This is a genomic window from Corynebacterium sp. NML140438, assembly GCF_001875725.1.
Taxonomy (GTDB): domain Bacteria; phylum Actinomycetota; class Actinomycetes; order Mycobacteriales; family Mycobacteriaceae; genus Corynebacterium.
On record NZ_MLCQ01000017.1, the window covers coordinates 1 to 57341 of the forward strand.

Consider the following 57341-nt stretch of genomic DNA (forward strand, 5'->3'; position numbering starts at 1 on the left):
TAGCTAAGCCCGCCCGCGCTGATGGTACTGCACCTGGGAGGGTGTGGGAGAGTAGGTTACCGCCGGCCTATAATTTCATGGTGGTGGATGTGGTACCCGGTGTGGGTATCACATCCACCACCTTTTTCGTGTTTGCGTGTGCGCGTTGCAGTGGCCGTGGGGGTGTGCGGGGGATGTACCTTGTTGTGGGGTGTGGGGTGTGTGCTGGGGATGTATCTTGTTGTGGTGTGTGCGGCACCGGATTGTGGTGTGTGGGGTCCCGGGGGTGGTGACAAACCACGCTTAACTGTCCGGGGATGTGGGTATTACCTGTGGTCGTGGATAGTGGGGTGCATGCTTTGTCACTCGAACCAACGGGGGTGCACCAGCGTCCCGGATCTGTCCTTGGACCGGTAAGGGGTGGTGCCTGGTCACAGAGACAACGCCCAGGAATGTGGCGTGCAACTTAAACAAATGCGGTCCGGGAATGAGCTCTATGCCTGGGGTAGGTTCGATGATTGTGATTAGGGGATGGGCTAAAGTTCTTCTTTTCAGTGGGTACTGTTTATAATGACTTGTTCCAGTAGAAAGGTGTTTCATGTCCGAGCGCTCTAACGAGAGACCCCGTCGTAACCACGGATTTTCTTCCTCAAACGGTCGTAACGGTCGGCCAGGAGGCGGCGACCGAAGGGGTCGTCGAGAAGAAGACCGAGGTCACCGTAAGGGGCGTACTCGCGATGATCGAGGCAGGAACCGGAAGGATCGCCGTGGTGGAGAGGATGAGCGAAAGTTCACCAACCGTCACAACAGGTCGCAGCCTCGGCGGCAGGGATATCGGGAAGATCGGATGGCGCAAAAGCTTTCAGAGCCTGATCTGCCTGCAGATCTTGACATTAGCGTCTTGGACCCATCTGTGTTGCAGGATTTGAAGGTGCTTTCGCATGACAATGCGACTCGGGTGGCTAAGCATATGATTATGGCCGCGGACCTCCTGGATGATGATCCCGCTTTGGCGCTGCGTCATGCTCGGGCAGCGAAAAACCGCGCCGGACGTGTTGGAGTAGTCCGGGAAACCAATGGTGTTATCGCTTACCACGCAGGTGAGTGGAAAGAAGCACTGTCTGAGCTACGTGCGGCTCGCCGCATGAGCGGTGGTCCTGGACTCTTAGCTGTTATGGCTGATGCGGAGCGTGGTTTGGGCAGACCTGAGAAGGCATTGGAGCTTGGGCGGAGTCCTGAGGCTCGTGAGTTGGACCGCGAGGGACGTATTGAGCTGGCTATTGTGCTTTCGGGTGCTCGTCGTGATTTGGGGCAGGTAGATTCTGCTATTGCAACACTGGAGCGAGCCCGCCCGAATAAGGACGAGCGCGATGTTTCCGCGATGCGGTTGTCCTACGCTTATGCCGATGCGTTGCTCGCTGCTGGGAGGAAACAGGAAGCAGCTGAGTGGTTCAAGCACGTCATCGAGCTAGATCCGGAGATGTTTACTGATGCAAAACAGCGACTGGAAGAGACGGAGTAATTAATGCCTTCCCTTGCAGAGCATTATGATGTTTTACTTTTTGACCTTGATGGCACGGTGTGGGAGGGCGGCCGCGCATTGGAGCATGCAGTTCCGAGCATCGTTGAAGCCGGCGTAAAGCCTTTCTATATTACGAACAATGCGTCCAGGCCTTCTTCGCTTGTTGCGGAGATGCTTGCAAAGATTGGATTGGATAGCTCGAGTGATGAGATCATTACTTCGGCCGAAGCAGCGCTGGAGCTAGCGCGCCCGTTCTTGAGCGAAGGTGATGCGGTCCTCGTGCTGGGAGCACCATCGTTTAAGGAATTGGTGACGGGCGCTGGGTACCGTGTTGTTTCGAGTGCGGATGATGCCCCAGTCGTGGTGCTTCAAGGGCATAATCCGGATACGGGGTGGCGGGAGCTGTCGGAAGCCGCTTTAGCGATTCGCAACGGTGCTGTCTATCTAGCATCGAACCTGGATACGTCGCTGCCGATGGAACGCGGTTTGATGGTCGGCAACGGTTCGATGGTAGCAGCAGTAACCTCGGCTACTGGTGTTGTGCCCGAAGCGGCTGGTAAGCCTGAACCTGCAATGTTCCACCAGGCTGTTTCCCTATCAGGGGCGCGGAAAGCGTTGGCTGTCGGTGACCGGTTGGATACCGATATTGCTGGAGGTAACCGGGCAGGTCTGGACACGCTTCAAGTCCTCACAGGTGTTTCAGGTCCGTACGCGCTGCTGAAGGCGAAGCCCGAGGAACGCCCAACTTTTATCGCTGACGACTTGCGTGGTTTGTTGATGGACATGGGCGAACTCAAACCTGGTCCACAAGGTGAATTTGAGGCGTGGTTGCAAGGGGATACGCTCCTTCTCAGTGGAGGTACTGAGTCTTCGACGAGCACCCAGGCACTTCGAACAACGCTGGGAGTTGCGTGGGGAGCGAATGCTGAAGTGCACACGGTTGAGCCTATGTCGCAGTGGGCGCAGAATGCGGTGGAGGCATGGTGGTAGGGCAAGCCCCGAAACCCCACGACCCAAGGCGTGCACGTACCACGCCTGAGGAATTGCGTTCCCAAGTCGACAGCCTGTTATCTCGGGTTCCGTTGACGATGAGGGAAGAACTTGAACAGTTGGCTGAGGCTCATGAAGTGCTAGCGGAAGCACTCAAGGATTGAGTTTTGCCATAGGAGAGGAGAACGGGTGGCACCTGGACGGCGACGCCTTGACGCAGAACTAGTTCGACGAAAGATTGCCCGTTCTAGGGAACAAGCTCGCACGTGGATCCTTGAGGGGCGTGTTGAGGTCGGTGGGTTTCCAGCGAGGAAGCCAGCTACGGTAGTTGAACCCGACGTGTCGATCAAGGTCAATGTTGACGAGATCGATGACTGGGCGTCTCGTGGGGCCCATAAACTACTGGGTGCTCTCGAGCACTTCGAAAAGCTTGGTTTCTCGGTCAAAGGCAAGACAGTGATAGACGCGGGAGCGTCGACGGGTGGCTTCACCGATGTGCTGCTTCGCCGGGGCGTTCGTAAGGTGTTTGCGGTGGACGTCGGCTACGGTCAATTGCTGTGGCGTTTGCAAAATGATCCGCGGGTGACGGTGATGGACCGAGTCAACATTAGGACGTTGACACCCGATATGTTGAGTGAGCCAGCCAACTGCATGGTGGGCGATCTATCCTTTATCTCCCTGAAACTTGTGCTGCCTGCACTGGTTGCTGCGCTTGAGGAAGACGCCGATCTTTTGCCTATGGTGAAGCCTCAGTTTGAGGTCGGGAAGGACCGCGTTGGTCATGGCGGTGTGGTTCGTTCGGCGGAGCTGCGTCGAGAAGCGGTGGTAGATGTGGCGTTGTTTGCGCAGTCACTGGGACTTGAAGTCAAAGCGATGGTTGCATCGCCATTGCCAGGCCCGAGCGGTAACGTAGAATACTTCCTGTGGCTTCGTAAGACATCGAATGCACAGGAACAAACTGTCGAGGCCATTGTTGAGATGGCGTCACAGGCGGTGGAGGAAGGGCCTGCATAGAATGTCTGTGGATGAGCGACGACGCATTTTGTTGGTGCCTCACTTTTACAGGTCGGACAATATTGAGGCTGCCTCGAAGTCGGCTAGAATGCTGCAGCGAGCAGGCATAGAGGTTCAGCTACTTTCTGCGGGGGAGTCGAGTCCAGCGGAAGACGACCCTGTGCTCCAGAAGCTGGAGCATGTGAGCCCCGGCGATGAGGCTGGACGTGGGTGTGAACTTGTGTTTGTCCTTGGGGGTGACGGGACATTTTTGCGGGCTGCAAACTTTGCACACTTGCAGGATATTCCTGTGCTTGGGGTCAATCTTGGGCACGTGGGGTTCCTGGCAGAATCCGAGGCGGAAAGCCTTGAAGAGGTGTTGCACTCGGTGATTCATCGCTCGTATCGGGTCGAAGACCGCATGACGCTTGACGTGCGGGTTATGGATGCTTCGGGTAGAGTACTCGGCGAGAGTTGGGCGCTCAATGAGTGCAGCATTGAGAACTCGGATCGTACGAGGGTGCTTGATGCGTTTCTCGAGATTGATTACAGGCCAGTTTCGTCGTTTGGTTGCGATGGGGTGCTGGTATCTACGCCTACGGGATCAACCGCGTATGCGTTTTCTGCTGGTGGCCCCGTGATGTGGCCTGAGCTCGATGCGATCTTGGTGGTTCCGAATAATGCTCATGCGCTGTTCGCGAAGCCGATGGTTGTTTCGCCTTCTTCGACGGTGGCAGTTGAATCCTTTTCGACGACCAGCTCCGCCGCTGTCGTGATGGATGGGGTCCGAAGGATTACTATGCCGCCGGGGTCGCGCGTGGAAGTCAAGCGTGGTCAGCGTCCCGTGCGCTGGGTTCGGCTTGATGAGCGCCCGTTCACGGACCGTCTGGTGGAGAAGTTTCAGCTTCCAGTTTCTGGGTGGCGTGGCCCGGATAAGAAGAGGTAGAGCGACGTGCTGTCGGAAATTGCTATCAATAACTTGGGTGTGATCCCTCACGCTAGTGCGGAGCTCTCGGAAGGACTGACGGTCCTTACTGGTGAAACTGGTGCTGGTAAGACGATGGTGGTGACCGGGCTTCGCTTGCTGACGGGCGGCCGTGCGGATGCGTCCCGCGTTCGGACAGGGGCCACGGAAGCAGTTGTGGAGGGCGCGTTCGCGGTCGATGGGATCCACGCGGATAGCCGAGAAGCTCTCGAGAAAATCGCAGAAAACGCCGGTGCAGTGCTCGACGAGAATGGAGAGTATGTCGTTGTCCGGTCGGTGAAAGCAACGGGGCGTTCGAAGGCCCACTTTGGGGGTCGCGCGGTGCCGGCAGCGACGCTGAGCGACGTCGCTTCACATTTGCTGACGATCCATGGGCAGAACGACCAGTTGCGCCTGATGTCTCCTGAGCAGCAGCTGCATGCGCTGGATCGGTTCGATCCGGGGGCTGCGAAAGTCCTCGGTGTGTATCGGGAAGCATGGAAGCGGTGGCGTGCTGCGAAGAAGGATCTGGAGGAACGGACGAAGCGGCGTCGAGAATTAGCTATGGAGCAAGACCGGCTGCTGTTCGCCGTCAACGAGATCGACGAGGTCGCGCCGGAGCCCGGCGAAGATGTCGAGCTGGTTGGAAGCATCCAACGGCTGCAAGATGTCGATGGGCTGCGCTCGGCAGTACAGGAGGCGATGGTCGCGATTGACGGTGCTGAGGCTGTTGGGGAATATGATGATGCGCCTTCTGCATCAGACCTGGTAGGCCAGGCGTCGAGTGCGCTCAGCGCTGCGACAGATCCACAGCTGCAAGAGCTTGGGCACCGACTGGAGGAAGCCGCCTCGGTGCTTTCGGATGTGTCGTCGGAGCTCGGAACGTACTTGTTCTCGTTGGATGCGGACCCGCATGCGCTGGAGAGCATGTTGCAGCGTCAGCAATCGTTGAAGGTGTTGACTCGCAAGTATGCGTCCGATATCGATGGCGTGCTTCGCTGGAGGGACGAGGCGCAGCAGAGGTTGGCGTCGATTGATACATCTGATGAGGCGCTTGCGGAACTCCAACAGGAAGTAGATGAGGCTGCTGTTGAGATGCGACAGCTTGGTGCGCAGTTGACGTCGATACGTCGGGATGCAGCGGAGCGGTTCTCAGCGGCGGTGACGAAGGAACTGCACGGGTTGGCGATGCCGAAGGCCGTACTCAGCGTCAATATCGAAGAGGCTGAGTACAGCCGTGATGGTGCAGACACTGTTGAGATTCGCCTTTCCCCGAACGCAGCAGCAGAACCTAAGCCGCTGGCGACGAGCGCGTCGGGTGGCGAGCTCTCGCGAGTGATGCTCGCTATAGAGGTAATTTTGGCGGGGTCAACGCACGGCGCGACGTTAGTCTTCGACGAGGTCGACGCTGGAGTTGGTGGACAGGCTGCGGTGGAGATTGGGCGGCGCCTTGCGCGGCTTGCTGTGAACAATCAGGTGATCGTGGTGACGCACTTGCCGCAGGTTGCGGCGTATGCGGACAGGCACTTGCATGTTGCGAAGGACGTCAGCGATGAAGCTGTAACATCTGGTGTGCTTGAGCTCGATGAGGCCGCGCGCGTAGAGGAACTTGCTCGCATGATGGCGGGCATGGCGAACTCGGAAACCGGGAAAGCGCACGCGGCGGAGCTTTTGGAGCAGGCGCAGCGAGAGACAAAAGAGTTTCGTCTCTAGCCCGCGCGCCTTGCAGCACTTAGGGTGTGCGGCAGGCACAATTCAACGTATGACTGATTCTTCTGCAACTTCTGATTCGACGCGCGCGCCGTTGCAGGGGCCGCTTCGCGATTGCACGCCGCAAGGCAAGGGGCGCGGTCGCCTCCGCGCTGGTGATATTGCTTTCGTAGACGCCCCGGATATCAGCCGTCGCGAGGCCGAAATGTTGATTAATGGGTCGCCTGCGGCGGTGGTCAACATTGCGCGCTTCAGCACCGGGTCTGTGCCAAACTACGGTCCGCACTTGCTGCTCGATGCCGGCATTCCATTGTTTGAGTCTGCCGGTGCTGAGATGAGGGCGTCGATTCGTGACGGGAAGAAGACGACCGTGAGTGCCTCGGGCGATATCAAGGTCGGACGCAAAGCCGTCGGATCAGCGTCGCCGGTAGTGCGCGCTGATGTTGACGCGACGTTCATTGAGGCACAGCGCCACCTCGTTGACCATATGGAGGCGTACTTCGGAAATACGATTGAGTTCATTCACTCCGAATCCCCATTGCTTATTGACGGAGTGGGCGCTCCTGAACTGGGCGACGTGATTGCGGACCGAAAGGTCATTATTGCGAGCCCGTGCCCTGATTTGAGGGAGCGGATTGAATCGTTGCGCAATTTCATCCGGGAGTTTACTCCGGTAGTGATTGGCGTTGGCAAGGCCACGAATACGTTGGCAGAGATGGGGTACGCGCCCGACTTTATTGTGGGAGACCCTAGCGACGTGGCCGAGGAAAATTTACGGAGTGACGCGCGGGTAATTTTGCCAGCGGACCCCGATGGGTACGCACCAGGCCTGGAGCGCATCCAGGATCTCGGTGTTGGTGCGATGACGTTTCCCGCCGCGACTGATTCTGCCACTGACTTGGCGGTATTGCTGAGCGTTTTCCACGATGCGGAAATGATCGTGATGGTTGAGCAGCCAGTGAATCTCGACCGAATCTTTACCGATGCTGAGGAAAGCTCGCCGGCGGCGCTGTTGACTCGCCTCAAAGCTGGGCAAAAACTGGTGGATTCCACTGTGATTGCGGACTTGTACCATCTGACCACGGGGAGAGGGGTCGCGTGGGCATGGGCAATTCTGGGTTTGCTTGTCGCCGCAGCCACGATCGTGTTGATCGTCGGACTTGGCGGGAGCGGAACGTTTAGTGCGAACTTAACCGATACGTGGAACACGATTGTTACGCAGTTGCAGAGTCTGTGGAACTAGAAGGAAGTAGGAGGTTTCGATGTCTTCAGGAAGTAGTTCGGCAGGCTATGTCGCTGCAGGTCTCGGGTGGGGGATCGCAGTTGGAGTTGCAGCTGGGATGCTCGTGATCGCGCCAGCAATGGGCACGCTGGACTTCTCGACGTCACCCCAATCCGAGGAGGCGCAACCAGAAGCGGGTGCCTCGCAGGAGGCTCGCTTTGCGCTCTCCGACGATGTGATTGCCCAGCACTCGACGGAGCTTGTCGCGAACGCGTTGGGCGGTAAGTCCGTCCTGGTGCTTCGTACACACGACGCGTCGACCGAAGATGTAGGCGCTGTGGCGTGGCTGCTTCGGACTGCAGGGGCATCAGAGGCAGGCCAAGTTACGTTGGGTGAGAAGTTTACGGAACAGGAGTCTGCTGACGCCTTGAGCACGATCATTGCGAATACGCTGCCAGCTGGTGCGCAGCTCTCAGTCGATCGTCGTGCCCCGGGCACCCATGCCGGGCAATCACTGGGAAGTGTTTTGCTCAAAGATCCAGCGACAGGTGAACCGGTAGCGCCGGAGTCGGACCGAAACTTCGTTATCGAAGCGCTCCGTGGTGGTGGTTTTATCGAGGAAGCTGAGATATCGGGCCCAGCTGATGCGATTGTCGTCATCAGTGCTGGTGACGGCGGGGCAGAACGTTCTTTTGGCACCCAGTTGCTGACGGATATGACGGACGAGCTAGGCGCCCTGGGTGCGGCAGCGTACGCTGCCCCGGATGAGAACGGTGGATTCGTCGATACGGAGGCAGGAAAAGTATCAACGGTGCTGAAACTTGCGGAACAGTTGGCGGCAAAGTAATGCATGAATTCGAAGTTGAGCAATCTGAAGTAGTGCTCGATGCGCCGATCATCGCGGTACGCAGAGACGTCGTTTCTATGCCGGGTGGCGTAAGTGCTGCGCGCGAGATCATTGAGCACTTCGGTGCGGTTGCGGTGGTCGCTGTCGATTCGCAGCGGAGGATCGCTATGGTGCGACAGTACCGCCACAGCGTCCGCCGTCGCTTGTGGGAATTGCCCGCGGGACTTCTCGATGTCTATGCAGAGGACGCACTGGTGTGCGCGCAGCGTGAACTGGCAGAAGAAGCGGGCTTGGCCGCGGGGCAGTGGTCATTGCTGCTGGATTTGGTAACATCTCCTGGCTTTGCGGAAGAGGCAGTGCGTGTGTTTTTTGCCTCAGATTTGTGTGAAGTGCCGCGCGGTGAAGCCGAGTTCGAGGAAGCCGACATGGTGCTCGAATGGGTGCCGATTGAAGAGGCGCAATCGATGGTGCTGCGGGGTGAAATCGTGAATTCCATCGCGATTGCTGGCGTTATGGCCGCGTCAAGGGTGTTGGCAGGTGAAGCGGAACCACGCGATGTCACCGAGCCCTTTGACTTGCGGCCATGCTCGCTTGCGCAGCGACGCGCAGCGCAGGGAGTCACGCCTGACATGAAGAGGATCTAATTGGGCGTCGATGAGCTTGCAGCGCGCTGGTTGGAGCATCTCGCCGTTGAGCGTGGGCTTTCAGCGAATACGTTGAGCAACTATCGCAGGGACCTTGGCAGGTATGCCTCGTGGTTGCACGCGAACGGGAAAACCGACCTCACTCAAGTAGAAGCTGCAGACATTGAGGCATACCTAGCGGATTTGCGACGGGGGGTTGATGGCGCGGCGCCGTTGGCTGCCTCGTCGGCTGCGCGAGCGCTTGTGGTGGCCCGCGGGTTGCATAAGTTCGGGGTGCTTGAGGGAATACTCGACGGTGATGAGTCTGCCCAGGTGACGCCACCTTCGCCTGGTAAGAAGCTGCCAGATACGTTGAGTATTGAGGAAGTCAGCAAGATGCTGGACTCCTGTCCTACGGAGGATCCGATAGGTCTGCGGGACAAGGCGTTGCTGGAGTTGCTTTACGCCACAGGAGCACGTGTGTCGGAGGTGTTGGCGCTGTACGTCGATGACTTCATGGCATTGGAGGACGAACAGCACGCGGTGTTGACACTGACAGGTAAGGGCAACAAGCAGCGGATCGTGCCGGTAGGTTCATTGGCGAAGGAGGCCGTCGAAAAGTACCTGGTGCGTGGGCGTCCGGCTATGTCCAAGGGGCGCTCACATTCGTTGTTCTTGAATGCACGCGGTGGGAGTTTGTCGCGACAAAGTGCGTGGGCGGTGATTAAACGGGCTGCGGAACGTGCCGGGATTACGAAGCACGTTTCACCGCACACGCTGCGCCACTCTTTCGCCACACACATGCTTGACGGCGGGGCCGATGTACGAGTGGTGCAAGAGCTGCTTGGACATGCTTCTGTGACGACTACGCAAATTTACACACATGTCACTGCAGAAAGCCTTCGGGAAGTCTGGCACGCTACGCACCCACGTGCATAGGTATGTAGGGTTGACATGTTCTCAAGCACGACCGGAAGGATTCTTGCCACATGGCTTTTCGACGACCACACGCTCTCGCAACTGCTGTCGCAGCAACTTGTGTGCTCGGTCTGGGTGCCTCGGCACTCGGTGCGAGTGCACATGCGCAGTTGCCTGAAGGGCTTGACCCTGCTGTGATTCAGCAGTCGATTCCTTCAGAGATTCACGTGCAGGCCGGGCAGACAACGACTGTCGATACCGGTGTGCCGCTCAACCTCAACTACAGTTCCGGTGGTTGGAGCGTTGTCTCATCGGGAACTTCCGTGTCAGTGACGGCACCGGACACGCCGGGCGCGACGGTGAGCGTTCCCGTTTCTGCAGGGGGATACTCCGCAACTGTGAACCTTGTCGCGGTGGGTGGCGGTGAAGCCGTGGACGCTCCGCCTGAGAACGCACAGAGCTCCGGAAATGGCGGCGGAGGGAATACCTCGAACGAGAACGACCAAGCGGGCGGGGCTGGTTCAGGTACAAGCACGAACACGCATGATGCACCGGCTGCGCCAAAGGGCCGTACTCAAGCCAAGGAGGTCGACACTTCGAACGCCAAGCGTCTGGAGTTTGAGGGTGCCATCGAAGGCAATAGCATCGTGGTGAAAGTGCCGCTGAGCAAGGCTGGTCAGTTGATGAAGTACTCCAAGATCGACAAGGAAGGCGCCACACTTCGTTACGTCGATGTGGATGGAAACATCATTGAAGGAGTGAAACGCGATGTCGATGTGGCCTCTCGGACACTCACACTGACGTACCCGGAGGGGCAGACGCCTGACAACCCGTTCATCATGGAGGTCATCCGGGATGGATCAGCTGCGGAGTTCATCGCTGTGATTACGTCCAAGAATGCTCCAGCGGCGACGCCGACAGCAGAAAACCAAGATGATGGCGCGGGTCAAGTTGAAAAACTTGACGGATCTAGCTCGAACGATGGCCTGCTGGCGCTAGGAGTCGCGGGAGTCGCGGCCCTTGTGGCGTTGCTGTTGATTGTTTTCCTGGTTCGGAAGAGGCGACAGGCGCATAACTAGGCGTGACACTGTAAGATGATTGCGTCAAGGGCTTACACGTGACGCGCATTCGACGGAAGGGATGACAATGGCAGGCAACGCATTGTTTGACGCTGCTGAAGAAAAGAAGTTTCTCACGGGACGTCCATTCCGCGAGTTTCCACAGCCTGAACCGCTCGATCACCACGGCCCGGCAACCATCTTGTCGATGGTGAACCAAAAAGGTGGCGTCGGCAAGACAACCTCGACTATTAACCTGGGCGCCTGCCTTGCCGAGCAAGGGCGCAAAGTGCTGCTCGTTGACCTCGATCCGCAGGGTGCACTTTCTGCCGGGCTAGGTGTTTCCCATGACGAGGAACAAGTCACTGTCTACGACCTGTTGTTTGACAACACTGCTTCGATCCACGCGGCAATTCGACACTCGAATATGCCAGGTCTGGATCTCGTCCCTGCAAACATTGATCTCTCTGCGGCGGAGATTCAACTGGTCAACGAGGTTGGTCGCGAGCACACGTTGGCGCGTGCGCTTCGCCCGGTCCGCAACGAATACGACATCATCATTATCGACTGTGGCCCTTCCCTTGGCCTGCTGACGGTCAACGCGTTGGCATGCTCAGCTGGGGTCATGATTCCGATGGAGTGCGAGTACTTTTCTCTGCGCGGGCTCGCGTTGCTGACGGACACGGTGGAGAAGGTGCGCGACCGCATTAACTTCGACCTCGACATCGTGGGCATTTTGGTCACGATGTTTGACCGCCGCACGACGCACGCGCGCGAGGTAATGGACCGTGTTGTCGAAGTGTTCGGTGAGCGCGTCTTCGACACAGTAATTACCCGCACCGTCCGATTCCCGGAGACCTCGGTTGCTGGTGAACCGATCATCACGTGGGCCCCACACTCCCAGGGTGCAGAGCAGTACCGGCAGTTGGCGCTCGAGTTGCTTGAGCGCATCGATAAGTAGTTTGTAGCACTGTGCTTGAGGACGCCACCGCGGGAGTCCAGCCCGAAATCACCGGCTTTACGTTGGCCCTGCAGAATTTCGAGGGCCCTTTTGATCTGCTGCTTCACCTCATCCACTCAAAGAAGCTGGATGTGACCGAAGTGGCGCTTGCGGAGGTCACCGACGAGTTTATTGCGTATACCCGTGCGCTTGGTGCAGCAGCACAACTTGACGAGGTGACCGAATTCCTGCTTGTGGCGTCGACACTACTGGATCTGAAGACAGCTCGGCTGCTCCCACGAGATGGCGATTCAGAGATTGAGGACCTTGAGCTCCTGGAGGCCCGTGACCTCCTCTTTGCGCGGTTGCTGCAGTACCGTGCGTATCAGCAAGTTGCTGAAGAGTTTGTGGCTTGGCAGCGCAACGCGAAACGGAGGTACCCGCGTGCGGTCTCAATCGAAGACCGTTTCGCTGCATTGCTCCCACCTGTACAGCTTGGGCAGACGCTTGACTCCTTTGCGGAGTTGGCTGCCGCTGTGTTTCGGCCCCGCCCACCGGAGGAAGTGGGGACGGACCACTTGCATGCGGTCAGTGTTTCGGTGCCCGAGCAGGCCGGGAAGCTGCTGAGTGCGCTGCATCTCCTTGGCGCGGAGCAATGGGTTGCGTTTGAGGTGTTGACGAAGGACTGCAGTTCCTCGATGGAGCTTGTCGGACGGTTTTTGGCGCTGCTGGAGCTGTACAAAGCTCGCGCAGTGGAAACTGAGCAGCCGGAGGCCCTCGGCTCGTTAGAAGTGTCCTGGACTGGTATCGAGGTTGATCCTGCTGTGGTTGCGTCAAGCAACTGGGAGTAGCGATAGAATGCCTGACCATGGATGCTCCCCACATGGTTTCCCAACTCCGCGCACGCATTGAGTCGATTTTGCTGGTGGCCGACAATCCGGTCACAGTTGATGCGTTAGCATCGGCACTTGGGGCGGAGCCGGAGGACGTCGAAAAGCAGCTTGAGGAGTGGTCGGAGGAATGCGAGCTGCGAGGCAGCGGAATCGATGTGCGGCGTACTGCAGAGGGGTGGCGGCTCTACACGCGTCCTGAGCACGCGGATGCAGTGGAGGCATTTTTGCTTGATGGAGCACAGACGAAGCTGAGCCGCGCGGCGATGGAAACCTTGGCGGTGGTGGCGTACCGCCAGCCAGTGACGCGCACCCAGGTATCGGGGGTGCGTGGTGTCAATGTTGACGGTGTGATGAAAACGCTGACGCTGCGGGGGCTGATTGCTGAGGTCGACCCAGACGAATCGACTGGTGCGCACCGCTACGTCACCACTGAACTCTTTTTAGAGCTGCTAGGCATAGACTCACTTGAACGACTACCGAACTTGGCGCCACTGCTGCCGGACATCGACGATATCGAGGACGCTTGGTGAAGGCTGCTAGACTAGCGTGCGTTCGAAGAACTGTATAACTCGCAAAGAGAAAAGGACTCAAGATGACTCCTCCCGCTCGCCGAGATGGCATACCGGAACAAGGAAAGAACGAACCGTTCTATCCTTCGTATGCGAAACCGGCACGTAAACAACACGTCAAGCGCAGCAAACATGCCGCAAAGGAAGCCAAGGAAGCACCGAACCCACTCGATGACAACTGGTGGGGCGACGAAGAGACGAAACAGCGCAAGAAGAACACCGATGGGATCCGTCTACAGAAGGTGCTTGCGCAGGCAGGCGTCGCTTCGCGACGTCACTCCGAGATCATGATTGACCAAGGCCGCGTTGAGGTCAACGGCAAGATCGTGACGGTGCAGGGAACCCGCGTGAACCCGAACGTCGACGTGATTCGCGTCGATGGCGCCCGCATCAATGTGAACGAGGAGTTGGAATACTTCGCGTTCAACAAGCCACGTGGAGTGCACACCACCATGCAGGATGAGCATGACCGCGCCTCTGTAGGCGACTTTGTTGCTGAACGTGTCGCCGCTGGTCAGCGACTGTTCCACGTTGGGCGTCTTGACGCAGACACTGAAGGGCTGCTGCTGCTGACGAACGATGGTGAGCTTGCAAACCGGCTGATGCATCCGCGCTACGAAGTGCGGAAGACATACCTGGCCACCGTGCTGGGCGAGTTCAAGTCCGCCGATGCCAAGCAGTTGCGTGAAGGAATCGAACTGGAAGACGGCATTGCGAAGGCCGATTACGTCCAGATTGTGGATGTACATAACGGCCAGTCGATCGTTCGTGTTGAACTCCACGAAGGCCGCAAGCACATTGTTCGCCGGATGCTGAAGGCCGCTGGTTACCCGGTGCAGCGCCTGGTTCGCACGAAGGTGCATACGGTGCAGCTCGGCGACATGAAGCCAGGCTCGATGCGTGCGCTTAACTCGTCTGAGTTGGCGTCGCTCTTCAAGGCGGTGGGGATGTAAATGGAGGATGAAATGTTGAGTAACCAGCCAGATAGCGGTTTGCTGCTTGCAGTGGATGGGCCTTCCGGTACTGGTAAGTCGACGATGTGCCGTGCACTGGCCAAGAAGCTTGATGCAAAGTACATCGACACGGGTGCAATGTATCGCGTGGCGACGTTGGCGGTGCTGGACGCTGGGGTGGATCCAGAAGATACTGATGCCGTCATCGCAGCTACAGCAGACTTGCCGATGGAAGTTTCTGACAATCCAGACGACAAAGCAGTGATCCTGGGCGGAAAAGATGTTTCCGCAGTGATCCGTGGCGCTGAAGTGACTCGCTCGGTCTCTGCAGTTGCTGCTATCCCGGAGGTTCGTGAGAACTTGGTAGCGCTGCAGCGTCGCCTTGCTGCGGAGTCACACCGCGCGATTGTTGAAGGGCGAGATATCGGCACCGTGGTGCTGCCGGAGGCACCAGCCAAGGTGTACATGACGGCGTCAGCGCAAGTACGTGCACAGCGTCGTTTTGACCAGGACAAAGCAGCAGGCCGTAAGGTTGAGTTTGATCAAGTGCTAGCCGACGTCGAGCGCCGTGACGCACTCGACTCCTCCCGCGAGACCAGCCCACTGAAACCTGCCGATGATGCTGTAGTTATCGACACCTCCGAGATGACCCCGGAGCAGGTTCTGGAAGCGCTCGTCGACGTGATTGAAAGGAGCAGCAAGTGACCACAGAAGATTCCTTTCCACAGGAGTTGAACGGGGCAGACTTCGATGAAGCTGACTTCGGAGAGGCCGACTTCGGTGATCTCAACTCCACTGAGGAGTACACGGAGGAAGAGTGGGCAGCGGTAGAGGAAGCGTTTGGCATCTTCAATCCTGACTACACAGAAGAGGCGCTGCCCACGGTAGCGATTGTTGGCCGCCCGAACGTTGGTAAGTCCACGCTGGTGAACCGGTTTATTGGCCGTCGTGAAGCTGTGGTTGAGGACCACCCCGGTGTCACGCGTGACCGGATTAGCTACATCACTGACTGGGGAGGTCGTCGATTCTGGGTCCAGGACACTGGAGGTTGGGACCCAGACGCGAAGGGTATCAATGCGGCGATCGCGCACCAGTCGGAAGCAGCGATGGAGACTGCGGATGTGATCGTTTTCGTTGTCGACTCTCATACTGGTATTACGATGTCCGATGAGGCTATGGCACGGAACCTGCAGCGCTCCGAAGTTCCAGTTATTTTGGTTGCGAACAAGTTTGAGTCCGAGTCGCAGTGGGGCGACGTCGCTGAACTCTACGCGCTTGGTCTTGGCGACCCGTGGCCTGTTTCCGCGCTGCACGGCCGTGGCGGCGCGGATGTGCTCGACGAGATTCTGCGCTTGTTCCCGGATGTTCCGCGCGCGAAGGATTCAGTCACAGAAGGTCCGCGCTCGGTTGCTCTGGTCGGGCGTCCGAACGTGGGTAAGTCCAGCTTGCTCAACAAGCTTTCGAAGTCGAAGCGCGCGGTCGTCGATAATGTAGCTGGTACTACCGTTGACCCCGTCGACGAGCTGATCCAGCTCGACGGCAAACTGTGGAAGTTCATCGACACCGCTGGGCTGCGCAAGAAAGTGAAGAACGCGCAAGGTCACGAATACTACGCGAGCCTTCGTACCCGAGGCACCATCGAGGCGGCAGAAGTGTGCGTCGTACTTATCGACGCCTCCCAGGAGATTTCCGAGCAGGACCAGCGAGTGATCTCCATGGTGCTCGAGGCGGGCAAAGCAATGGTCATCTGCTTTAACAAGTGGGACCTGATGGATGAAGATCGCCGCTACTACTTCGACCGCGAGTTTGACGAGATGGTCGGGCACCTGCCGTGGGTGACGAAGCTGAATATCTCGGCGGATACCGGACGCGGGCTACACCGCCTCGAGCCGGCGATGGAAGAAGCGCTTGAGAACTGGGATCGACGCATCTCCACGGGACAGCTCAACAACTGGCTGCGCGACGCGATTGCAGCGAACCCTCCTCCGATGAAGAACAATCGCCTGCCGAAGGTCTTGTTCGCCACGATGGTTGGCACGCGCCCACCGACAATCGTGCTGTTTACGACTGGCTTCTTGGACGGCGGTTACCGCCGTTACCTCGAACGAAAGTTCCGTGAGCAGTTCGGTTACCACGGCACGCCGATTCGGATTGCGGTTCGCGTACGTGAGCGTAACCCCCGGCGCCGCAAGTAGTTTCAGCTACGTCCGTACAGGAAGGCGTCCGTCCTGTACGGCAGCGGTACAAGCTGGCCTGGGTCGAACCCGAGTCGGTCAAAGAGGTACCAGGTAAGGTTATCCACCATCTTTGCGCGTGTGCGTTCGTTGGCTCGAAGCCAATAGGAACGGGTCGACATGAGGGTAAATAACTGGTCGGTATGGATCGGTTGGATCCAGGATGTGCGAAGCTCACGCTTCAGGTGCCACGGTGTGTGCACGGTGGGGTAAAAGCCCTTGGTAAGCACATCGCCAGAGTGCATGATCTTTGCCAGACGCAGCACCCACGGGTGCTCAACCTCAAGGGTGTTCCAGCATAGGAGCAATTCGCCGTCAGGGTGCGTGATCCTGGCGGCTTCTGCGCTTGCTTGGAGTGAGTCGACCCAATGCCACGCCTGGGCGAAAGTGATGGCGTCGAAAAACCCGGAAGCAGCTGCGGTGTGCTCAGCCGTGGCGCGCCACACAGGAAGATTCGGGTGCTGGCTGCGCAGAGTATCCACCATGTCTTTCGACGGCTCACAGCACGCAACTCCGTGCCCGGCCGCGTCTAGTTGGGCAGCAAATATCCCAGTACCGGAGCCAACATCAAGCACCCTGCGGGCTATACCATGGCCGCCGAGCATCTCAACCACTTCAGCGGGGTACGACGGCCTGACCGCATCGTATGTATCCGCGCCGACCGAGAATGCGCGCGACGAAGAGACGCGGTGCTCGTTGCTGCGAAACAGTGGTTGGTGCTTTCCGCTTGGCTTCATAATCAACTAACCTATCAACCTGTGACTGTCAGGAGAATACACGAGTGAACACTTCCAACACGATGAACCGGCGCTGGTCGGTGCGTACTGTGCTGCTCGCTGTGCTGTTCGGCTGCGGAGTCATGGCGGGCTGTAGTGGAGAGACAGAAGAGTCGGAAGCTTCCGACGTGTTACCGAACCCACTACGAACAGTCGAAAACGGCAGTCGGCCAGATACGGTTGCGGAGGTGGAGCCGTGGAGCGCGGCCTCGGTTGAGTCGAGGACCATCCCGGCAGGTGGCCTGCAGCGTGAGTACATTCTTTCGCTACCGAAGGGTGCGCAGCAGCGAGAAGGGTTGCCACTCATCCTGGTATTCCATGGCTACACGGGCACCGCTGCATCGATGCAGCGTGCAACAGGTCTCAACAACGCCGATGCCGTGGTGGCGTACCTGCAGGGCGTGAATAAGGCGTGGGCGCCAGCGCCGTACGCAAACACGAATGCACGCCAGGACCTCGAATTCGCAGATGCAGTCCGCGCACAGCTCCAGCAGGAGTTTCGCACACAACCAGCCCGGACTTTCGCGGCAGGCTTTTCAAATGGCGGTGGGTTCGCAGAGTTTTTGAGCTGCCAGCGACCGCAGGACTATACCGCGGTGGCGACCGTGTCAGCAGCGATATACGACGCGGTGCTAGAAGGCTGCTCAGCTATTCCCGTCAAACGTATCGACATCCACGGTACGAGCGATAGCGTCATTGACTACCAGGGAGGTACTCGGCACCAGACCCACTACGCTGGTGCGTATCAGGACGTCGAACGAGAATCTCGTCGTAACCACTGCAAAGCCACTGATGACGAGGCTCCGAAGCCCGAGTGGTCGGAAGTACTCCCCGGCGTTACAAAAGCTGAATGGAGTGGGTGCGACGCATGCCTCGTGCACTACAAAGTCGAAGGCGGCAAGCACGAATGGCTCGGTCCGGGCACCACACCGGCGTCAGATCTCCCCATCGGCTTTACTAGCGAGTCGGTGCTTCGCTTCTTTGGTGTAGGGGTACAGAAGTAATGGCAGAGGACACGTTTCACCGCACCGCGATTGTCGTGTACAACCCGACAAAGATTCAGTCATCGGTCTTGGAGCGGTTTGTCGAGCTCTACGCTGACCCCCGGCGCGAAATTCGTTGGGTGCCGACCACTAAAGAAGATACTGCCCTTGCGGGTTTTGCCACTGTGCTCACTAAAGATGTGGACGTGGTACTCGTCGCCGGCGGGGACGGAACTGTCCGTCGCATCGCACACGTTCTCGCTGATACTGGAATCAAAATGGGGATTATTCCGGTAGGTACTGGAAATCTTCTCGCACGGAATCTTGGCTTGCCTCTGGACCCGGAAAGCGCGATTCGTCGCGCGTTTACAGGTGAGGAGCACGCCATCGACTTGTGCGAGGCCACCGTGACACGCAGGGACGGTTCCCAGGAAACCTACGGATTCGCCGTCATGGCTGGAGTAGGCCTTGATGCGCAGATGGTCGAGCGGACCCGTGAGGAACTGAAGCGGCGCATTGGCCCGCTTGCGTATATTGGTGGCATCGCACGGTCGCTAGGCGGCGGCAACAGTGTGGAAGCAGAGGTTACTATCGACGACCAACCTCCGATAACGCGCCGCCTGCACACCATGATTTTTGGCAATTGCGGTGACTTAGTGAATAAGATCCCGCTGTTTCCTGACGCACTTCCCGACGATGGCGAGATCGATGTCGTGGCGATGTCTCCACGGGGGCCTATCGGCTGGCTGCTGATCGGTTTGCGCATCGTGTTTAACACCCTACGCGCGCTCTTCGGCGGCGGGTGGCAAGGAATTCCGGCGCCACAGATGGACTATTTCAAAGGTAGGAGCATTAGCGTGTCTTTCGCGGTGCCTGAGGTGTTTGAAGTCGACGGTGACACCATCGGATCTATTGAAGCAGCTACGATCCGAGTGATACCGCAGGCGTTGGTGCTGATGCGATAAATCACGCTGCAGCTCCAATGGGGTTTCGGCATAATAGCCACATGATCTACTTGTTTGAAGGTAAAACCCCGAGGATTCATCCGTCCGCATTCGTGTCCGACGACGCCACGATTATCGGTGACGTCGAAATCGGTGAGGATGCAAACATCTGGCCCGGTGTGGTTATCCGAGGTGATGTCGGCGCGATTCGTATTGGTGAGAGAGTCAATGTCCAGGATGGATCCGTGCTGCACGTTGATATGGGCGGTGAGACTGTCCTCGAAGCGGATGTGACCATTGGTCACCTCGCGATGGTCCATGGTTGCCATATTGAACCCGGGTGCCTGATCGGCATGAACGCGACTGTGCTGTCTGATTCACGCATTGGCAAAGGAAGCATCATCGCCGGTGGCGCCGTGGTCCTCGAAGGGCAAGTGATCCCGGAGTTCTCGCTTGCCGCGGGAGTGCCGGCGAAGGTGAAGCGTGAGCTTGACGAATCAACCTACTCGGCACGTGAACGCCACGCAGCTTTTTACGTTGAGCTGGGGAAGCGTGCTGCGAGTGGTTTGGTTCCATTGGAACGTTCCGAAACGCAGTAGTTTTTACGGGCGCAGAAAACCCCGCTTGTCCAAGACCTAAGACCTGGACAAGCGGGGGATGGGACCCACGACAGTGAATCCCCTTCAGCGAACCCCTGTCGATCACGTTGAGTCAATGACCACGAGGTGATCAGATCAACATCAACCTTGTCAAAGGAATGAAACACCGCCAACCACCGCGGATGAACCTGGAACTACTCAAATCCTAGCCGAAACGCAAGTTACAACTATAAGCCGCTAGAAATGTCTGAGCACACCATGGACTCCGTGTCCAAAAACCTTTGGACATAACAGGAGAGCCCTAGGGCCTAGTTGTGTCTAGTTGTTCCTAGTGAGGTCGATCAGTGACGGGTTGCCATAGTTTTCATTGGGGTCGAAGAAGGCAAAGTAGCCGAGTTCATAGTTCTCGGGGACTTCGAAGGCCCACGTCATAGCATGGTCGAAACCGTATCCAAGTTCGTAGTTGCACTCGGGGTTACCGGGGATATCGTAGAGGTCTCCGGTGTGACCGTACTTGTGGCACTCGCGCGTATAGAGTGTCGCGTCCACTTCGTAACTACAGGAGAGGTCAAATGTTCGCTTGCTGTCGTTTCGCACCCTCGTGCGCACAACGACGAACTTCGCGTTGTGGTGTCTCGGTTTCAGGACTTCGTCATAGAGGAGTTCCAACTCGGGCAGCACGTCGACCTTTTCAACGGTGAGAACCACGCCACCGTTGGTCACGGGGGTTCCGATGGGCATGGAATTCTCCGCAGCCCATTCTGGGTTGTCAGATGGTTTCTCGTCGTACATGTGTTCCATCCTTTCAGCGTATGTCCGTGCGTCACTTTCCTCCGTCATAAACGCACTTATTGAACACGATAGTACAGATGCCCTTGCCTGATTCCTGAACGACACTCCTCGTACCGATAGGGGCAGGTCAGGATCCTTAGGCTCCACAAAAACAACGCCACCCTACCAACTATGCAGGGTAGGAGTCCGTGCGCCGCACACTCCACATGATGTTTCAGATAGGAGATTTCGCATGAAAAAGGCTCAACGGCGTAAGAGCTCCCCCGGATTATCAACGACTTCACGCTGTGGTTTGTCACAGAATGCGTCTAGGCCTAAAGCCGAGGTTTCACCCGCGGAGCCGTCCGTGACCTTGACCTTTGAGCCGATACCGCGAGCCGCGGAAAGCTGAGCATTATGCTCGGCGTGCTTGCGTGTCTCGCCACCGTAGTCTACCTCCAGGTCGGTTCTACATATCACGCGAGACAGCCCTCGATCACTCCAGCTGCTTGGTTCGAGGGGTCGCAGCAGCCTGGTTCTTTGCAGCCATCGGCGCGATGGTCACCAACATCGCACCTATCGACAAGTCCTCCAACATGTCACCGGGAGAGGCCCGCGCAGCGTCGACCCACCATCGACTCCGTGCCGACCTTCCCGCAAAGGTGCCAGCGATTTTGGGCCGAACCACTCCAACGCGCCACCGCTGGCTGCGTAAGGTTGCATGAGGGGGAATTCCTCCTAGTCCCGAGTGAACGGACTCGGTTGGGGCCGTTCGTCATGCTCTGGTTCGGCCGGGACGTGATGCCTCACCCCAAAATTGCCCAAAGTAACCCAAAAATGAGGGCCCTAAACCAAAATGAGTAAAGCCCTGGGGCCAACTCTCGTGAGAGTTTCACGAAGGTTTCGGGGAGAAACCCGAAACCTTCGATATCCGTTGTCGGACTGACAGGATTTGAACCTGCGACCCCCACACCCCCAGTGTGGTGCGCTACCAAACTGCGCCACAGCCCGTTGCCTATATCCGGTGGATACCGGAACAGCTCCGACAGTTTAGCGCACACTTTAGCGAACTACGAAACCTGCTGTTAGAAGGCGGTGCCGTCCAGATACACCCATACGCCATCTTCGCGGATGAAACGGGAATGCTCCCGCTGAGCGCCACTGGAGTGGAGGGCTTCGAAGCGGACCTCTCCGTAGGCATCGTTCGGTCCGCCTTGTTCAGCGGCAAGGATGCGTAGCGCGATAAAAGACTCACCACCGGGCGGGAGATCCAAGGAGGACGGTCGTGTGCTTGAGGCCCACGTGCGTAATAAATAGCGCGCATCGCCGACGACGAACGCGCTGTAGCGCGCCCGCATGAGCGTTTCAGCTGTGGGGGCAGGCTTGCCGGCGTGCAGGGCACCGCAACACAACTGGTAAGGGCGGTCGAGTCCGCAAGGGCAACGTTTCACGTCAGCGCACCACGTCAACGGTTGTGTGTACAGAAGCGCTGTGCACGTAGCCGTCGACAGTTGAGCTCTTGCCGGCGTCCATCAACATCTGCGCCTCAGCGTCGCTGAGGTCGCCGAAAAGCGTGATGTCCCGTGTGAACTTACCTTCGCCGAGGTGGGTGACTTCCACACGTACATCATTCAGTGCGAGTCCCTTCGCTGCGGAACGGATCGCTTGGGAGCATGAGACCGCCAGTGCGGACATATACAGCCCGGTGGACGTTACACCCTGGCCCTTGCCACCGGCATTCTTGGCTCGGTCGGTCGCGATCTCCCGGTTGGAGGTGCGCACCACATCGCCGTACTTTGTGCCACGAGCGGAGTATGAGACCGCATTCGAATCGCCGGTGGTTTCAGGTACGAACTCGGGGACAACGTACTGCATGACCCATGAGCCGATGATGTCGGCTGCGCGCTGTGCCGTGCCTTGGCGCGTCAACAGGTGGTCAGCCTTATCCAGGGCCATGAGTGACTTCGGGTAGCGGGTGAGACTGAAGATCGACTGGGCGTTATCAATACCGACCGTTACGTCGATAGGTGAGTGGACGAGCAGTAGTGGCTTGCGCAGCTGTGGCAAGTATTCTTCGGGGTTCGTATCGGCGAGGTCTTCGAGGAAGGCTCGCGAAATGATGAGCTCCCTGCCTCCGAGGATGACGGGGACGAACCCATCGCGGTCGGCGTCGCCAATCTTGTCCGCGTAGTGGAGCACGGAGTGAGCGGGGTCGAACGGCGCACCGACTGTCGCCACGGCTTTGAGCGTCTTCTTCAGATCCGGGTGGGTCGCGGCGTTCAGTGCAGCAGCACCGCCGAGGGAATGCCCCATGATGAGCTGTGGGGCTTTGAATTCGTCGGCCAGCCACTTCGCTGCGGCGACGATGTCCTCAACGTTTTGAGAAAACGAGGTGTCCGCAAACTCCCCCTCGGACTGTCCTAGCCCGGGGAAGTCGAATCGTAGGGTCGCGATCCCGAACTCCGTCAGCCGCTTCGAGATCCTCGAAGCGCCTGGGGTATGCCTGGAACCTGCAAAGCAGTGCGCGAAAATCGCGTAGGCTTTTGCCGGGCCATCGGGCCGATCAATCGTTCCGGCCATCATCTTGCCCGTCGACGACGGCACCTTCACGTTCAGCGATAACATGTGGGCTTTCCTCCTGAGAACGGGGACGTGTTCGGCGAACTTTGCTCGAACAAGGATAGAGTACATTGACGTGAACGAGTGAGAAGCACTTACCATGTAGGCCAGGTAGTGCGAGAGGCAAAGAGCCACTTTTGCCGTGACGAAAGGTCGTATGAGGAATGGCTGCATTTGGCTGGTTTTGGAAAGCAATGGGGGCAACATCCGAACGCAACAACAAAAAGTCGAAGGGGATCGTGGCGAAGGCCCATGAGCTCATCAGCGAGTTCGAAGCTCTTGACGACGCCGCGCTGAGCGCCGCTGTGCGTGAAACCGTGCGTGACGGAGAGGTCGTCGATAAGCCTTGGTTCCTTGCGATTTTGTCGGTAGCTTCCAGTCGAACCCTCGGCATGACCCCCTTCGACGTCCAAAACCAAGCGGTGCTGCGCCTGCTCGAAGGCGACGTGATTCAGATGGCTACCGGCGAGGGGAAGACGCTGGTCGGTGCAATTGCCGCGACAGGCTTTGCGCTGACTGGAAAGCGGGTCCACCTCATCACGGTGAATAATTACCTGGCTGAGCGCGATGCCACGTGGATGCGCCCCCTCGTCGAGTTCTTTGGGCTCAGCGTTGCTGCAGTCACCGAGTCGACCACTCGTGAGCAGCGCGTCGAGGCATACCAGAGCGACGTTGTCTACGCTCCAGTAACTGAGATCGGTTTTGACCACCTTCGTGACAACCAGATCACGCATCGCTCGCAGACGGTTCAGCTACCAGCCGACGTCGCACTTGTCGACGAAGCCGACAGCGTCCTCGTCGACGAAGCCCTCGTCCCACTTGTCCTGGCAGGCTCCGAAGGTACGCAACAACCCACCGGCAAAATTACCGAGGCAGTTTCACACCTTGAGGAGGAGAAAGACTACGAAACCGATGCCGATGGCCGAAATGTCTTCCTCACCGATGAGGGAGCAAAGAAAGTGGAACGCCAGCTCGGGATTGATTCGCTGTACTCCGATGAGCACATCGGTACGACACTCGTGCGAGTCAACCTTGCACTACACGCTCGGGCCCTGTTGATCCGTGATGTGCACTATATCGTCGAAGACGGCAAGGTTGCACTTGTGGACGCCTCCCGTGGTCGCGTCGCCGAGCTCCAGCGCTGGCCCGACGGGCTGCAGGCCGCAGTAGAGGCGAAGGAAGGGCTGAAGGTATCTGAGGGCGGCCGCATCCTCGACTCGATCACGTTGCAAGCACTTATGCGTCGCTATCCGGCGGTCTGCGGTATGACCGGTACCGCTGTCGAAGCAACTGACCAGCTGCGTTCTTTCTACGGCCTGCACGTGTCAGTGATTGACCGTGCTAACCCGTTGCAGCGATTTGACGAAGCCGACCGCATTTACGCCACAATGGAAGAAAAGAACCGAGCAATCGTCGAAGAGATTGCTCTCCTCCACAACAATGGTCAACCGGTGCTAGTAGGCACCCACGACGTGGCAGAGTCCGAGGCCCTCGCAGAGGCCCTGAACCAGCGTGGTATCAGCGTGAACGTGCTCAATGCGAAAAATGATGCGGAGGAGGCACGTATTGTGGCCGAAGCTGGCGACCTAGGACGGGTTACCGTGTCTACACAGATGGCAGGTCGAGGCACTGACATCCGCCTCGGTGGTGCCGATGAAGCCGATCACGACGCGGTGGCGAAACTGGGCGGTCTTGCTGTCATCGGTACGGCACGCCACCGCACTGCGCGCCTTGACAATCAGCTGCGAGGACGCGCTGGACGCCAAGGCGACCCTGGCCTGAGTCTGTTCTTCGTTTCCTTGGAGGACGATATCGTCGTTGCTGGGGGAGAAGACGAGCGCATCACGGTCCACCCTGACGCTTTAGGTAGGATCGAGTCTTCACGTGCGCAGCAGTTTGTCGACCACTGCCAGCGTGTTACGGAGGGGCAGTTGTTGGAGATTCACTCGCAGACTTGGAAGTACAACAAGCTCATTGCGGACCACCGCGCGATTCTTGACGAGCGTCGTGATTCGTTGCTCGATACCGACACCGCATGGCGCGAGCTGTCTGAACGTGCGCCTGAGCGTGCTGCCGAGTTGGAATCGATCGATTTCGGCACACGTGTACAGGCCGCCCGCGAAATCATGCTTTACCACTTGGACTTGGAATGGTCGGAGTATCTCGCGCTGATGGACGATGTTCGTGAATCGATCCATTTGCGCGCTATCGCGCGTGAAACTCCCATCGACGAATACCACCGCATTGCCATCAGAGAGTTCAAGGAGCTCGCGAATCGCGCGGTGGATCAGGCAGTTTCGACGTTTGACGACGTCCTCATCGATGATGCGGGTGCGCATCTTGAGGACGCTGGTTGGAAGCGTCCGAGTGCCACGTGGACCTACATGGTGTCGGATAATCCGCTGGCAGGTTCGGGCAACTCGGTCATCTCTGGAATCGGAAACATTTTCCGTTAATCCTCATGTTGAGGTTCAGAGCGCTACACTAGAACCGCACCAGCACGCTGGCCCACAGTTGGGTAGCATTGCGTTTTAGAATTTATTGATTTTATAAACACCGTCAGGAGTTTGGAATGGCCGAGAACAAAGATGCAGACATCGTCCAGGTCGAAACGACCTCCGTCTTCCGTGCTGACCTTTTGAAGGAGATGGAAAGCGGCGCTGCTGCAGCTAACGACAACGTCACGAGCACGGAAAACTTGCCGGAAGGCGTGGCCTTGCTCGTGGTGAAGCGTGGACCCAACGCCGGTGCGCGTTTCCTGCTGGACCAGGATGCAACCACGGCTGGCCGCCACCCAGAAGCGGATATTTTCCTCGACGATGTCACCGTGTCTCGTCGCCACGCTGAGTTCCGTCGCAATGGCGAATCCTTCGAGGTCGTCGATGTGGGCTCGCTGAACGGCACCTACGTCAACCGGGAGCCAAAGGACTCGCAGGTACTGTCATCGGGGGATGAAATTCAGATCGGCAAGTTCCGCCTGGTTTTCATCGCCGACGAAAAGTAATATTGTCCGCTAATCCGTCTCCGTCCACTAGAAAAGATTATCCATCACCGTGAGTGCAATTCGTCGAGCTGCTACAGAGCAAATGGGTACCACTGCCGCACCTTCAGTGGCCAAGACCATGTCTATTGGTGTTGTCCTGAAACAGTTGCGGGAAGAATTCCCCGATGTGACAGTGTCGAAGATCCGCTTTCTTGAGTCTGAGGGACTGATCACGCCACAGCGCACCGCATCTGGATACCGGAGGTTCACAACCGACGATGTGGAACGACTGCGCTACATCCTCGTCACCCAGCGGGATAATTACTTGCCGCTGAAGGTGATCCGCGAGCAGCTTGAGGCAATGGACTCAGGCCAGGTCACGGCGATCATGAGCGTGGGGGAGTCAGACCAGCTGGTGTCTCCGGATAGCTTCCGCGCACCGACCTCGACGCATTTAAGCGACCGCGATGTCGCGGTGCAGGCTCAAGCAGACCAGCAGCTTGTCGACGAGTTTGTGCGCGACGGTTTGATTGTCCCCGACGCTGCAGGTCATTTCACCGCTGACGACGTCCGCGTTGTCACCGCAGCCATGGCACTGGCGGAGTTCGGCTTCGATTCGCGTCATTTAAAGACACTAAGGACGATGGCGCGACGACAGGCTGATCTAATTTCTCAAGTAACCGAGCCTGTGGCGAAATCTCGCAAAGAGAATTCGACGCAGCAGGCAGAGGAGCTCGGGCAACAGCTTTCTGCTCTCGTTGTTTCCTTGCATGCTTCGCTTGTAAAGAACGAACTGCGTAACTTCGGGCGTTAGCATGCAGACGCTGAATCTGCTGGGCGTGTACCCGGTTGGTCCGGAGCACTTCCTCTGTGCGTTGTTGCACGAACCAGAGCAGGACCTTTATCTGCCAGTGTGGCTTTCTCCCTTTTCGGGCGGAAAACTGGCCGCGTTGATCGACGGCGTCGAGCCACTGAACCCCAGTATTTACGAAACCTATTTAGAAACGTTGAAGGACTTGGGCGCCCAGGTCCAAGCAGTGCACATCGCAAGCTATTACGAGGGAGTGTTCCGTGCAGAAGTCTTGTTGAGCACCGGAAGCAAAGTCGATACGAGTATGTCTGATGCACTGCTCTTGTCCTGGACCGGAGACATTTCTCTCCAGGTAGACGCGTTAGTTTTGAGACAGGCAGGTATCCGCATTTCTCCGGACGACGCAAAAGGTTTGTTTGACCTTGATCTCCCGGATGGTTTGGGTGGGGCACAGGAGGGAAGCGTATCTGCCAGTGGCGACCCGGACGCTGACAGAGATTTTGAACAGCTGATGAAGAGTCTCGGCGCTGATGATCTGTTTGCTTCAGATGAAGACGATGGGGATCACCCTTCCCAATAGAAACCTCTCAATGTAAAGTAAAGGTTGAGACTTCGGCGTGTCTGCCCAAGCTGATACAGTCGTATGCTTAAGCTATCGGTACAAATACTGATAGCCGACACAATAAAAAACGGGAGTATGGGAAATGAGCGATCTGCAACAAGAGCTTGAGCTTTCTTCGTTGGAAGGGCCTGTTCAGGAAACGTTGTTCGATATCGGTCCTTCAGACGAGGTCGGGTACCGCGTCCCGATCGCATGCCAGGTTGCTGGTATCACCTACCGACAGCTCGACTACTGGGCGCGAACCGATCTGGTCAAGCCATCAATCCGAGGCGCAAAAGGATCAGGGTCGCAGCGTCTTTACTCCTTCAAAGACATTCTCGTCCTGAAGATTGTGAAGGGCCTGCTGGACACCGGCATTTCGTTGCAGAATATTAGGCTCGCTGTGGACAAGCTCCGCAACCGTGGCGTGAACGACATCGCCGAAATCACGTTGGTGTCTGACGGAGCGACGGTATATGAGTGCCGCAGCAACGAAGAGGTCATCGACCTCCTCGGTGGAGGCCAAGGCGTCTTCGGTATTGCGGTCCCACAGATCATGAAAGATCTCACGGGTACTATTGCAGACTTCCCAGCAGAAACCATTAATCCTGAACTCAACGACCCACAACCTGCCGGTTTCGACGAACTGGCAGATCGCCGTCGCCGTAAGTCTTCCTAGGTCTTCCTCCGTATTCTCCGGAAAGGTCGTAGCTCCGCCGTATACTCCCCGGCAGGGCTGCGACCTTTATTCCTATAAACCAAGAAATCTTCAGTCAACCGCTTCTGCTACTGCTGGCCCGACCTGGTCAGCAGTGCGGGCTTCCTTGACTACAGCGGCAACGTCGGAAACTACGTCATCAGCAGGGTTGTCGCCTACTCGAACAACACTGAGCGTGATGCGCTCACCGAAATGATCGCGCAACTCCTGTGCCGCTTCCGGCGCACCGTTGTCATCAGATGTACCTGTTGTGATCAACACTATTCGAACATCCCGATCGAGCTCATGCATTGCAGCGCTAGCTGCGAAGAGTGCCTCGCGGGTCTGAGGGACGCCTCCTGTGCCGAGCATTTTTGCGGTGTTTGCGACATCATCTGAGTCACCAGTCATGGCTATGTTGTTACGCCATCCCTTTATCACGCCTGGGTTCAGCGGTGAAGAATAATTCCACAGCGCCACTTGATGGCCAGACTGGGTGATGCGCTTCGCAGCGTCACCGATTGCAGCGTCGACCGCTGGCTTGAACGGTTGCATTCCATCGGAAGTGTCGTACAGGAACAGCGTATCTCGAGGACCTTGCTGCTCCTGAGCGTCTGCCTCAGCGTTGTGGTCCTGACCGGATTCAGCTGCGGGTGTTTCGCCAACCTGGGACCAAACGTGTTCCGATACCGTGACTACTTGGCTATTCTTATCGGCCTTTAGCGCTGAGGCAGCCTGCTTCATCAGGTCTTGTCCAGCGCGAGATTTATTTTCATCCACGGTGTCGGTGCTATTCAACGGAATTCCGACGTAGTTCAGCACAGCATTAAGGGACGTGAACACCCGGTCGCCGGTCGCATTTCCAAACACTGCTGCGTAGAGCCCTTGGTCGATTTGGATTTCATCGACGCTTTGTACAGCATGTGCTTCCACGGCCGTCGCGGCTAAACCTTCATCCGCAGCAAGCAAAGACGCAACGGCAGCGGACGCATCTGAACGTTCGGGCAGCACGAAACGAACTGATTCCAGCTTGAGGGATCCCGGGTCTGTCGAGGTCTGTCCCTCGACACCAAGCGGGGCGGCGTAGACCACCTGCGGCTCCGAGACTGCCGCGGATCGCTGTGCGCTATGGAGGATAGCCTCAGTGTTCATAGACTCTGGTGCGAGCAACAATGCTGCGTCGTCAACCCTATCGACGAGCTCCGCTCGCACACAGTAATCCCGAACGACGCGGTGCGCATCGTTGTAGGCAGCTACAACGGCGTCACCTACCGAGCTATCGGTAGAAGCAATGGGGAGGGATAGCTCTCCTGCAACGCACTCGGGTTCGGCAGCGGTTTCGGCACGGTCCGGCTTGAGCTTCATCATCAAGATGGCACTCAGGATCACTGCGAGCGCAACCAGAATGACCAGGATCGCTCCACCAGACAAGCGAAAATTACTCTTGCCATCAGAATGTCGGCCCATGCCAATACCGTCCTTACTTCATGTACAACCCGTTTAGCGTTGCAAAACAGTCTAATGCTCCATCACCACGTCCAGGAGAGCGACGAGCCGAGACCGCAACTCTTCTCCACGCGCGGTGAGCGCACGTTGACGCTGAACATACGTGATTTTCCCCTCTGTCGTCTCCACTGGAACGACGTCGAAGCCAAGTCCCCGGCAGTCATAGGGGGAGGCTTCCATGTCGAGACGTCGAGCGTCAGTCGCCAGCTCGAAGCAATCAAGCAGCAGTTCCCCCGGCACCAAGGGGCCTAGCTTGAGCGCCCACTTGAACAAATCCATTGTTGCGTGCACACAACCAGGCTGCTCCTGGGAGATCTGGTCTTCCCGCTGCAATACCCTCACGTTGAGTGGGCGCGCAGGAGCGGTAAAGAAGCGAAACGCGTCAAAATGGCTACAACGCAGTTGATGCGACTCGACGACTTCGTCGGTCCCTTCAGTGCCTAAGCGCAGCGGGAGGTCGTGCCGTGGGTGATCCTCTCTGTAGAGCATGGCCCATTCGTGCAGGCCAAAGCAATCAAAGTGGGCAGGACGCGACTGAGTAGCGCGCAGCAGTTGATAAATTTCCTCCACATCTTGCTGGCGCTGGTTGAGAAACGACTCAACATTTACGCAGATGTCTCTGCCACCGATTACGTTGTAATCGCGCCAGGATGCTTGAGGGAGCGAAGAGGCGTCGAGAAGCACTGTGTGCACCCCGGGGTGCCATTTTTTAAGATGCGTGGGGCGAAACCTGTAATAGTCGAACAGGAAATCCCACACCGGGTGCTTCAGCGCGCGACGACGGCGCGCAAGGTGCGGCTCAACAAACTCAGCCGCACGCTGCTCATGAGACGCGATTCGAGCCGAATACTCTGAGGGCGCGAGGAACGAACGAATCATGAATTTTCGTGCGTCCAATCCGCCACCGTGCCCACATACTCCTCAATGATGTCCTCAAGGGCCAACACCCCCACGAGCCGTCCGTGATCACGAACCTGTGCCATGTGCGCTGAACGACGGTGTAAAGAAGTCAACGCGCTATCTAACGACTCGGAACCATCAATGACAGTCAGCGGGCGAATACGGCTGACTGGAACGAGGGGATCGTCCTCATCCGATTCCATGAGGTCCAAAATGTCCTTCACGTGGATGTAACCAACGAGTATGCCTGAGGCCCGTGCTACTGGGAATCGTGAATAGCCAGTCTCACGCACTGCCTCCTCGATGACGGAAAGTGCAACACCCTCCGGGAAGAACGGAATAGTAGTCAGGCGATCGAGGGGGATCATCACCTCTTTGAGATTCCTTGACTCGGACCGCAGAGCCTTCGAGAGACGGGCGGTCTCCTCAGCATCGAGAAGGCCTTCCTCACGTGATTCGCGAATCATGTTCGCCAACTGTTTTTGATCCACAGTGGATGCAAGCTCGTCACGCTGTTCGATGCCGAACATTGCGAGCGTCTTACGTGCCACCCAGTTCAAAAACCGGATGAATGGACTGGTGACGTTCATCCAGAGCGTCATCGCAGGGGTGAGCCAAACCGCCGTTGACTCCGGACCCGCGATTGCAATGTTTTTCGGCACCATCTCACCGAACAAGATGTGCAAGAACGAAATAAATGCCAGCGCAATGATGAACGAAACAGGGTGCAGCCACTCACTCGGCAACCCAAGCGCGAGAAACGGAACCTCAATATAGTGAGCGACGGCAGGTTCGGCGACTTTACCGAGTACGAGCGACGCGATGGTAATGCCTAGTTGGGCACCAGCAAGATAGATCGAGAGGTGCTCCGTTGCGTAAAGCACGGCGGCCACATTCGTTTTGCCTTGTGCCTGCATCGACTCCAGTCGATCGCGCCTCGACGACACAAGTGCGAACTCCGACGCAACGAAAAACGCATTGATCGCAAGGAGGACCACAATCAGTAGGGCCGCTACCCAAATACTCATTGTGTTGGCCTCCTATCAAACTCTTCGGCTTCCTCGGGCGAAATCGGACTCAAGATTGCTCGATCGATCCTTCGGTTGTCCATTGTCGATACCCTAGCAAGCCAGTGGCCGACGCTGCCGGTTTCAAACTGTTCCTGGAAGTCAGTCGTCCCTGTAGGAAGTACTACCTTGTCACCGACTGTGGGAATATGTCCGAGCGCCGACATGATCAGTCCACCAAGCGTTTCGTACGGCCCGTCCGGCGCAACGTAGCCGAGCTCCTCTTGAAGCTCATCGAGTCGCACCAAACCGGAAATCTCCCAAGAGGTGCCTACGTGCGAAAAGTCGCGCTCGGATTCGCGGTCGTCGTATTCGTCATACACCTCACCGAGGATTTCTTCAACGACGTCTTCAATCGTGACAAGCCCCTGCGTGCCGCCAAATTCGTCTGCGACCAGCACTACCTGTGACCCTGCAGAACGAACACGGTTCAGTACAGCATCACCGTCAAGCGTCCCAGGAATGAATGGCACAGGCTTCGCAAGCGTTGACAGCTTAGTGCTTGCGCGCAAGGGCTTATCGACCGAGAACGCGTCTTTAATGTGGACAACGCCAATCGTGTCATCTAAGTCACCGCGACGAACAGGAAAGCGCGAGTGTCCAGTTTCACGGGCAAACGAAATCAGGTCCGCCACGGTGTCCTCGGCGTCGAGAGCATTAATAGTGGAACGAGGGGTCATCACTGCCTCAGCGGTAGTCTCGCCGAACTGGAGCGACCTATCGATCACCGCAGCGGTGTCTGCGTCAAGGTCTCCCGATTCCATAGAGTTGCGCACAACCGCTCCGAGCTCCTGGCCTGAACGAGCAGAGGCCAATTCATCCGCAGGCTCAATGCCCAGTTTGCGCACGATCCAATTCGCAGATGTGTTCAGCCACCGGATGAACCAACTGGCGGCCGTATTAAAGGCGTTGACCGGAGGTACCACGACGCGTGCTGTCTTTAGCGGATCAGTAATCGCCATGTTCTTTGGAACAAGTTCGCCAAAAACCATCGAAAGCAATGTTGCGATTGCGAGCGCTAGAATGAGCGCAACCGTCGTTGAAGCTGTCTCATTCAAGCCTACGAGTTCAAGCAGGGGAGTGAAGAACTTACCCAACACTGGTTCCGCGAGGAAGCCAGCGGCGAGCGTCGTGACAGTAATACCGAGCTGCGCGCCGGACAGTACAAAGGAGAGATTTGCGTGATCACGCGCTACGGCTTTTGCTGTGCGGTCGCCCACTTCGCGGACGTGCTCGTCGATAGTTGAGCGCTCCAGACCCGTCATCGCAAACTCGATTGCAACGAATAGACCGGTCGAAGCCGTCAACACGATGAAGCCCAAGAGGGCAAAAATTGAAATAACTATATCCATCGACTATGCCCGAGGCGTACGCCGCCTACTGCTCCTTCCCGCTGATCGTCGCCGTTGACTGCCGGTCTTTGGGCGTTTCGGACGTCCGCTGGAATTCCGGCTCTTTCCATGTTGCGTGGGTTGTCCGCCTGGTGGTGGCAACGGTGTACCCGATGGCTTCTTAGCACCGGTGACTTCTACCAACTCAGGTGAAAGCATCCGGGCATCTATCTCCATTGCCCGTACCCCGGCTTTATCCAACAGCGCACGCACTTCCTTACGCTGCGAGTCGACCACTAACGTGACAACATTGCCTTCAGCGCCGGCACGTGCAGTGCGGCCTGCGCGGTGCAAGTAAGCCTTATGCTCTGCGGGAGGATCGATGTGGACTACGAGTGAGACGCCCGTGACGTCGATCCCGCGAGCTGCAATGTCTGTAGCGACGAGCACGGGAGTAGAACCATCAGCGAAACCGTCAAGCGCGCGGGTTCGCGCCCCCTGGCCTTTATCGCCGTGAATACCCTGGGCGTGAATGCCTGCGCGACGCAACTTCTTTACCTGTCGGTCCACTCCGTGCTTAGTGCGCATAAACATGATTGTTTTGCCTTCACGCGCTGCTATTTCTATAGCCCTGGCATTGCGCGTTTCGCGGTCGTCACACAGCAACACAAAGTGCTTCATCGTCTTCACCGCAGACTTGACTGGGGCCGTTGAGTGCGTAACCGGGTCGTGCATGTAGCGATCAACGATCTTCTGCACATCCCCATCAAGCGTGGCGGAAAACAGCAGCTTCTGTGCTTCCTGAGGTGCTCGGTCCAAAAGCTTTACTACCTGAGGCATAAACCCCATGTCAGCCATCTGGTCAGCCTCATCCAGCGTGACAATCTCAAGCGAACCAAAACTGAGCACGTTACGCTGCAGTAGGTCCTCTGCGCGGCCCGGTGTCGCTACTAAAAGATCAACCGGCGCCGCAAACGATCGGATCTGGGTGTTAATGTTTACGCCTCCGACAACCTCCAATACCCGCAGCCCCAACGCATTCGCCGGGGCATTGAGGCGCTGGCGGATTTGGGAGGCAAGCTCACGCGTTGGAGCCAGAACGAGCCCACGCGGTTTTCCCGGGCGACTAGGCGCGCCGGCGAGACGCGCCAGCATCGGCAAACCAAAAGTAAAGGTCTTGCCAGAACCAGTCGGGCCGCGGCCGAGCACGTCCTTGCCTGACAGTGCGTCGGGAATAGCCGCTTCTTGAATCGGAAATGGCTCAGTAATTCCCTCTTCAGCGAGAGCGCGCACTAGGGGGGTCGGAAGGCCCAGATCGGCAAAACTTTTCATTGCAAACACCCTAGTGCCTTTATGCGGACAGGTGCTATCGCCACGCTTAGTAACGAAGCTCCTTACGGTCACCGGACCACGCGACATGGAACGTTCCATCCATATCGACGCGCTTATATGTGTGTGCACCGAAGAAGTCACGCTGGCCCTGAATCAGAGCTGCAGGCAGGCGCTGCGCACGCAACGAGTCATAGTAGGAAAGCGAGGAGGCAAACACTGGAACAGGTAGCCCCAGCTGCGTAGCCGTAATAACGACGCGACGCCAAGCATCGATCACGCCACCCTCCAGCTCATTACGGAAGTAAGGATCGAGCAACAGCGATGGCAGCTCTGGGTTCTTTTCGTATGCCTCGGTGATGCGATCTAGGAACTTCGCGCGGATAATGCAGCCACCACGCCAAATCCTTGCCAGCTCGCCTGGCTTCAAACCCCAGTCATACTCCTCGGAGCCGGCAGTGATCTCATCGAAGCCCTGTGCGTAGGCAACCAGCTTCGAAGCATACAGCGCACGACGGACATCCTCGATAAACTGCGCTTTGTCGACACCGAGCTCAGAGAAGGATGCTTCTACGCCGCTGGGGAGGTTCGCCTCAAGTGCAGCGCCCCGCTGGGCGGTCGACGATGAAAGCGCACGGGCAAACACCGCTTCGCCGATACCGGTGACTGGGACGCCCAAGTCCAGGGCCTCCTTTACAGTCCAGCGACCCGTACCCTTCTGCCCAGCTGCGTCCACAACGACGTCAACGAACGGCTTACCAGTCTGCTCATCAACCTGCTTGAGCACCTCAGCGGTGATCTCAATGAGATACGAATCCAAGTCGCCTTCGTTCCACTCAGAGAAAATCTCGGCGATCTCCGCAGGCTCCAAACCAGCTGCGTAGCGCAGCAAGTGGTACGCTTCGCCGATAACCTGCATGTCTGCGTACTCGATGCCGTTGTGCACCATCTTGACGAAGTGCCCCGCTCCATTTGGTCCAATGTGAGTTACACAAGGAACTCCATCGACCTTTGCGGCGATATCTTCGAGCAGTGGGCCAAGCGCTTCCCATGACTCCACAGGGCCGCCAGGCATGATAGAAGGGCCGAGCAACGCGCCTTCTTCGCCTCCGGAAATGCCGGCACCAACGAAGTGCCGTCCCTTTTCGGCGACCTCCTTCTCACGGCGGATCGTGTCAGTGAACAGTGAGTTACCACCGTCAATGATGATGTCGCCTTCATCCATGGCCTCGACGAGTTGGTTTATCACTGCGTCCGTAGCCTTACCGGCCTGGACCATGATGACCGCACGGCGTGGGCGCTCTAGCGAAGCGACAAAGTCCTCAATCGTTTCCGACGGGATGAATGATCCCTCATCCCCGTGCTCCGCCATCACGGCGCGAGTCTTTTCTGGGGAACGGTTGTAGATTGCCACGGTGTGTCCGTTGCGTGCGAAATTGCGTGCTAGGTTCGAACCCATTACCGCCATACCGACGACGCCGATCTGGGCGAGATGAGTTTGGGACTGATTCGTATCATGCTCGGTGATAGTCATGCGAACAATACTACGCTGATGAAAGGAAAGAACGGAATGCCTCTGCCATTTCAAAAAGTGGATCGCAACCTGAACGAGGAAGAACTGCTGGCGCTCAACTCGTACAATGACGGCTATGCTAACACCATCGGCATGGTCATCACGGCGTGCAGCCCCGCCGGCGTAACAGCCCACATTGATGTCGGTTTCGAACACCTCCAGCCTGCTGGGATTGTTAACGGGGGAGTCTATGCCGGGCTCGCTGAAACCGTTGGCTCTGTCGCGGCGATGGCGGTAGCGGGTAAACCCGCTGTTGGTATTAACAACAACACCGATTTTCTACGCAGCGTCCGTGAGGGACGCATCGAAGCTACCGCGCACCCGATTCACGTTGGGCAGCGGACTCATCTCTGGCGAATTGAAATGCACCACGAAGAAAAGCTGGTTGCCGTAACGAACCTGAAGCTCCTTGTGCCCTAGAGCCACCGGTTCTTTCTGAACCACCAATACATCAGCGCCATGGTTAGGATCATGATGCCGAGCACTACCGGGTAGGAGTACTTCCAAGCAAGTTCGGGCATGTACTCGAAGTTCATTCCATACACCCCGGCGATCATTGTCGGAGCTGCGGCCATACCAACGACTGCAGAGATAGTACGCATATCGGAGTTCTGTTGCATCGAAACCTTAGCAACGGAGGCGTCGAGCAGCGAAGACAGACGCTCATCGAACCCCGAGAGATGATCGCTCACGATCGTTGCGTTGTCCTGCACGTCGCGGAAGTAGGACCTGAGGGCCTTTCTCATCAGGTCTCGGTTGCTGGTCAAACCATTCCTCAGAGCAGGGCCCAGCGGATCGATCGCGTGGCGCATCTCCAAGATCTCACGCTTGTAATTGTAAATCTTGTCAATGTTAATATCTCGCCGAGGTGTAAATACCTCATTTTCCAGCTCATCGACGTCGCGGCTCAGGTTATCCGCGACCTTCAAATAGTTATCAACAATGTAGTCGGAGACTGCCCATGCGACGGCACTCGGACCAAGCAGTGCAAGTTCCTCCTCGCTCTCCAGCTTGCCAGTCAAATCAGGCAGGGGAGCACCGTGCCGGATCGTCAAAGCGAAATTCGGCCCCGTGACAATTTGGACCTCACCAGTGGAAATAATTTCACGGGCGTCTGCAACCTCTTCATCGTCTCGGTAGTACACAGAGCGCACAACCATGAAGAGCTGTTCGTCATAGCGCTCAATTTTTGGCCTCTGGTGGGCGTCGACAACATCGTCGACGATGAGATCATCAATGTCGAAAAACGACGAGATCTTCGTCATTTGCTCATCCGTGGGGCCTTTCAGCGAAACCCAGACAAACGCGTTATCATGCTCGCGCGCGACCTGTAGCGCCTGTGGAATCCGATAGTTGCCGGGGATGCGCTTGCCGTCAACAAATACTTTGCAAAAGTCGATCGAGCGTTCAAGGGGGACTTTCACAGGTATACGCGATGGCTGGAGCGTATTTTTCGACGACTTCCTCGACAACGGGATCCTTGGTGGCATATCGGCCCCCTTTACTACCTGCGTCGCACCAAACAAGGGCGAGGGATACAACAACGCTCGAGATACTACGCCCTTCTGCAACGGAACACGAACGCGCCCCTCCTGCCCAGTGCATGGGGAGAGGGGCGCGCCGAAAAACTACTTAGTTCTCCGAAGTCCCGCTGCTAATGTGACGCTGCCCCGAGGTGGTTGGGAGGTTGTAGCGCTTCGAGCTCAATGCGTTGTACACCCACGTCAGCGCTGTGACAGTCCGATTGCGCAAACCTGTCAGGAAGGAGACATGGACGTAAAGCCACATCATCCAGCCCAGGAATCCGGCGATCTCAACCTTGCCCATCTTCACGACAGCGTTGAAACGGGTAACAATAGCCATCGAACCCTTGTCGAAGTAGGAGAAAGGCTCTCGCTGTTCTGGCGCAACTTCGTCTGCAATCTGCGCCTTCAACACCTTGCCGACATACTCACCAGACTGAATTGCAACCTGTGCGACACCTGGCAGGCGGTCGCGGCTCATCATGTCACCCACGATGAAGACGTTCGATAGCTCACCAACAGTGAGATCGGCATTGACCGGAACCTTGCCGTTACGTTCGGCCTCGACGCCAGCTTGCTCAGCTACCATCTTGCCGAGCGGGGATGCCTGGACGCCGGCGGACCAGATCTTAGTTGTGGTGAAGACAGTGGTCTCTTCGTTGGTCTTAGTGCTCTTGTACGTAACGCTTTCTGCGTCCACGTTTGTCACAATTGCGTTGAGAATGACAGTGACGCCTGCTTTCTCCAGCTCACGCTGAGCCTTGCGGCCAAGACGTTTTCCGAATGGTGGCAGTACCTGGGGCATGCCGTCGATAAGCAGAATTCGGGTCTGGTCCGGTGAGAACGAGTACTGGCCGCCAGAGAATGCTCGGTGGGCCAGTTCGGCGATCTGGCCAGCGAGTTCAACACCGGTTGGTCCAGCGCCAACAAGCACGAATGTCAGCAGGCGCTCGCGCTCTTCAGCGGAGGTAGCCAGTTCGGCTTTCTCAAACGCGTCGAGAATTCGGGCACGGACCTCCAGGGCGTCATCCGCTGTTTTCAAACCGGGTGCGAATTCCGCGAAGTGATCATTGCCGAAGTACGACTGTCCTGCGCCCGCAGCAAGGATAAGTGAGTCGTACGCAAACTGAGACGCCACGCCATCGTCAGAAGACGTTACGATTTGGTTTGCAGTATCGATCTCGTCAACGTTTCCGCGGACCACCCGAACATTGTCCTGGTTTGCGAGAATCTGGCGAACTGATGAAGCGATCTCACCAACAGAAAGCAGACCAGTAGCTACCTGATAAAGCAGAGGGGCGAAGATGAAATGGTTTGTGCGGTTAATAATTGTGATGTCTACATTCGCATCCGCGAGTGCACGGGCAGCGTTAATACCACCAAACCCCGCGCCCACAATCACAACGTGATGGCGGTTTCCGGCGGGACGGTACGGCGTCTGGGTCATATCGATGTCGCTCCTTGGGAAAGCTGTTTTAAATTTCTTCTCTTATAGTACGCCCATAATGTTAGAATTGTATGGTTTTGGGACAATGCGTCGAAAACTCCGCTGAAAGTTTGACCAAGTAAGGTGGGGAAGCGTGCCGATACCTGAATCATTACCACCGCATCTCCAAACCGTGGATGCTACGAAGTGGCCGCGCCTAGTGCAGCCATTGGAAGGTTTTGCTCTCAAAACCCGTGCCAGATTGGCAGAGTCCGAGTTTGCACGAGCCTGTGAAGCTGCTGGTGTGACCCTCTCGGGTGTTGATGCTCAAATTCGCGTGAACCACGAATTGCTCTTTGAACGTATCGCGTGTTCTGGTTGGACCGGTCTCGCGGAAGGATATATGGCAGGTGAGTGGTCGGTAGCGTCCTCGGATATGCTTGTAGATGTCATCACCAAGTTGCTGCAGCAGGGCTACGTGCCACGTCGAACTTCATGGAAGCCGCAAGCTGAGACAGCCGGTGCCACATTGCCGCATTCGCTCGTGCAGCACTTTTCAGGCGACGGTGTCAGCGCGTTCCAAGGGCACTTTGCTACCGGCGTGGCTACCACGGAGCGACAATTGACAAGGTCTTATCCCGAACAGCGCACGAAGCAGCAGGGCGCAAAGCGCCGCTTCATTGATGTGACGACTTTCGAAGCGCCAATGAGTGCAGAGCGGTCCGATTTGGGGGATATTCAGGTGCGAAGCGCTCGCCAACTGCTCGACCTTGTGGGGGCAGGGCGTGGGATGAGAATCCTTGAATATCCAAGTACAGGCGGTGCTGTAGCGCTAGCCGCCGCATCTCGTGGATCAGTCGTAGATGCACTTGTCGACAGCCACGAAATAGCCGCTAGCCTGCGTGAATATCTCATCCTTAATGGTGCTTCGACTGACGTCCGTGTGGCAGTCGGCAAGCTTGGAGATCCGCATTGGGCCCAGCAACATGGACCGTATGATGCGATTGTTTCCTTCGGGCAGCTCGAGTCGTGCCCAAAGCGGGATAAGGTGCAGTACCTTCGGGCGATGGACCGCATGCTGCTGCCAGGTGGGCGGATCGGTGTGCAGTCTGTGATGGCGCGTCGCGCAGATTCGAAAGCTGTAGATCGTGCATGCCGGAGTGCACTTCAGGTGCTGGGAGCGTATGTCTGGCCTGGCATGGAATATATGCGTGAAGGAGAGTTCCTGAAGCTTGTGGAGCAGCACACGCATTTGCAAGCGATCAGTGTTAGCCGTGCGCCGGAGCATTTACGGCTGTCGCTTCGCCTTCAGCGGCAGATGTTTGACGGGCGGCTCCGCGAGGCCGCGGCGGATGGTTATGACGAAGTGTTCCGTCGACTATGGCTGTGGCAGTTCGCTGTCCGTGAGGCGGTAACTGCTGCAGGGGGGTTGGATCTCACGCAAGTGGTGTTGGTGCGTAAGCATCGGGGCGGGCGTCGGTAACAGTAGCCTCGGAAGCTTAGTTGACATAATGTACATTATCGGACAATCGGGACTGGCGGCCTGCATACAAGGAAACCCGCCTAATTTCGTCACGTTACGCAATTAGGCGGGTTTGTCCGGATAGATCTACTTTGCCATATTGAGGCGGATGTTGAGTGTTCCAGTCTCGGCAATCTTCGCTGCAACAAACTCGGGGGTCTCGACGCCATAGTCAAGCCGGTTGAACGGTACGTCGCCTGCCACGATGAGGTGGCTGCCAGACAGGGCTACGTCAAACGGCGCTGTGACGCGATTTGTTTCACCGTGAATGGTGAGGTCTCCAATGACTTCGACGCTTCCGACGGACCCGTCTCGCGGAACCTCAGAGAGATCGATAGGTTCTGTGATGGTGAAGCTTGACGTTGAGAACTGATCAGTGTGAAGAATCTTCCGACGTACGTTGTTGTCGCGGACATCGCTATCCGTGGTGAGGTTTGTCATGTCGACGAGGACCTTACCGGCTTGCAGGACGCCTGCCTCGATATGCACCTCACCTTCAACGCCTGACGTAGAACCGGAGGTTGTTTTTGCCTCGCCAGGAAGTACTTCGTCAAACGTGAACCCGACCGATGTCGCGTTCGCCCCCGGTCGCTTCTGAACCTGCCAATCGCCATTGATATCAGTTTCCGCTGGCTTGAGACGGCTGGCATCAATGCCCTCAGTCTTGACTCCGCCACCACCGAGCATGCTGAAAAGTAATGGGACGACCGCGATAAGTACCGCGAGAACCGCAATTGCTGCGACGATCACCATCAAGAGTTTCTTCTTGCGGTCGCTCGGAGCTTGCACTTCCTTCATGGACAATTACCTCAACTTTTCGAGTGTACGCGCTAATTTAATTAATTCGTCACACATGTTACGTAATTCCTCCGGATCAGCGTTTTCCTCGACTGCAGTTCGGATATCTTCCGCCGTGCAACGCAGAATGAAAAGGTTATCCCGGAGGTTCGACACTGTTTCCGGTTTGAGAATGGCTGCTCCCGCATCAATTGCTGTGCCCGCCACGAAGTTGCGCTGCTCATACGCGCGCTGCTTACATGATTGGCTGCAATATTTACGACGACGCCCTCTTCCCCGTTGTTGCGCCATTTCCTTGCCACACCACTGACACATAGGCGATTCCTTCTTCGCATACACATCACTTTTTGGCATACAGGTCAGCCTAATACACAAGTCCAAGAGAATGCATGTCTAACTCATATCCGAGGGAACAAAAATTGGGTGGTGAACGTTATAATAGGACGACTGCATTTATATGTGTTTAGAAGGGACTATTGAGTATGGCTGATCGTGTTCTTCGCGGAAGTCGAATGGGCGCAGTGAGCTACGAGACGGACCGAGACCATGATCTCGCGCCTCGGCAGCAAGCGCGATACCGCACCCCGAACGGCGAGATTTTCGAAGTGCCGTTTGCAGACGACGCTGAAATTCCAGAGGAATGGATGTGCAAGAACGGCCAGCTCGGCACCCTTATGGAAGGCGAAGGCGTTGAGTCGAAGCCGGCGAAGCCTCCACGTACCCACTGGGACATGCTCCGCGAGCGCCGCACCATCGAGGAACTCGACGTACTGCTGGAAGAGCGCCTTGATCAGCTGCGGAAGCGCCGTCGCGCTGCAGCCCGGTTGGCAAAGGAACAGGCAGCAGAGAACAAGTAATAAAAGCTGCTTATCCCCAGGCGAGAGACTACCGAGTGTGTAGCCTCTCGCCTTCTCTTTCCCAAAACTGTGAACTATTTACGCTTTGCGGAGATGAAGTTCTTCGCTACATCCACAACATTGCCCACGAACTGTGGAACTGTCTTAGTTTTGTGGAGGATGTCGTTGGCTCGCGAGCGCTTCGCCTCGTAGCTGACCAAACGGACGCCTTCTTTCGCCATCTCTCGGGCGGTCTCAAACTTCTCGGTTGCCCCCCATTTCGTAACTTCCCAGAGAGAGGTCGTGGCAAAGCTCGCGTCCAACTTGGATTCGCCCAAGGTGCGGTCCTCGAACGTGATCGGGACCTCTCGGACATCGAAGCCGGCGAGTTCAGCCTTGTGCGCCATATCGACCTGGAAAATGTAGCCCTTGTTGGATAGCTCCTGGAGGTCGATCGTTTCGAGGACTTCGCGTCGAAAAGCGCGATAACCTGCAGTCATATCGCGAACGTCTCCGCCCAACGCGAGCGAGACATATGCGTTGCCGAGCTTGGAAAGTAGGTAGCGCTCTTTCGGCCAATTCTTGACTTCGCCACCATCGACGTATCGGGAACCAATGACCACGTCGGCGCCGTTGTGGATCTCGTCGAGCAGACGGTGAAGCTCCTCCGGCGCATGGGATCCATCGGCATCCATCTGGCAGATGACCCCATAGCCACGCTCGAGGCCCCAGTTGAAACCGTCACGGTATGCGGCGAGTAGCCCCTCTTTGCCCGCACGATGGAGGACGTGGAGTCGAGTATTCGTTTCGGCCAGTTCGTCGGCCTTCTGACCCGTTCCATCGGGTGAATTGTCGTCGACAATAAGAACGTCTACGTCCTCGTTTGCGTCGAAAACTCGTCCGACAATGATGGGGAGGTTTTCAATCTCGTTGTACGTCGGGATGATTACTAATGTCGAATTCGCCACGGTGGCTGCTCCTTTTCCAGCAACATTACTCGCCGTTGTTCAAATGTTGTCTAGCATACTCCCCGGGTCTGCGGACTGCTGCACCGAGTATCAGCATGATTCCGAGCCAAACAATCGCGGCCTCAAGGTAGTCCCCGTAACGCACCGCAAACGTCCGTGTAGCGTGGAGCGGCAAGCGTTCTATGAGATGCGCTGCCTCAAAGATAGAGGTCTCCTGGCTCACCGTTCCGTCCGGATGCACGATTGCGGATACCCCCGAGGTTGCTGCGACAACCACTGCCCTATCGGTTTCGATCGCACGCAGCCTGCTCATTGCTAGCTGCTGGTAGGTCATGTCGCTAAAACCAAATGTTGCGTTATTGGTAGGCGTCGCAAGAATTTGTGCGCCATTATTGACTGCCATCCGGTACGCAGGGTCTTCCGCAACTTCGTAGCAGGTAGCAACGCCAACAGGGATACCTCCCATATGTACGACCCCGGAACCGTTACCGGGTTTAAAGTCGCTGGCAAGATCCACAAGGTCAGTAATCTTTCGGAAGAAATCGCGCATTGGCATGTACTCGCCGAATGGTTGCAAGAACCGCTTATGGTGCATCTCTCCCGCGCCTTCTTCTGGGTCGAACACAACCATGGTGTTGCGCGCACCGACCTCGTCGCGCGTCAGCGTCCCCACCAGCACCGGTGCCTCTACTGCGCTCACAGCGCGTTCGATTGACGACGCCGCCAACGGATCTTGAAACGGGTTCACGTCCGACGAGTTCTCCGGCCAAATAACGAGGTCAAGCTTTTCCCCTTGTTTTTGGGCATCATTCGCTGCGAGAACTGTTTCATCTACGTGATTCTGTAACACGGCTCTGCGCTGAGCGTTGAAGTCAAGCCCGAGGCGCGGCACATTGCCTTGAATCGCTGCGACCAATACGGAGTTGTCCTGTGCCGTCTGAGCCGCTGTCCCCTCGCCGTCGAAACTCGGGCTGATGAGCCCGCCAAGACCAATCGGGAGTGCGAAACCTAACGCACCTACCCTCCGAGTGCTCCCGCGGGTGACGAGGAACGTCACCAGGCTTACACCAGCGAGACAGACGGCGAGAGAAACTAGCGCTGGGCCACCAATTGAAGCTAACCACACCAGGGGCCCATTCACCTGTCCCCATGCCAGCCTGACCCACGAAAAACCACCGAACGGGAGCGAGGACCGCAGGAACTCCACTGCAATATACACAAATGGAAAAGCGAGGAAACCATATCGGTACTGGGATACGCGAGTGCCAACAGCACCCGTAATGATCGCGGAGAGCGCCAACGTGATTGCGAGTGCAACGTAGGGCATGGCACCAACAAACGCGCCGATCCAGGGCAAAAGGATGAGATAGCACGTGAGAGCGTGGACGAAGCCAATTAGGCCGCCGAATCCTGCCCCAGGGGAAGGCCGCGTTGCCTGAGTAAACCGCGGCCACGGTTGGAGAGCGAGGTACAACGCACCGATGCCGAAGACCGCGAGGAACCAGTAGCCGAACGGCTCATAGGAGTATGCGACAGCTACACCCGACAAGACTGCGAGGATGAGTCGCAGGGAAGCTATCACGATTGTGTCCCCTCATCCCCACCCTCTACGCGGCGCTTGTGTTCTTCGTAGAGCCAGTCTTCGATTTCATCTGTATCAATAACTGGGTGCTCATCCTCAGAAAAACCTTGTTCCGGGGTGGGCTGGCTAAATGAACCGTACGTGGTCGTGTTGCGTGCCATTGGCGTAGATTCATACACCTTGATTCCCAAGGAGTCGATGCGTTGTCGTAGCGACCGTGAGAGATGGTTCCGGATCAATGCGCGTGTTGGACCGAAGATCAACAGGAACCCCAGGAGTGAGGACACGAAGCCTGGAATGATACAAAAAGCCCATCCAACCATAAGAAGCGCGGAGTCTCCGGCCAGCTTGCCCATGGAAGTTCTGCCCCTTGCAGCCTTGGTGAGTTCTCCACGGAGCGTGAACGTAGCGAGCGCTCCGCCAAGTAGCATCAACGCGAAGATAGCAAGGAGAGCCCAGCCAACCCCGATTGCCTTTGCGATGAGGAAGAAAGCCAGCGCTTCTACGAAGAAGTAGGTCAAGATGTAGATTGGCATGCTGACTATCTTAGCCCGAGGGCTTGATTACTCATCCTGAGACTCAAGCCTGTCTAACAACCAGACGACGTCTTTTCGGAGGTGTTGAAAATACGGGGTGAAGTGATTGATGCCTGTCCTACCAGGCAGTTTGGGTAGTTTACGCATTTGAACAGGTCTGTTCCACTTTTGTCCTAAGTCGTCGACGACTCGCCAAGGAACGATGTCGTCGTTCCTACTTCCCCAAAGCCTAAGCGGAATATCGAGAGGCGCACGCTTGCCCAGTGCGTTAGCCTCTAAGGCCGCAGCTGTTTTAGGAAGCACCTCGAGCAGCGAAGACATCGGGATACCGGAGTTGGTCCAGAGGGTTGTGTTCGCCCAGGCGTGCCGGATAACCGCCCCTATTGCGCACAAGTTGGCGTCAAGGATGACTGCGGACATCCCGGCGGGACTTAAGTGCGGCATGAGCTCCTCAGCGATCTCAACGTCGGAAGCCAATAATGCGGCGACGGCGTAGAGAATCATGATGGACGGAAGTGTTCCATCGATGTGGTCCAGCATTGCGAGCAGATCTGCCGGTGGCGCGCCAACGAGCGCGGCGCGCAGGTTTAACTCTGGTGCGTATTCGGGGTGTTCTAGCCACGATGCAGCCGCTCCCCCGCCTTGGGAGAAGCCCCAGAGTCCAAGTTTTTCGACGCCACACCCGAGGTCCGTGCTAGCGCGTACGGCGTCGGCAAGCGCGTGGGCTGCCGCACGATGGAAGCAGTAGAGCTGCACATTGTCTTCGGGGTCCCTTGGATAGTCTGTCAACACAACATTGGCACCCGCAGCGAGCAACATGTTGATTGCAGGTTGCTCGTAGGCCGCGATAAGGTCCAGAGGCTTTCGACGCAGGCGGAATCCCACGGTACACGAATACGAGGGGTCGCACGCAGGGGCAACGCCTTGCGTGGAGGGAGCAAACGCAATGGATGGGCGATGACCGTTGCCATGCCAGGGTCGCCTGCTGCGGAACACAGCTCCGGTGGCAGACATAACGCGGCCGTGTTCGTCGGTTGTAACGTACTCGATTCTGAAAGCATCGGCGCGGTTCGGGCGGTATTGGAGGCCAACTGGGCGGATTGGGGTTGCCTGGAGAAGCGTGCCTGGGGGCGCTCCGACAGACCAGGTAGCTCTGCCGTACTCGGTATCCGTGGTCGGATGCGAATGCGTGAGGTCGAGGCCTAGAGGCAGAAGTGTCCGAAGTGTCAACCCAAAATCCATAGACGTGCTTTCCTAATTCATCGGGTTATCGCGGAGATGCGGCTGCAAGTTTTTTGGCCGTTTATTCAGCGCACGCGCACCGTCAGCTTGAAGATGCACGATGTCCTCGATACGCATTCCCCAACTGCCTGGCTTGTAGATTCCAGGCTCGATAGAAAAGACCATGTCTTCCTGCAGGACGAGGTCGTTGCCGGCTACTAAGAATGGTGGCTCATGACCGGCCAACCCAATACCATGCCCGATTCGGTGTGTAAACCACTCGCCGTACCCGTGCTCGGAAATGATGTCTCTGGCTACCGCGTCGAGTTCTTCTGCGCGCATACCCGGGCGGGCGGCGTCGCATGCAGCCTGTTGCGCGTTCAAGAGCACATTGTAGGCGTCGAGTTGCTCTTGGCTGCACGATGCGCCTTCGACGAGGTATGTACGCGTGCAGTCGGAGTGGTAACCACTTGCAATAGTCCCCCCGATATCGACGACTACGATGTCGCCGGTTTCGATGACTCGATCAGAGAAATCATGGTGTGGGTTCGCGCCGTTGGGGCCGGAGCCGACGATCACGAAATCTACTGCAATGTGTTCCTCGAGGATTGCCGAGTGCAGGGCCTCAGCCACAGCCCGTTCGGTGGTACCGGGCGTCAATAGCGAAGGTACTCGGGCGTGGACGCGATCGATGGCTTCGGCTGCCTGAGCGAGCTGTTCGATTTCGTCGGGATCTTTGATCATAAACAGAGCCGCGAGGGCTTCTTGCGCAAGGCAAGTTTCGAGCGGGTATTGCTGCAACGCGAGCACGTGGTCCGCGGTCAATGTGCTACCTAGCCCGACGACGGGTGGCACTGCCGCATCAGCAGGCGTTGTGATGAGTGCATGGACAATGTCGTAGGGGTTTTCCCCGTCGCTCCAACCAATGCAGGTAAGCGTCGGGTCATCTGTGGGGAACGATCCTGCATCAGTGCTTGGAAGGACAACGGTTGCTTTCCCCTTGTCGGTAAGAACGATTGCAGAAAGCCTCTCGTGTGTGTCGATCTGCACTCCGGTGAGGTACTCGAACTCTGGACCAGGGCCGATGACAACGGCGCGCAGCTGGTTCTCACCGAGAAGATCGCATGCAACTGTGCGCCGCCGCACGAAGATGTCGTTACCGAAGAAAGTCATGCATCCATCGTAGGCGCACCACGCAACGAGCTAATTGCCGATAGCAACAACGCCACGCCGGATAGCCTCGATAGCCCGATTCGCATTATGCCGAATCTCGTCGCTGTAGCCGACCTTTCTCACTTGTTCTAGCAGGTCAATGACCTGTCGGCACCATCGTACAAAGTCGCCTGCGGTCAACTCCGCACCCGATTCCGCCGCTGCCGCGAGTGCGTAGCCAAGCGGGGCGCCTGCCGTCCACTGATGGATGGCGAGCGAGAAGTGCGCATCCGGCATCCTGGTCAGTGGAAGGTTGTGCCGCTGCTCGTCAGAGACGAGCTCACCGTACACGCGCATGGTCTCGTTCATCGCGTATGCCATTGGCTCTGTAGCGGCATCCGGGGAGCCTCCCGTGGTACGACGGTTCTCAAACACGACCATGGACGCAACACCAGCGAGCTCTGCAGGGTCCAACCCGTCCCAAATCCCACGCTTCAGGCACTGTGCCACGAGAAGGTCCGAGACATTGTGCAACTTTGCCAAGCGCTCGCCTTCCTCAGTTACCTGGAAATCTCGTTCGATACGTTCTACGTAGTCGAGTTCCTGCAACAGTCCGATGAGTCGCTCGAACGTCCTACCGAGGGTGTCTGTGGCACTGTCTACCTGCCTACTCATTCGGTCGAGGGCGCGCTGCTCACGAGCAAGCTTCTCGCCGACTCTGGCCAGCATTTCCCGGTCTGTCGCCGGCCACGAATGCACAGGATGCGAGCGAAGTTGTTCCCGTAGCTTCGTGACTGACTTTGGAGTGCGATACCGTGCTTTCTCGCGTAGTCGCTTTGGCGCATGCACAGGGGCGTGGCGGAGCTGGCTCGCAATCTTCTTCGCGAATTTACGCGGTTGGTCTCGTGTATGCCGCGGAACCTTCATACGCCCAACAACGAGCGGAACGTTTTTGAAGAAGTCGGTGTTGATGCGACTCGACCAGCCTCGCTCTGTAGTCACCCAAGGTCTGGGATCGTCGTGCCGACCAGCTGGTTGAACAACGACAGCAAGTTCTGGTTGGTGCTTTCCAGGGAGAGCGATGATTTCTCCAACTTCCAGTCGCGCCAGCACACGGGTGATCTCAGTTTGTCGGTTATCGAGCGCGTCTCTCCGTGCGTTCTTCTCCTCCACGCTCAGCGCGTGTCGGATGTCTAAATACTCCAAGAGGTCTTCAATCGCATGGTCTGAAGGAGGCGCGTATGAAGAGATATCGCGGGACAATTGGGCACGAAGGCGAGCAACTTTGCTCTCCAGCCGTTCCAAATCTCGGACCTCGCCGACAACCGATCGGTCGGTTTGGAACTGCGCGAATGACTGCTCTATGAGCCGAATCGAGTCATCGTAGCCGTTCATAGAAAGCATGTTGATAGCCATGTTGTAGCCCGGGGCAAACGGCGAGATGAGTGGGTATGTTCTTGTCGACGCCAATCCAGCTACAAACTGTGGGTCCATCGCAGGTGCCCACTGGACCACGGCGTTTCCGAGTACGTCGATCCCACGTCGACCGGCGCGCCCCGTGAGCTGTGTGTATTGACCTGGAGTGAGGTCCACGTGGCCTTCACCGTTGAACTTGACGAGTTTCTCCAGCACGACGGTGCGGGCTGGCATGTTGATGCCTAATGCGAGGGTCTCGGTCGCGAAGACGACGCGGACGAGACCCTCCACAAACAACTGCTCGACGATGTGTTTGAACGCTGGCAGCAAACCAGCGTGGTGTGCGGCGAATCCTCGGAGCCAAGCGCTCCGCAGTTGTCGGTAGTTCAGTACTTTGAGGTCTTCCTCTGGGATGCCTTCCACGCCGGCATCGATGATTTCGGCGGCGCGTGCACGTTCCTCTTCAGTCGTGAGCTCCTTCCGGAAGCGGAGGCATTGGTAGAGGGCGCCATCGCATCCGGCTCTCGAGAAGATGAAAATAATTGCCGGGAGCATCTCGAGTCCGTCAAGGACTTCGACGACTTCAGGTCGACCAATCGGACGGTACCGGTCTTGTTGACGTGCCCTGCCGTGTCGGCGTCCGCTCGACCGGGCGCGAAATCCGCGGCCTTCGAGGAAGTCATCCGCGCCTTCTTCAGTAGTACGAGACTCGATACGCGCGATCTGGTGCGCTAACGCCCTGTTGAGCTCCGGTTCAGCGGACGCTGTGGTGGGTTCGAACAGTGGGAGGACTTTCTTGCCCACCATCATGTACTGGCTGAGAGGGACTGGGCGTTCTTCAGAAACGATGACTGAGGTATCACCGCGAACTGTATTGAGCCATTCACCGAACTCTTCCGAGTTAGAGACGGTCGCGGAAAGGCCAATGATCTGCACTGAATCATCCAAGTTGAGGATAATTTCTTCCCACACCGGACCGCGTTCGGGATCTGCGAGGAAGTGTATTTCATCCATTACTACGTGGGTGAGCCGGTCCAGGCGCGGTGCTTCCGCATACACCATGTTGCGCAGCACTTCGGTCGTCATCACGACGATGTCTGCCGATCCGTTAATGCTGACGTCTCCCGTAAGGAGTCCGACAGCGTCCTCACCGTATGCTGCAACAAAGTCGTGGTACTTCTGATTGCTCAGTGCCTTAATCGGCGTGGTGTAGAAGCACTTCGTGCCTCGTGAAAGCGCTAATGCAACAGCGAATTCGCCGACGACGGTCTTCCCTGACCCTGTCGGGGCACAAACCAGCACTCCCCGATCGTCTTCGAGCGCCTGGCAAGCTTCAATCTGGAAGCTGTCAAGGGGAAATTCCTTCGAAGCCTGAAACTGTGCGAGAAACGAGTCAGAGGAAGCAGACATGCTCCCTACAGTACGTCGTTGAATGGATCCTCGGTAAACGTGTGCACGGGCTTTGGCTTCTCGACGGCCCCTGCGCTACCAATCGGCGTTGCTTTCTCGATGGGTGCGGCTGCATCGATCGGCCCGGAGGATTCGTCGTCGTCAAGGTCGAGCCAATCCGGCCTGTTCCTATTATGACGCTTATCGTTTATCCGGCAGAACTGGAACGCGAGCTCAACGAGGAACGTAATTGAAAGTGCCAACGCGACCATCGAGAATGGGTCTTGGCCTGGGGTCATAAACGCCGCAAAGATGAAGATGACGACGATAATAATTCGGCGCTTGTCTTTGACCTGCTCGTAACGAACCATGCCCGCGACGTTCAGCATCATGATGATCAACGGGACCTCGAAGCTGACGCCGAACACGACGATGAGCCCGAGCAGAAAATTATAGTAACTTCCACCGGACAGTGCACCGATCTGTACTTCACTGCCCATTGTCATCAGGAAGTACAGACCCTTGTCCAAGACGAAGTATGCGAGGAGGGCGCCGGTTACGAATAACAGCACGGCAAGCGTCACAAACGTAAACGTGTACTGCTTTTCGTTTTTATGCAGTCCGGGTGTGATGAAACGCCAAACCTGCGTGAGCCACACCGGCGAAGCGAGTACAAGACCTGCGAGTGCGCCTACTTTCAGGCGCAGCATGAACATTTCGAAGGGGCCCGTCGCTAAGAGGCGACAGTTGCCGTCTCCTGTGAAATCTGCCCGGAGTTCAGTCGGGAGGTTGCAGTACGGGCCTCGAATGATCTCACCCAGCGGGTACCAGTTAAAAGGCGCCGACTGATACCAGATGAAGCCCACGACGGTGCCGATGCACACCGCAACGAGGGAAACGATCACACGACGTCGTAGCTCTTTCAGGTGCTCAACGAGCGTCATTTCGCCCGTAGCGTTCTTCGGCTTTCGGCGAAAACGGCGAGCTGCCTTTCGGGAAGGCTGGACTTGCTGTTGCCCCACTGAACTACGACCTCCAGGTACTATTTAACAACAAACGCTATTGCCGGTGCTGGTTTTCAGGCGCGTCCCAAAAACCCTGCTGGGCGTTAGGGTTGGTCTGCTGTTGGCTCGTTGGAGGGGCGATTTCTTTTGGCTCTTGGCTCTGCGCGGCCTGCTGTGGAGTGGCTTGGGCGTCGTCATCGTTGCGCAGCTCCTTTACTTCAGACTTGAAGATGCGGGCGGAGCGACCCATCGAACGTGCAAGATCGGGAAGCTTGTTTGCCCCGAACAGCAAAAGCACGATGGCCAGAATAATGAGGATTTCCATCCAACCTAAATTCGGCATTGGATTCCTTTCACACTGCTTGAGTAGAGTCCTCCGCTATTCTAATGCCTCCAGGGCAGCAAACGCACGACGGCGTGCCTCAGCAGCTAGCTTTGGCGGACCAACGAGTTCGATGCGGTCTCCTTGGCTGAGGCAGAATCGGATCAGCCAGTCCTCGGAGCCGTAGACCATGGTTGCCTGGATTCGGCCGTCATCGGTGGGCTTGCCTATTTCGATTTCCCAGTAGTCAGCAAGCCATGTGGCATCGGGAGACACAAGAAGCATGGCGACGTTCGTGGCATCGAAACCAAATGGATCAGAGCCGTTGAAAGGTACACCATTTTCGACGCGCTCCGCAGGAGACGTCGTCAGTTGAGCCTCACGGATACGGTCAATGCGGAAGCTCTTTTTCTCTCCTGCCTCTAGCGCATTGAAATAGGTGTGGCCACCTTGATGGAAGAATTTAATGCCAGTCAACTGGCGTGCGCGAAGCGAGTCCGAGGACGGTGAAAAATAGGTCACTAGTACCTGAACACCCTTCTGCATTCCAGTTTGAAGCACGTCAGTGACGGAACCTTGACTGCTTCGGTCTGACTCAGCATCGAGCACAGCGGGATTCCCGATTGCGGTCCTCAGCTTTTCAGCCGCCGAACTCAACGCTGCTTGATTGAGCAGGCCCGGCATAGTTTCGAAGGAATCCAGCAGCAGTAGAAGCGTGTTGGCTTCCGTTGGCGTCAAACGCAGCGGTCGACTCAGCCCCTGGTCATCGATGACAATGACTTCTTTCCAAGAATGTTCGAGGTCAATCATCTCCCCGGGGCCGTTGCCTACGCCTGACAAGTGCAGCATTGCGAGGTCACTTTTGACCTGCTCGGCGTCTGTGCCGATATCACGCGCGATTTCCATGGGCGATCGCCCTGGGTGTTGTGAGAGATACGACAACAAGTTTAGAAGACGTGCGAGGCGTACTTGGCGTTCTACCGCAGCGGTCTGCTTCATACTTCAACTCATTCCTGTCCACGGAGCTGTTTGCGCAACAGCGTGAGAACTTCTGCTCGGAGATCGGGAGGAGTGATTGAGTGCACGTGCGGGGCGAGACTTGCAAGGGTGCGCACCAGCCAATCTCGTTCGACGCCTTGGAGCACGACGCAGTCCCGCCCTGGTGTGGTGCTTTCGTTGCGCTCCCCTTGCAGCGAGAGTTCCTCGCCTACCCCGGAGGAGACCTCCACGGTAGCGTCGACAAGGGGTCCACGCAGAACGTTCTGAAGCACATCAAGAGGGTTCTCGGAGGGCTCGTGAAAGGCAGTCTGGTCCTTTGCTTTTTTGATGTTGCTCATCTTCATCAGCCTGAAGACTCGTTCCTGTTGGCGACCGCAGTCCCAGCCGACAAGATACGTCTTATTGTTGAGCGGGATGACGCTCCAAGGGTCGATTGTGCGACGCTGCAATGAAGCTCCCGGTGCTGGCTGAAAATCGAAAGTCATGCGTGTTTTTGTTCGAGCGCATGCTAGCACTGCCTTGAGTACATCGGGGTTGAGGTTGATGATGTCGTTGTCGACGAAGGCAATTGTCGGGCTGTCGAACGTACGTGTCACCCCTGAGGCCGCAATTTTTGTCCATCCGGAACGAGCAAATGCGCCAAGGCGTCCCGCCTGGCTGAGATCAACCACAAGGCCGAGAGCGGTTGCTTCCTCGACGGTGAGGTCAAGCGGTGCGAGTTCATACTTATCGTGTTCGATCCATGCTTCACCAGCTTGGGTTTCTGCAGGCACGCCAACCCGGCGAAGGTCGTCGACATCACGTTTGATCAGCTTTTCGAGTGCCTCGGGAGTTCGATCGGCATATCCATCGACGTGTTTCGCAATCCACCCTTGCGACCTTGGACGTGTGGAGCCCAGTAACGCGAATGCTAGGTTGAGCTGTCGGGCAGTCATTGCATCGCTACGTGTCATGACGCTCCTGCTGGTGGTTGTCGATGATGTACTGAATCAACGCATCGACTTCGGCGTTTTCTGTTTCGAAGGGGTCGAGAAGCTTCAGCGTTTGTGGCTCAGGACGGTTAACTTTCAGGTGTACCCAATCGACGTTGTGCTCCGCGTCGTATTCCCGAGCAGTTGAGAGGAATTTGCCTCGTAACGCAGCACGGGTGGTAGCCGGGGGCTGTTCTGCCGCCTGCCGGATTTCCGTGTCGCTTGTCCAACGAGCTGCCAGCCTCTTGCGCTGCAGCAGGTAAAAGAGACCACGGTCCGGGTTGATATCGTGGTATGTCAGATCGATCTGCGCCAACTTTGGGTGGGACCAATCAGCACCAAGTTTTTCACGGACCTGTTCTAAAAGTTTGCGTTTGATCACCCAGTCGATTTCGGTGTCCACTGCAGTAAAGTCTTGTGTCTCGATCGCGTGCAGGACACGCTGCCACACTTCCACTACCCTTTCGAGTTCCTCGTTTGGGGTGCCCTCATTGGGCCGTTGCGTCAGCCATTGCGTAGCGGCGTCGAGAATTTGCTGCTGCACCGCAAGCGCTGTGACAGTTGAGCCATCTTTACAGGTGAGTTCGGTTTGCCCCGATGCGTCAAGCGCGATTGCGCGGATGTGCGCGATCGGGTCCTCGAGTTCGAAGATCGGCATCGGGAAGCCTGCCTCGAGCATCTCGATGACCAACAGCGTTGCACCAACTTTGAGCGCGAACGTAGTCTCCGACATGTTGGAGTCGCCGACGATGACGTGCATCCGCCGAAATCGGTGGGAGTCTCCGTGCGGCTCGTCCCGAGTGTTGATGATGGGGCGTGTACGTGTGGTTGCGGAAGACACTCCCTCCCACACTTGGTCGGCGCGCTGAGACAGAACGAATCTGCCCTTATTGATCATGCCGGCGCCACAGATCAGCTGCCGTGTAATCAAGAACGGGAGAAGCTGCTTGCTAAATGATTTCAGGACAATTTCGCGACTCACCAGGTAGTTCTCGTGTGCGCCATAGGAATTGCCCTGCGAGTCGACATTGTTTTTGAACAGGTACACCTGGGCGGGTGTCCCCTCTTGTGCGAGTGCATCCTCGGCATGCAGCGCGAGCTGATGATAGAGCAACTCGCCGGCTTTGTCGTATTGCAGCAGCTGCGTGAGTGAATCGCACTCTGGCGTTGCGATTTCAGGGTGCGCGCCTACGTCCAGGTAGAGCCGTGAGCCATTCTGCGTAAAGATATTCGACGACCGATAGCGTGCAACCACTGGCCGGAACAGGTAGCGGGACAACTCCTCCGGGCCGAGGATGGACTGCCCGTTTGCGTAGGCGGCGAGCCCAAATTCAGTCTCGACCCCCATGATACGACGCGCATACAATGTGGCTGCTTCGGAACTCATTGGCCACCTTTTTGGACGAATGACCGCACAAACTCCTCAGCATTCGTGTCGAGCAAGGCATCAATCTCATCGAGCAAGTCGTCAGTGCCAGTCACATCGACCTGCGCCTGTGCGTTGCTGCCTTCCTCATTCCGCGATTCCGGGGTGTCTCCTCCACCGAACATTTGTTGCTGCTTAGACATGCTTATACCCTAGCGCGTTTAGCAACTCTGAGGCCTGCGAAGCGCTATTGATAATGTCCGCAGTTTTCTCAAAGGTCCAGCCGTCCACGTCATCGAGTGGCACACGAATCATGCGGTCGTCAATCTTGAAAACAATGGACTGCCAGCTCGACGCGGCAATTTCGTTCCCAAACTTCTCAGTCACCTTGCCGCGGAAGTATGCACGGGAGTTCTTCGGTGGGTGCTGCGCTGCGTGCGCAATCTCCTCCTCGCTCACAAGCGTCCGCAACGATCCCTTGCGCACGAGTGCGTGGTATAGCGACTTCGCAGGATCAATGTCTGCGTATTGGATGTCGAGCATCTTCAGCTTCGGGTCGTCCGCAGCAACTCCGCGGTCCATGAAGGAACGCACAAGCGCCCACTTCGCCGTCCAGTCGAGGCGATCAGAGGTACGAAGTGGATCAATCTCGAGATCGTCGAGTACTTCGCCCCACAGAGCAAGTACCTGCTTGTCGACGTCCCCTTCGCCATGAAGCCCCTGCACTCGGTTCCGGTATTCGCGGAGGATATCGATCGCGGTGCAACGTTTCCCACTGGCAAGTAACAGCTTGTGCGTGCAAGTTGGATCATGGGAAACCCGTTGTAGCTCTGCGACGGGGTCGTGGATATCCAGGTCCGAGAAGTCTACACCCGCCTCGATTGCGTCGAGTACGAGCTTGGTCATCCCCAGCTTTAAGAAGTTGGAGTATTGGCTCATATTGGCGTCACCAATGATGACATGGAGACGCCGAAACTGAGTCGCGTCGGCGTGCGGTTCGTCACGGGTATTGATGATGCCCCGGTTCAGTGTGGTTTCGAGTGAGATTTCTTGCTCGAAGTAGTCTGCGCGCTGAGAAATCTGGAAGCCAGGGTGCTCACTCGCTCGGCCGATACCGACACGGCCTGCACCAATGATCACTTGTCGGGTGACGAAGAATGGAATGAGGCCCTGCACCACCGAGGCGAAGTCGGTATGGCGTGAGTACTGGTAGTTTTCGTGGCTTCCGTACGACTGGCCCTTGCCGTCCACGTTGTTTTTGTAGAACTTGATGGGTGGGCATGGATCGGCACTGTCAAGCACGGAGATGCCTTCGCCCCAAAGCTGTCGAATGTCTTCCATGGACTGCCGCAAGTACAGGTCGCCGGCGGCGTCGTACAGCATGGCGTCCCAAGCGTTGTCGACTTCCGGAGAAGAGTACTCCGGATGGCCGTGGTCGACGTAGTAGCGAGCGCCGTTAGTAGTCACTACGTTTGCGACGCCGATAGCGTTTGGATCGACGACAGGAACCGTCCGATAGCGCTGCAGGTCGTAGCCGCGGGAATCCTTCAGAGGATGCTCCTCTGTGTAGTCCCACCGACTGCGCGCGCTTGTATGCATCGCGGCATATGCCACGACAGCGTGTGTGGAGGTAATGAGCGGGCTGAGCGTCGGGTCGCTCGGAGTCGTGATGCCATACTCAGTTTCTGTTCCCATGAAACGTCCCATGGCTCACGACTGTACCGCGACGCTATCGCTGCTGCTGGGATTTACCAGCCGCGCTCAGCTAAACGGTGTGGCGCGGGGAGGTCGCTGACATTGATGCCGACCATCGCTTCTCCAAGGCCGCGCGAAGCGGCTGTAACTTCTGCGATGTCTTGCCAGTTGCGAGTAGCTCGCACCACAGCTTCAGCGCGCTTTTCAGGGTGCTCAGATTTGAAGATACCGGAGCCGACGAAGACGCCGTCTGCGCCAAGCTGCATCATGAGTGCTGCGTCGGCCGGGGTTGCGACGCCACCGGCGGTGAACAGCGCAACAGGAAGTTCTCCATTTTCTGCAACGTACTTGACCAGGTCGTATGGAGCCTGCAGTTCTTTGGCAGCGACGTAGAGCTCATCTGGGTTCGAAGCTGCGGTGGCCTGCAGCTGCGCGATCTGGGCTTTGATGGTGCGGATGTGCTTCGTGGCCTCGGAAACGTCACCGGTTCCGGCCTCGCCCTTCGAGCGAATCATGGAGGCACCTTCCGTGATGCGACGAAGTGCTTCGCCTAGATTGGTTGCCCCACACACGAACGGCGTGTCAAACGCGTTCTTGTCGATGTGGTTGACGTAATCCGCCGGGCTGAGCACCTCGGATTCATCGATGTAGTCGATTTTCAGATGTTCCAGGATGGCGGCTTCGACCGTGTGACCAATACGGGCCTTCGC

57 protein-coding genes and 1 tRNA gene (1 of these 58 running past the window's edge) are annotated in these 57341 nt (G+C 57.1%); 28 read left to right on the plus strand and 30 right to left on the minus strand.

What is annotated here, in order from left to right:
- Window positions 1-628: 628 nt before the first annotated feature.
- Window positions 629-784: a hypothetical protein gene (locus tag BJP08_RS11860; RefSeq protein WP_255364745.1), complete on the minus strand. Its 156-nt coding sequence runs from the start codon at window positions 782-784 to the stop codon at window positions 629-631.
- A gap of 42 nt (window positions 785-826) precedes the next feature.
- Between BJP08_RS11860 and BJP08_RS02990 the strand changes: the two genes are divergently transcribed.
- The 16 genes from BJP08_RS02990 to der all read left to right on the plus strand — a co-directional run bounded on the left by BJP08_RS02990 (window position 827) and on the right by der (window position 16376).
- The gene (locus BJP08_RS02990; protein WP_255364746.1) at window positions 827-1501 is read left to right on the plus strand and encodes a hypothetical protein; all 675 of its coding nucleotides are present in this window, start codon (window positions 827-829) and stop codon (window positions 1499-1501) included.
- Between the two features lie 3 nt (window positions 1502-1504).
- Complete coding sequence (locus BJP08_RS02995) at window positions 1505-2491, plus strand: HAD-IIA family hydrolase (protein ID WP_071568198.1); 987 nt, start codon at window positions 1505-1507, stop codon at window positions 2489-2491.
- Between the two features lie 189 nt (window positions 2492-2680).
- Window positions 2681-3505 carry a TlyA family RNA methyltransferase gene (locus tag BJP08_RS03000; RefSeq protein WP_071568199.1) on the plus strand — a complete coding sequence of 275 codons (825 nt, stop codon included), beginning with the start codon at window positions 2681-2683 and terminating at the stop codon, window positions 3503-3505.
- A gap of 1 nt (window position 3506) precedes the next feature.
- The gene (locus BJP08_RS03005) at window positions 3507-4430 is read left to right on the plus strand and encodes an NAD kinase (RefSeq protein ID WP_071568200.1); all 924 of its coding nucleotides are present in this window, start codon (window positions 3507-3509) and stop codon (window positions 4428-4430) included.
- 6 nt (window positions 4431-4436) lie between these two features.
- Window positions 4437-6161, plus strand: coding sequence for a DNA repair protein RecN (gene recN / locus BJP08_RS03010; protein ID WP_071568201.1), 1725 nt, complete (start codon window positions 4437-4439; stop codon window positions 6159-6161).
- A gap of 49 nt (window positions 6162-6210) precedes the next feature.
- Window positions 6211-7401: a putative cytokinetic ring protein SteA gene (gene steA, locus BJP08_RS03015; RefSeq protein ID WP_071568202.1), complete on the plus strand. Its 1191-nt coding sequence runs from the start codon at window positions 6211-6213 to the stop codon at window positions 7399-7401.
- A gap of 19 nt (window positions 7402-7420) precedes the next feature.
- The gene (locus BJP08_RS03020) at window positions 7421-8227 is read left to right on the plus strand and encodes a copper transporter (protein WP_071568203.1); all 807 of its coding nucleotides are present in this window, start codon (window positions 7421-7423) and stop codon (window positions 8225-8227) included.
- Window positions 8227-8871, plus strand: a complete 645-nt coding sequence (locus tag BJP08_RS03025) for an NUDIX hydrolase (RefSeq protein WP_071568204.1) — start codon at window positions 8227-8229, stop codon at window positions 8869-8871. Before BJP08_RS03020 ends, BJP08_RS03025 begins: the two co-directional genes overlap by 1 nt.
- Window positions 8872-9789: a site-specific tyrosine recombinase XerD gene (xerD, locus tag BJP08_RS03030; protein ID WP_071568205.1), complete on the plus strand. Its 918-nt coding sequence runs from the start codon at window positions 8872-8874 to the stop codon at window positions 9787-9789.
- A 50-nt stretch (window positions 9790-9839) separates the two neighbouring features.
- Window positions 9840-10847, plus strand: a complete 1008-nt coding sequence (locus tag BJP08_RS03035) for a hypothetical protein (protein ID WP_255364747.1) — start codon at window positions 9840-9842, stop codon at window positions 10845-10847.
- Between the two features lie 67 nt (window positions 10848-10914).
- Window positions 10915-11787, plus strand: a complete 873-nt coding sequence (locus tag BJP08_RS03040) for a ParA family protein (RefSeq protein WP_071568206.1) — start codon at window positions 10915-10917, stop codon at window positions 11785-11787.
- A gap of 11 nt (window positions 11788-11798) precedes the next feature.
- Complete coding sequence (locus BJP08_RS03045) at window positions 11799-12617, plus strand: ScpA family protein (protein WP_071568207.1); 819 nt, start codon at window positions 11799-11801, stop codon at window positions 12615-12617.
- Between the two features lie 17 nt (window positions 12618-12634).
- A complete protein-coding gene (scpB, locus tag BJP08_RS03050; RefSeq protein WP_071568208.1) occupies window positions 12635-13189 on the plus strand; it encodes an SMC-Scp complex subunit ScpB in 555 nt (184 codons plus the stop codon).
- Window positions 13190-13251: 62 nt separating this feature from the next.
- Entirely contained in the window at window positions 13252-14181 is a 930-nt protein-coding gene (locus tag BJP08_RS03055) for a pseudouridine synthase (RefSeq protein WP_071568209.1), read from the plus strand.
- 12 nt (window positions 14182-14193) lie between these two features.
- Window positions 14194-14886, plus strand: coding sequence for a (d)CMP kinase (gene cmk, locus BJP08_RS03060; protein WP_071568572.1), 693 nt, complete (start codon window positions 14194-14196; stop codon window positions 14884-14886).
- Window positions 14883-16376: a ribosome biogenesis GTPase Der gene (gene der / locus BJP08_RS03065; RefSeq protein WP_071568210.1), complete on the plus strand. Its 1494-nt coding sequence runs from the start codon at window positions 14883-14885 to the stop codon at window positions 16374-16376. The genes cmk and der overlap by 4 nt, the downstream gene beginning before the upstream one ends.
- Window positions 16377-16378: 2 nt before the next feature.
- Here der and BJP08_RS03070 read toward each other — a convergent pair whose 3' ends face one another.
- Window positions 16379-17152, minus strand: coding sequence for a class I SAM-dependent methyltransferase (locus tag BJP08_RS03070; protein WP_071568211.1), 774 nt, complete (start codon window positions 17150-17152; stop codon window positions 16379-16381).
- Window positions 17153-17196: 44 nt separating this feature from the next.
- On the opposite strand from BJP08_RS03070, the gene BJP08_RS03075 reads away from it, so the two are divergent.
- From BJP08_RS03075 to BJP08_RS03085, 3 genes are read left to right on the plus strand one after another with little or no spacing between them, the layout of a single operon-like run.
- Window positions 17197-18195 carry a PHB depolymerase family esterase gene (locus BJP08_RS03075; RefSeq protein WP_083428381.1) on the plus strand — a complete coding sequence of 333 codons (999 nt, stop codon included), beginning with the start codon at window positions 17197-17199 and terminating at the stop codon, window positions 18193-18195.
- The gene (locus BJP08_RS03080; protein WP_071568212.1) at window positions 18195-19139 is read left to right on the plus strand and encodes a diacylglycerol kinase family protein; all 945 of its coding nucleotides are present in this window, start codon (window positions 18195-18197) and stop codon (window positions 19137-19139) included. Before BJP08_RS03075 ends, BJP08_RS03080 begins: the two co-directional genes overlap by 1 nt.
- 41 nt (window positions 19140-19180) lie before the next feature.
- Window positions 19181-19717 carry a gamma carbonic anhydrase family protein gene (locus BJP08_RS03085; protein ID WP_083428382.1) on the plus strand — a complete coding sequence of 179 codons (537 nt, stop codon included), beginning with the start codon at window positions 19181-19183 and terminating at the stop codon, window positions 19715-19717.
- Between the two features lie 318 nt (window positions 19718-20035).
- Here BJP08_RS03085 and BJP08_RS03090 read toward each other — a convergent pair whose 3' ends face one another.
- Window positions 20036-20509, minus strand: a complete 474-nt coding sequence (locus tag BJP08_RS03090; RefSeq protein ID WP_071568214.1) for a hypothetical protein — start codon at window positions 20507-20509, stop codon at window positions 20036-20038.
- 488 nt (window positions 20510-20997) lie between these two features.
- Between BJP08_RS03090 and BJP08_RS11380 the strand changes: the two genes are divergently transcribed.
- Window positions 20998-21213 carry a hypothetical protein gene (locus tag BJP08_RS11380; RefSeq protein ID WP_143110000.1) on the plus strand — a complete coding sequence of 72 codons (216 nt, stop codon included), beginning with the start codon at window positions 20998-21000 and terminating at the stop codon, window positions 21211-21213.
- A gap of 212 nt (window positions 21214-21425) precedes the next feature.
- Here the strand turns inward: BJP08_RS11380 and BJP08_RS03095 are convergent.
- The 3 genes from BJP08_RS03095 to BJP08_RS03105 all read right to left on the minus strand — a co-directional run bounded on the left by BJP08_RS03095 (window position 21426) and on the right by BJP08_RS03105 (window position 23113).
- Window positions 21426-21499, minus strand: a tRNA-Pro gene (locus tag BJP08_RS03095).
- A gap of 74 nt (window positions 21500-21573) precedes the next feature.
- The gene (locus BJP08_RS03100; RefSeq protein WP_369816380.1) at window positions 21574-21939 is read right to left on the minus strand and encodes a YchJ family protein; all 366 of its coding nucleotides are present in this window, start codon (window positions 21937-21939) and stop codon (window positions 21574-21576) included.
- 1 nt (window position 21940) lies between these two features.
- Window positions 21941-23113 (minus strand): alpha/beta fold hydrolase, encoded by a 1173-nt coding sequence (locus BJP08_RS03105; protein ID WP_071568216.1) that lies wholly within the window; start codon window positions 23111-23113, stop codon window positions 21941-21943.
- A gap of 158 nt (window positions 23114-23271) precedes the next feature.
- Between BJP08_RS03105 and secA2 the strand changes: the two genes are divergently transcribed.
- The 5 genes from secA2 to BJP08_RS03130 all read left to right on the plus strand — a co-directional run bounded on the left by secA2 (window position 23272) and on the right by BJP08_RS03130 (window position 28181).
- Complete coding sequence (gene secA2 / locus BJP08_RS03110) at window positions 23272-25563, plus strand: accessory Sec system translocase SecA2 (RefSeq protein ID WP_071568217.1); 2292 nt, start codon at window positions 23272-23274, stop codon at window positions 25561-25563.
- Window positions 25564-25679: 116 nt separating this feature from the next.
- Complete coding sequence (gene odhI / locus BJP08_RS03115) at window positions 25680-26111, plus strand: oxoglutarate dehydrogenase inhibitor Odhl (protein WP_071568218.1); 432 nt, start codon at window positions 25680-25682, stop codon at window positions 26109-26111.
- 49 nt (window positions 26112-26160) lie between these two features.
- Window positions 26161-26904, plus strand: a complete 744-nt coding sequence (locus BJP08_RS03120; RefSeq protein WP_369816381.1) for a MerR family transcriptional regulator — start codon at window positions 26161-26163, stop codon at window positions 26902-26904.
- A gap of 1 nt (window position 26905) precedes the next feature.
- Window positions 26906-27481, plus strand: coding sequence for a bifunctional nuclease domain-containing protein (locus BJP08_RS03125; RefSeq protein WP_071568219.1), 576 nt, complete (start codon window positions 26906-26908; stop codon window positions 27479-27481).
- A 124-nt stretch (window positions 27482-27605) separates the two neighbouring features.
- Window positions 27606-28181, plus strand: coding sequence for a MerR family transcriptional regulator (locus tag BJP08_RS03130; protein WP_071568220.1), 576 nt, complete (start codon window positions 27606-27608; stop codon window positions 28179-28181).
- A 90-nt stretch (window positions 28182-28271) separates the two neighbouring features.
- Here the strand turns inward: BJP08_RS03130 and BJP08_RS03135 are convergent, their stop codons facing one another.
- Genes BJP08_RS03135 through gndA form a run of 6 tightly spaced genes read right to left on the minus strand, consistent with a single transcriptional unit; the run spans window position 28272 to window position 35866 of the window.
- The gene (locus BJP08_RS03135; RefSeq protein ID WP_071568221.1) at window positions 28272-29666 is read right to left on the minus strand and encodes a hypothetical protein; all 1395 of its coding nucleotides are present in this window, start codon (window positions 29664-29666) and stop codon (window positions 28272-28274) included.
- A gap of 51 nt (window positions 29667-29717) precedes the next feature.
- Complete coding sequence (locus tag BJP08_RS03140; RefSeq protein ID WP_071568222.1) at window positions 29718-30584, minus strand: 3-methyladenine DNA glycosylase; 867 nt, start codon at window positions 30582-30584, stop codon at window positions 29718-29720.
- A complete protein-coding gene (locus BJP08_RS03145; protein WP_071568223.1) occupies window positions 30581-31633 on the minus strand; it encodes a hemolysin family protein in 1053 nt (350 codons plus the stop codon). Before BJP08_RS03145 ends, BJP08_RS03140 begins: the two co-directional genes overlap by 4 nt.
- Window positions 31630-33024 (minus strand): hemolysin family protein, encoded by a 1395-nt coding sequence (locus BJP08_RS03150; RefSeq protein WP_071568224.1) that lies wholly within the window; start codon window positions 33022-33024, stop codon window positions 31630-31632. The genes BJP08_RS03145 and BJP08_RS03150 overlap by 4 nt, the downstream gene beginning before the upstream one ends.
- Before the next feature lie 3 nt (window positions 33025-33027).
- Window positions 33028-34335, minus strand: coding sequence for a DEAD/DEAH box helicase (locus BJP08_RS03155; protein ID WP_071568575.1), 1308 nt, complete (start codon window positions 34333-34335; stop codon window positions 33028-33030).
- Between the two features lie 46 nt (window positions 34336-34381).
- Window positions 34382-35866, minus strand: coding sequence for an NADP-dependent phosphogluconate dehydrogenase (gene gndA / locus BJP08_RS03160; RefSeq protein WP_071568225.1), 1485 nt, complete (start codon window positions 35864-35866; stop codon window positions 34382-34384).
- An 18-nt stretch (window positions 35867-35884) separates the two neighbouring features.
- Between gndA and BJP08_RS03165 the strand changes: the two genes are divergently transcribed.
- Window positions 35885-36325: a PaaI family thioesterase gene (locus BJP08_RS03165; protein ID WP_255364748.1), complete on the plus strand. Its 441-nt coding sequence runs from the start codon at window positions 35885-35887 to the stop codon at window positions 36323-36325.
- On the opposite strand, the gene BJP08_RS03170 is transcribed toward BJP08_RS03165, so the two are convergent.
- Both BJP08_RS03170 and BJP08_RS03175 read right to left on the minus strand, forming a co-directional pair.
- Window positions 36322-37395 carry a magnesium and cobalt transport protein CorA gene (locus tag BJP08_RS03170; RefSeq protein ID WP_071568227.1) on the minus strand — a complete coding sequence of 358 codons (1074 nt, stop codon included), beginning with the start codon at window positions 37393-37395 and terminating at the stop codon, window positions 36322-36324. The two genes, BJP08_RS03165 and BJP08_RS03170, sit on opposite strands and share 4 nt — an antisense overlap.
- Before the next feature lie 142 nt (window positions 37396-37537).
- Window positions 37538-38875, minus strand: a complete 1338-nt coding sequence (locus BJP08_RS03175) for an NAD(P)/FAD-dependent oxidoreductase (RefSeq protein WP_071568228.1) — start codon at window positions 38873-38875, stop codon at window positions 37538-37540.
- A gap of 415 nt (window positions 38876-39290) precedes the next feature.
- Between BJP08_RS03175 and BJP08_RS03180 the strand changes: the two genes are divergently transcribed.
- Complete coding sequence (locus BJP08_RS03180; protein WP_177221704.1) at window positions 39291-40337, plus strand: cyclopropane-fatty-acyl-phospholipid synthase family protein; 1047 nt, start codon at window positions 39291-39293, stop codon at window positions 40335-40337.
- 126 nt (window positions 40338-40463) lie between these two features.
- Here BJP08_RS03180 and BJP08_RS03185 read toward each other — a convergent pair whose 3' ends face one another.
- Window positions 40464-41174, minus strand: a complete 711-nt coding sequence (locus BJP08_RS03185; protein ID WP_071568229.1) for a YceI family protein — start codon at window positions 41172-41174, stop codon at window positions 40464-40466.
- 6 nt (window positions 41175-41180) lie between these two features.
- Window positions 41181-41528, minus strand: coding sequence for a hypothetical protein (locus BJP08_RS03190; protein ID WP_071568230.1), 348 nt, complete (start codon window positions 41526-41528; stop codon window positions 41181-41183).
- Between the two features lie 128 nt (window positions 41529-41656).
- On the opposite strand from BJP08_RS03190, the gene BJP08_RS03195 reads away from it, so the two are divergent.
- Complete coding sequence (locus BJP08_RS03195) at window positions 41657-42031, plus strand: RNA polymerase-binding protein RbpA (RefSeq protein ID WP_071568231.1); 375 nt, start codon at window positions 41657-41659, stop codon at window positions 42029-42031.
- A gap of 74 nt (window positions 42032-42105) precedes the next feature.
- Here the strand turns inward: BJP08_RS03195 and BJP08_RS03200 are convergent, their stop codons facing one another.
- The 14 genes in view from BJP08_RS03200 to pdxS are tightly spaced (at most 41 nt apart) and all read right to left on the minus strand, a layout consistent with a single transcriptional unit that may run on beyond the window.
- Window positions 42106-42978 (minus strand): polyprenol monophosphomannose synthase, encoded by an 873-nt coding sequence (locus tag BJP08_RS03200; RefSeq protein WP_071568232.1) that lies wholly within the window; start codon window positions 42976-42978, stop codon window positions 42106-42108.
- Window positions 42979-43003: 25 nt separating this feature from the next.
- A complete protein-coding gene (gene lnt, locus BJP08_RS03205) occupies window positions 43004-44560 on the minus strand; it encodes an apolipoprotein N-acyltransferase (RefSeq protein ID WP_071568233.1) in 1557 nt (518 codons plus the stop codon).
- The gene (locus BJP08_RS03210) at window positions 44557-45096 is read right to left on the minus strand and encodes an FxsA family protein (protein WP_071568234.1); all 540 of its coding nucleotides are present in this window, start codon (window positions 45094-45096) and stop codon (window positions 44557-44559) included. Before BJP08_RS03210 ends, lnt begins: the two co-directional genes overlap by 4 nt.
- A 27-nt stretch (window positions 45097-45123) precedes the next feature.
- Complete coding sequence (locus BJP08_RS03215; protein WP_071568235.1) at window positions 45124-46338, minus strand: lipase family protein; 1215 nt, start codon at window positions 46336-46338, stop codon at window positions 45124-45126.
- Window positions 46339-46350: 12 nt separating this feature from the next.
- On the minus strand, window positions 46351-47490 hold the full coding sequence (locus tag BJP08_RS03220) for a Xaa-Pro peptidase family protein (protein WP_071568236.1): 1140 nt from the start codon (window positions 47488-47490) through the stop codon (window positions 46351-46353).
- Window positions 47491-47520: 30 nt separating this feature from the next.
- The gene (locus tag BJP08_RS03225) at window positions 47521-50295 is read right to left on the minus strand and encodes an RNA helicase (RefSeq protein WP_071568237.1); all 2775 of its coding nucleotides are present in this window, start codon (window positions 50293-50295) and stop codon (window positions 47521-47523) included.
- A 5-nt stretch (window positions 50296-50300) separates the two neighbouring features.
- A complete protein-coding gene (tatC, locus tag BJP08_RS03230) occupies window positions 50301-51296 on the minus strand; it encodes a twin-arginine translocase subunit TatC (RefSeq protein WP_369816382.1) in 996 nt (331 codons plus the stop codon).
- A 37-nt stretch (window positions 51297-51333) separates the two neighbouring features.
- Window positions 51334-51621 (minus strand): Sec-independent protein translocase subunit TatA, encoded by a 288-nt coding sequence (tatA, locus tag BJP08_RS03235; protein ID WP_071568238.1) that lies wholly within the window; start codon window positions 51619-51621, stop codon window positions 51334-51336.
- A 36-nt stretch (window positions 51622-51657) separates the two neighbouring features.
- A complete protein-coding gene (locus tag BJP08_RS03240; RefSeq protein ID WP_071568239.1) occupies window positions 51658-52599 on the minus strand; it encodes a WYL domain-containing protein in 942 nt (313 codons plus the stop codon).
- 8 nt (window positions 52600-52607) lie between these two features.
- Window positions 52608-53552, minus strand: a complete 945-nt coding sequence (locus tag BJP08_RS03245; protein WP_071568240.1) for a YafY family protein — start codon at window positions 53550-53552, stop codon at window positions 52608-52610.
- On the minus strand, window positions 53542-54957 hold the full coding sequence (gene pafA / locus BJP08_RS03250) for a Pup--protein ligase (RefSeq protein ID WP_071568241.1): 1416 nt from the start codon (window positions 54955-54957) through the stop codon (window positions 53542-53544). The genes BJP08_RS03245 and pafA overlap by 11 nt, the downstream gene beginning before the upstream one ends.
- Complete coding sequence (locus BJP08_RS03255; protein WP_071568242.1) at window positions 54954-55139, minus strand: ubiquitin-like protein Pup; 186 nt, start codon at window positions 55137-55139, stop codon at window positions 54954-54956. Before BJP08_RS03255 ends, pafA begins: the two co-directional genes overlap by 4 nt.
- Window positions 55132-56643 carry a depupylase/deamidase Dop gene (gene dop / locus BJP08_RS03260; protein WP_071568243.1) on the minus strand — a complete coding sequence of 504 codons (1512 nt, stop codon included), beginning with the start codon at window positions 56641-56643 and terminating at the stop codon, window positions 55132-55134. The genes BJP08_RS03255 and dop overlap by 8 nt, the downstream gene beginning before the upstream one ends.
- Window positions 56644-56684: 41 nt before the next feature.
- Window positions 56685-57341: the 3' portion of a pyridoxal 5'-phosphate synthase lyase subunit PdxS gene (pdxS, locus tag BJP08_RS03265; RefSeq protein WP_304441027.1), read on the minus strand. 228 nt of this gene lie beyond the right edge of the window; only the last 657 of its 885 coding nucleotides appear in the window; its start codon lies beyond the right edge, outside the window; its stop codon occupies window positions 56685-56687.

Bases quoted from the DNA above. Each gene is read 5' to 3' on its own strand.
- BJP08_RS02990 (WP_255364746.1), top strand. From the start codon at position 827: ATGGCGCAAAAGCTTTCAGAGCCTGATCTGCCTGCAGATCTTGACATT.
- BJP08_RS02995 (WP_071568198.1), top strand. From the start codon at position 1,505: ATGCCTTCCCTTGCAGAGCATTATGATGTTTTACTTTTTGACCTTGAT.
- BJP08_RS03005 (WP_071568200.1), top strand. From the start codon at position 3,507: ATGTCTGTGGATGAGCGACGACGCATTTTGTTGGTGCCTCACTTTTAC.
- steA (WP_071568202.1), top strand. From the start codon at position 6,211: ATGACTGATTCTTCTGCAACTTCTGATTCGACGCGCGCGCCGTTGCAG.
- BJP08_RS03020 (WP_071568203.1), top strand. From the start codon at position 7,421: ATGTCTTCAGGAAGTAGTTCGGCAGGCTATGTCGCTGCAGGTCTCGGG.
- BJP08_RS03025 (WP_071568204.1), top strand. From the start codon at position 8,227: ATGCATGAATTCGAAGTTGAGCAATCTGAAGTAGTGCTCGATGCGCCG.
- BJP08_RS03035 (WP_255364747.1), top strand. From the start codon at position 9,840: ATGGCTTTTCGACGACCACACGCTCTCGCAACTGCTGTCGCAGCAACT.
- BJP08_RS03040 (WP_071568206.1), top strand. From the start codon at position 10,915: ATGGCAGGCAACGCATTGTTTGACGCTGCTGAAGAAAAGAAGTTTCTC.
- scpB (WP_071568208.1), top strand. From the start codon at position 12,635: ATGGATGCTCCCCACATGGTTTCCCAACTCCGCGCACGCATTGAGTCG.
- BJP08_RS03055 (WP_071568209.1), top strand. From the start codon at position 13,252: ATGACTCCTCCCGCTCGCCGAGATGGCATACCGGAACAAGGAAAGAAC.
- cmk (WP_071568572.1), top strand. From the start codon at position 14,194: ATGTTGAGTAACCAGCCAGATAGCGGTTTGCTGCTTGCAGTGGATGGG.
- BJP08_RS03070 (WP_071568211.1), bottom strand. From the start codon at position 17,152: ATGAAGCCAAGCGGAAAGCACCAACCACTGTTTCGCAGCAACGAGCAC.
- BJP08_RS03080 (WP_071568212.1), top strand. From the start codon at position 18,195: ATGGCAGAGGACACGTTTCACCGCACCGCGATTGTCGTGTACAACCCG.
- BJP08_RS03085 (WP_083428382.1), top strand. From the start codon at position 19,181: ATGATCTACTTGTTTGAAGGTAAAACCCCGAGGATTCATCCGTCCGCA.
- BJP08_RS03090 (WP_071568214.1), bottom strand. From the start codon at position 20,509: ATGTACGACGAGAAACCATCTGACAACCCAGAATGGGCTGCGGAGAAT.
- BJP08_RS03105 (WP_071568216.1), bottom strand. From the start codon at position 23,113: ATGTTATCGCTGAACGTGAAGGTGCCGTCGTCGACGGGCAAGATGATG.
- secA2 (WP_071568217.1), top strand. From the start codon at position 23,272: ATGGCTGCATTTGGCTGGTTTTGGAAAGCAATGGGGGCAACATCCGAA.
- odhI (WP_071568218.1), top strand. From the start codon at position 25,680: ATGGCCGAGAACAAAGATGCAGACATCGTCCAGGTCGAAACGACCTCC.
- BJP08_RS03125 (WP_071568219.1), top strand. From the start codon at position 26,906: ATGCAGACGCTGAATCTGCTGGGCGTGTACCCGGTTGGTCCGGAGCAC.
- BJP08_RS03130 (WP_071568220.1), top strand. From the start codon at position 27,606: ATGAGCGATCTGCAACAAGAGCTTGAGCTTTCTTCGTTGGAAGGGCCT.
- BJP08_RS03135 (WP_071568221.1), bottom strand. From the start codon at position 29,666: ATGGGCCGACATTCTGATGGCAAGAGTAATTTTCGCTTGTCTGGTGGA.
- BJP08_RS03140 (WP_071568222.1), bottom strand. From the start codon at position 30,584: ATGATTCGTTCGTTCCTCGCGCCCTCAGAGTATTCGGCTCGAATCGCG.
- BJP08_RS03145 (WP_071568223.1), bottom strand. From the start codon at position 31,633: ATGAGTATTTGGGTAGCGGCCCTACTGATTGTGGTCCTCCTTGCGATC.
- BJP08_RS03150 (WP_071568224.1), bottom strand. From the start codon at position 33,024: ATGGATATAGTTATTTCAATTTTTGCCCTCTTGGGCTTCATCGTGTTG.
- BJP08_RS03155 (WP_071568575.1), bottom strand. From the start codon at position 34,335: ATGAAAAGTTTTGCCGATCTGGGCCTTCCGACCCCCCTAGTGCGCGCT.
- gndA (WP_071568225.1), bottom strand. From the start codon at position 35,866: ATGACTATCACCGAGCATGATACGAATCAGTCCCAAACTCATCTCGCC.
- BJP08_RS03165 (WP_255364748.1), top strand. From the start codon at position 35,885: ATGAAAGGAAAGAACGGAATGCCTCTGCCATTTCAAAAAGTGGATCGC.
- BJP08_RS03170 (WP_071568227.1), bottom strand. From the start codon at position 37,395: ATGCCACCAAGGATCCCGTTGTCGAGGAAGTCGTCGAAAAATACGCTC.
- BJP08_RS03175 (WP_071568228.1), bottom strand. From the start codon at position 38,875: ATGACCCAGACGCCGTACCGTCCCGCCGGAAACCGCCATCACGTTGTG.
- BJP08_RS03180 (WP_177221704.1), top strand. From the start codon at position 39,291: ATGCTTGTAGATGTCATCACCAAGTTGCTGCAGCAGGGCTACGTGCCA.
- BJP08_RS03185 (WP_071568229.1), bottom strand. From the start codon at position 41,174: ATGAAGGAAGTGCAAGCTCCGAGCGACCGCAAGAAGAAACTCTTGATG.
- BJP08_RS03190 (WP_071568230.1), bottom strand. From the start codon at position 41,528: ATGCCAAAAAGTGATGTGTATGCGAAGAAGGAATCGCCTATGTGTCAG.
- BJP08_RS03195 (WP_071568231.1), top strand. From the start codon at position 41,657: ATGGCTGATCGTGTTCTTCGCGGAAGTCGAATGGGCGCAGTGAGCTAC.
- BJP08_RS03210 (WP_071568234.1), bottom strand. From the start codon at position 45,096: ATGCCAATCTACATCTTGACCTACTTCTTCGTAGAAGCGCTGGCTTTC.
- BJP08_RS03215 (WP_071568235.1), bottom strand. From the start codon at position 46,338: ATGGATTTTGGGTTGACACTTCGGACACTTCTGCCTCTAGGCCTCGAC.
- BJP08_RS03220 (WP_071568236.1), bottom strand. From the start codon at position 47,490: ATGACTTTCTTCGGTAACGACATCTTCGTGCGGCGGCGCACAGTTGCA.
- BJP08_RS03225 (WP_071568237.1), bottom strand. From the start codon at position 50,295: ATGTCTGCTTCCTCTGACTCGTTTCTCGCACAGTTTCAGGCTTCGAAG.
- tatA (WP_071568238.1), bottom strand. From the start codon at position 51,621: ATGCCGAATTTAGGTTGGATGGAAATCCTCATTATTCTGGCCATCGTG.
- BJP08_RS03240 (WP_071568239.1), bottom strand. From the start codon at position 52,599: ATGAAGCAGACCGCTGCGGTAGAACGCCAAGTACGCCTCGCACGTCTT.
- BJP08_RS03245 (WP_071568240.1), bottom strand. From the start codon at position 53,552: ATGACACGTAGCGATGCAATGACTGCCCGACAGCTCAACCTAGCATTC.
- pafA (WP_071568241.1), bottom strand. From the start codon at position 54,957: ATGAGTTCCGAAGCAGCCACATTGTATGCGCGTCGTATCATGGGGGTC.
- BJP08_RS03255 (WP_071568242.1), bottom strand. From the start codon at position 55,139: ATGTCTAAGCAGCAACAAATGTTCGGTGGAGGAGACACCCCGGAATCG.
- dop (WP_071568243.1), bottom strand. From the start codon at position 56,643: ATGGGACGTTTCATGGGAACAGAAACTGAGTATGGCATCACGACTCCG.